This is a genomic window from Streptomyces cavernae (assembly GCF_004023625.1).
GTDB classification, from domain to species: Bacteria; Actinomycetota; Actinomycetes; order Streptomycetales; family Streptomycetaceae; genus Streptomyces; species Streptomyces cavernae.
Genome location: NZ_RPDJ01000055.1, coordinates 1 through 47,102, shown reverse-complemented (window position 1 = coordinate 47,102; position 47,102 = coordinate 1). Strand labels below are relative to the sequence as shown.

At 70.0% G+C, this 47,102-nt stretch carries 37 protein-coding genes and 12 pseudogenes; 26 read left to right on the top strand and 23 right to left on the bottom strand.

Annotation, left to right across the window (positions count from 1 at the left end; genetic code table 11):
• Positions 1-45: 45 nt before the first annotated feature.
• The gene (locus EF387_RS42200) at positions 46-801 is read left to right on the top strand and encodes a cupin-like domain-containing protein (RefSeq protein WP_162467319.1); all 756 of its coding nucleotides are present in this window, start codon (positions 46-48) and stop codon (positions 799-801) included.
• Positions 802-940: 139 nt separating this feature from the next.
• Here the strand turns inward: EF387_RS42200 and EF387_RS48990 are convergent, their stop codons facing one another.
• The 7 genes from EF387_RS48990 to EF387_RS42165 form a co-directional block, all read right to left on the bottom strand.
• Positions 941-1,123, bottom strand: coding sequence for a hypothetical protein (locus EF387_RS48990; protein WP_238432009.1), 183 nt, complete (start codon positions 1,121-1,123; stop codon positions 941-943).
• Positions 1,124-1,466: 343 nt separating this feature from the next.
• Positions 1,467-2,927 carry a substrate-binding protein gene (locus EF387_RS42190; RefSeq protein WP_128381903.1) on the bottom strand — a complete coding sequence of 487 codons (1,461 nt, stop codon included), beginning with the start codon at positions 2,925-2,927 and terminating at the stop codon, positions 1,467-1,469.
• 67 nt (positions 2,928-2,994) lie between these two features.
• The gene (locus EF387_RS42185) at positions 2,995-3,348 is read right to left on the bottom strand and encodes an ArsR/SmtB family transcription factor (RefSeq protein WP_162467318.1); all 354 of its coding nucleotides are present in this window, start codon (positions 3,346-3,348) and stop codon (positions 2,995-2,997) included.
• Between the two features lie 125 nt (positions 3,349-3,473).
• Positions 3,474-4,199, bottom strand: coding sequence for an ATP-binding cassette domain-containing protein (locus EF387_RS42180; RefSeq protein WP_128381901.1), 726 nt, complete (start codon positions 4,197-4,199; stop codon positions 3,474-3,476).
• Positions 4,196-5,944 carry a branched-chain amino acid ABC transporter ATP-binding protein/permease gene (locus tag EF387_RS42175; protein ID WP_128381900.1) on the bottom strand — a complete coding sequence of 583 codons (1,749 nt, stop codon included), beginning with the start codon at positions 5,942-5,944 and terminating at the stop codon, positions 4,196-4,198. Before EF387_RS42175 ends, EF387_RS42180 begins: the two co-directional genes overlap by 4 nt.
• Positions 5,941-6,792 (bottom strand): branched-chain amino acid ABC transporter permease, encoded by an 852-nt coding sequence (locus EF387_RS42170; protein ID WP_128381899.1) that lies wholly within the window; start codon positions 6,790-6,792, stop codon positions 5,941-5,943. Before EF387_RS42170 ends, EF387_RS42175 begins: the two co-directional genes overlap by 4 nt.
• A 7-nt stretch (positions 6,793-6,799) precedes the next feature.
• Positions 6,800-8,017, bottom strand: a complete 1,218-nt coding sequence (locus tag EF387_RS42165) for a substrate-binding protein (protein WP_162467317.1) — start codon at positions 8,015-8,017, stop codon at positions 6,800-6,802.
• A 156-nt stretch (positions 8,018-8,173) separates the two neighbouring features.
• Here EF387_RS42165 and EF387_RS42160 point away from each other — a divergent pair, with 156 nt between their 5' ends.
• The 3 genes and pseudogenes from EF387_RS42160 to EF387_RS42150 all read left to right on the top strand — a co-directional run.
• Positions 8,174-9,547, top strand: coding sequence for an amidase family protein (locus EF387_RS42160; RefSeq protein ID WP_128381897.1), 1,374 nt, complete (start codon positions 8,174-8,176; stop codon positions 9,545-9,547).
• Positions 9,548-9,635: 88 nt separating this feature from the next.
• Positions 9,636-9,872: pseudogene (locus EF387_RS50285) on the top strand (GAF domain-containing protein); the annotation flags it as partial.
• A 64-nt stretch (positions 9,873-9,936) separates the two neighbouring features.
• Positions 9,937-10,425, top strand: a pseudogene (locus tag EF387_RS42150) (RNA-guided endonuclease InsQ/TnpB family protein); the annotation flags it as partial.
• On the opposite strand, the pseudogene paaK reads toward EF387_RS42150, so the two are convergent.
• A pseudogene (gene paaK / locus EF387_RS42145) lies at positions 10,403-11,696 on the bottom strand (phenylacetate--CoA ligase PaaK). The pseudogenes EF387_RS42150 and paaK overlap by 23 nt on opposite strands.
• Positions 11,693-12,139 carry a hydroxyphenylacetyl-CoA thioesterase PaaI gene (gene paaI / locus EF387_RS42140; protein ID WP_128381907.1) on the bottom strand — a complete coding sequence of 149 codons (447 nt, stop codon included), beginning with the start codon at positions 12,137-12,139 and terminating at the stop codon, positions 11,693-11,695. Before paaI ends, paaK begins: the two are co-directional and overlap by 4 nt.
• A 132-nt stretch (positions 12,140-12,271) precedes the next feature.
• Between paaI and paaN the strand changes: the two genes are divergently transcribed.
• The 10 genes and pseudogenes from paaN to EF387_RS47710 all read left to right on the top strand — a co-directional run.
• On the top strand, positions 12,272-13,984 hold the full coding sequence (gene paaN / locus EF387_RS42135) for a phenylacetic acid degradation protein PaaN (RefSeq protein ID WP_128381896.1): 1,713 nt from the start codon (positions 12,272-12,274) through the stop codon (positions 13,982-13,984).
• Positions 13,977-15,200, top strand: a complete 1,224-nt coding sequence (locus tag EF387_RS42130) for a thiolase family protein (protein ID WP_128381895.1) — start codon at positions 13,977-13,979, stop codon at positions 15,198-15,200. The genes paaN and EF387_RS42130 overlap by 8 nt, the downstream gene beginning before the upstream one ends.
• On the top strand, positions 15,197-15,943 hold the full coding sequence (locus EF387_RS42125; protein ID WP_128381894.1) for an enoyl-CoA hydratase/isomerase family protein: 747 nt from the start codon (positions 15,197-15,199) through the stop codon (positions 15,941-15,943). The genes EF387_RS42130 and EF387_RS42125 overlap by 4 nt, the downstream gene beginning before the upstream one ends.
• Entirely contained in the window at positions 15,940-16,794 is an 855-nt protein-coding gene (locus EF387_RS42120; protein WP_128381893.1) for a 3-hydroxyacyl-CoA dehydrogenase family protein, read from the top strand. The genes EF387_RS42125 and EF387_RS42120 overlap by 4 nt, the downstream gene beginning before the upstream one ends.
• Positions 16,791-17,612 (top strand): enoyl-CoA hydratase/isomerase family protein, encoded by an 822-nt coding sequence (locus tag EF387_RS42115; RefSeq protein WP_128381892.1) that lies wholly within the window; start codon positions 16,791-16,793, stop codon positions 17,610-17,612. The genes EF387_RS42120 and EF387_RS42115 overlap by 4 nt, the downstream gene beginning before the upstream one ends.
• An 81-nt stretch (positions 17,613-17,693) precedes the next feature.
• Positions 17,694-18,680 carry a 1,2-phenylacetyl-CoA epoxidase subunit PaaA gene (gene paaA / locus EF387_RS42110; protein ID WP_128381891.1) on the top strand — a complete coding sequence of 329 codons (987 nt, stop codon included), beginning with the start codon at positions 17,694-17,696 and terminating at the stop codon, positions 18,678-18,680.
• Positions 18,677-18,970, top strand: coding sequence for a 1,2-phenylacetyl-CoA epoxidase subunit PaaB (gene paaB / locus EF387_RS42105; protein WP_128381890.1), 294 nt, complete (start codon positions 18,677-18,679; stop codon positions 18,968-18,970). Before paaA ends, paaB begins: the two co-directional genes overlap by 4 nt.
• A gap of 10 nt (positions 18,971-18,980) precedes the next feature.
• Entirely contained in the window at positions 18,981-19,808 is an 828-nt protein-coding gene (paaC, locus tag EF387_RS42100; RefSeq protein ID WP_128381889.1) for a 1,2-phenylacetyl-CoA epoxidase subunit PaaC, read from the top strand.
• Positions 19,802-20,312 (top strand): annotated as a pseudogene (paaD, locus tag EF387_RS47715) (1,2-phenylacetyl-CoA epoxidase subunit PaaD). Before paaC ends, paaD begins: the two are co-directional and overlap by 7 nt.
• Positions 20,312-21,061, top strand: a pseudogene (locus EF387_RS47710) (FAD-binding oxidoreductase); the annotation flags it as partial. The pseudogenes paaD and EF387_RS47710, both read left to right, overlap by 1 nt.
• A 169-nt stretch (positions 21,062-21,230) precedes the next feature.
• Here EF387_RS47710 and EF387_RS42090 read toward each other — a convergent pair.
• The gene (locus EF387_RS42090; RefSeq protein WP_128381887.1) at positions 21,231-21,986 is read right to left on the bottom strand and encodes an SCO6745 family protein; all 756 of its coding nucleotides are present in this window, start codon (positions 21,984-21,986) and stop codon (positions 21,231-21,233) included.
• Positions 21,987-22,047: 61 nt separating this feature from the next.
• On the opposite strand from EF387_RS42090, the gene EF387_RS42085 reads away from it, so the two are divergent.
• A complete protein-coding gene (locus tag EF387_RS42085) occupies positions 22,048-22,965 on the top strand; it encodes a LysR substrate-binding domain-containing protein (RefSeq protein ID WP_128381886.1) in 918 nt (305 codons plus the stop codon).
• Here EF387_RS42085 and EF387_RS42080 read toward each other — a convergent pair.
• From EF387_RS42080 to EF387_RS47705, 5 genes are all read right to left on the bottom strand, one after another.
• Positions 22,962-23,273: an NIPSNAP family protein gene (locus tag EF387_RS42080; protein WP_128381885.1), complete on the bottom strand. Its 312-nt coding sequence runs from the start codon at positions 23,271-23,273 to the stop codon at positions 22,962-22,964. The two genes, EF387_RS42085 and EF387_RS42080, sit on opposite strands and share 4 nt — an antisense overlap.
• Before the next feature lie 100 nt (positions 23,274-23,373).
• Positions 23,374-25,512 (bottom strand): bifunctional serine/threonine-protein kinase/ABC transporter substrate-binding protein, encoded by a 2,139-nt coding sequence (locus EF387_RS42075; RefSeq protein WP_128381884.1) that lies wholly within the window; start codon positions 25,510-25,512, stop codon positions 23,374-23,376.
• Positions 25,512-27,749 carry a bifunctional serine/threonine-protein kinase/ABC transporter substrate-binding protein gene (locus EF387_RS42070; RefSeq protein WP_128381883.1) on the bottom strand — a complete coding sequence of 746 codons (2,238 nt, stop codon included), beginning with the start codon at positions 27,747-27,749 and terminating at the stop codon, positions 25,512-25,514. Before EF387_RS42070 ends, EF387_RS42075 begins: the two co-directional genes overlap by 1 nt.
• Entirely contained in the window at positions 27,749-28,540 is a 792-nt protein-coding gene (locus EF387_RS42065) for a hypothetical protein (protein WP_128381882.1), read from the bottom strand. The genes EF387_RS42070 and EF387_RS42065 overlap by 1 nt, the downstream gene beginning before the upstream one ends.
• 304 nt (positions 28,541-28,844) lie before the next feature.
• Positions 28,845-29,504: a hypothetical protein gene (locus tag EF387_RS47705; protein ID WP_202918544.1), complete on the bottom strand. Its 660-nt coding sequence runs from the start codon at positions 29,502-29,504 to the stop codon at positions 28,845-28,847.
• A 200-nt stretch (positions 29,505-29,704) separates the two neighbouring features.
• On the opposite strand from EF387_RS47705, the gene EF387_RS42055 reads away from it, so the two are divergent.
• On the top strand, positions 29,705-30,160 hold the full coding sequence (locus EF387_RS42055; protein WP_202918543.1) for a hypothetical protein: 456 nt from the start codon (positions 29,705-29,707) through the stop codon (positions 30,158-30,160).
• 85 nt (positions 30,161-30,245) lie between these two features.
• On the opposite strand, the gene EF387_RS42050 is transcribed toward EF387_RS42055, so the two are convergent.
• Together EF387_RS42050 and EF387_RS42045 are read right to left on the bottom strand one after the other, a co-directional pair.
• Positions 30,246-31,355 (bottom strand): saccharopine dehydrogenase family protein, encoded by a 1,110-nt coding sequence (locus tag EF387_RS42050; protein WP_162467316.1) that lies wholly within the window; start codon positions 31,353-31,355, stop codon positions 30,246-30,248.
• 186 nt (positions 31,356-31,541) lie between these two features.
• A pseudogene (locus EF387_RS42045) lies at positions 31,542-31,856 on the bottom strand (SOS response-associated peptidase family protein); the annotation flags it as partial.
• Positions 31,857-32,048: 192 nt separating this feature from the next.
• Here EF387_RS42045 and EF387_RS49820 point away from each other — a divergent pair.
• The 3 genes and pseudogenes from EF387_RS49820 to EF387_RS48985 form a co-directional block, all read left to right on the top strand.
• A pseudogene (locus EF387_RS49820) lies at positions 32,049-32,117 on the top strand (DUF6009 family protein); the annotation flags it as partial.
• 210 nt (positions 32,118-32,327) lie between these two features.
• Positions 32,328-32,807 carry a nuclear transport factor 2 family protein gene (locus EF387_RS42040; protein ID WP_128381880.1) on the top strand — a complete coding sequence of 160 codons (480 nt, stop codon included), beginning with the start codon at positions 32,328-32,330 and terminating at the stop codon, positions 32,805-32,807.
• Positions 32,808-32,906: 99 nt separating this feature from the next.
• A pseudogene (locus EF387_RS48985) lies at positions 32,907-33,155 on the top strand (nucleotidyltransferase domain-containing protein); the annotation flags it as partial.
• Here EF387_RS48985 and EF387_RS46910 read toward each other — a convergent pair.
• On the bottom strand, positions 33,148-33,351 hold the full coding sequence (locus tag EF387_RS46910) for a hypothetical protein (RefSeq protein WP_155589824.1): 204 nt from the start codon (positions 33,349-33,351) through the stop codon (positions 33,148-33,150). The pseudogene EF387_RS48985 and the gene EF387_RS46910 overlap by 8 nt on opposite strands.
• A pseudogene (locus EF387_RS42030) lies at positions 33,338-33,799 on the bottom strand (SigE family RNA polymerase sigma factor). Before EF387_RS42030 ends, EF387_RS46910 begins: the two are co-directional and overlap by 14 nt.
• A gap of 1,451 nt (positions 33,800-35,250) precedes the next feature.
• Here EF387_RS42030 and EF387_RS42020 point away from each other — a divergent pair.
• Positions 35,251-36,522 carry a hypothetical protein gene (locus EF387_RS42020; protein WP_128381879.1) on the top strand — a complete coding sequence of 424 codons (1,272 nt, stop codon included), beginning with the start codon at positions 35,251-35,253 and terminating at the stop codon, positions 36,520-36,522.
• A gap of 827 nt (positions 36,523-37,349) precedes the next feature.
• Positions 37,350-38,039, top strand: coding sequence for a hypothetical protein (locus tag EF387_RS42010; protein ID WP_128381878.1), 690 nt, complete (start codon positions 37,350-37,352; stop codon positions 38,037-38,039).
• A 237-nt stretch (positions 38,040-38,276) separates the two neighbouring features.
• On the opposite strand, the pseudogene EF387_RS48975 reads toward EF387_RS42010, so the two are convergent.
• A pseudogene (locus tag EF387_RS48975) lies at positions 38,277-38,381 on the bottom strand (IS3 family transposase); the annotation flags it as partial.
• 2 nt (positions 38,382-38,383) lie between these two features.
• Between EF387_RS48975 and EF387_RS42005 the strand changes: the two are divergent.
• Positions 38,384-38,961: pseudogene (locus EF387_RS42005) on the top strand (serine hydrolase); the annotation flags it as partial.
• Positions 38,962-39,389: 428 nt separating this feature from the next.
• Positions 39,390-39,989: a P-loop NTPase family protein gene (locus EF387_RS42000; protein WP_128381877.1), complete on the top strand. Its 600-nt coding sequence runs from the start codon at positions 39,390-39,392 to the stop codon at positions 39,987-39,989.
• A gap of 454 nt (positions 39,990-40,443) precedes the next feature.
• Here EF387_RS42000 and EF387_RS41995 read toward each other — a convergent pair whose 3' ends face one another.
• The gene (locus tag EF387_RS41995) at positions 40,444-40,785 is read right to left on the bottom strand and encodes a hypothetical protein (RefSeq protein WP_128381876.1); all 342 of its coding nucleotides are present in this window, start codon (positions 40,783-40,785) and stop codon (positions 40,444-40,446) included.
• 231 nt (positions 40,786-41,016) lie between these two features.
• Here EF387_RS41995 and EF387_RS49545 point away from each other — a divergent pair.
• Positions 41,017-41,313: pseudogene (locus tag EF387_RS49545) on the top strand (diguanylate cyclase domain-containing protein); the annotation flags it as partial.
• A gap of 237 nt (positions 41,314-41,550) precedes the next feature.
• On the opposite strand, the gene EF387_RS41985 reads toward EF387_RS49545, so the two are convergent.
• Entirely contained in the window at positions 41,551-43,371 is a 1,821-nt protein-coding gene (locus EF387_RS41985; RefSeq protein WP_128381875.1) for a sensor histidine kinase, read from the bottom strand.
• Positions 43,361-44,056 carry a response regulator transcription factor gene (locus tag EF387_RS41980; protein WP_202918542.1) on the bottom strand — a complete coding sequence of 232 codons (696 nt, stop codon included), beginning with the start codon at positions 44,054-44,056 and terminating at the stop codon, positions 43,361-43,363. The genes EF387_RS41985 and EF387_RS41980 overlap by 11 nt, the downstream gene beginning before the upstream one ends.
• 365 nt (positions 44,057-44,421) lie before the next feature.
• Between EF387_RS41980 and EF387_RS48965 the strand changes: the two genes are divergently transcribed.
• Positions 44,422-44,784 (top strand): Ig-like domain-containing protein, encoded by a 363-nt coding sequence (locus EF387_RS48965; protein ID WP_274388986.1) that lies wholly within the window; start codon positions 44,422-44,424, stop codon positions 44,782-44,784.
• A 669-nt stretch (positions 44,785-45,453) separates the two neighbouring features.
• Positions 45,454-46,254, top strand: a complete 801-nt coding sequence (locus EF387_RS41970) for a L,D-transpeptidase family protein (protein ID WP_128381904.1) — start codon at positions 45,454-45,456, stop codon at positions 46,252-46,254.
• Positions 46,255-47,102: the final 848 nt, after the last annotated feature.

Genomic DNA, 47,102 nt, shown 5'->3' with positions numbered 1-47,102 from the left:
AGCCGAACGAGGCATCCAACGCGTCTGCTCCAGCGAGCAACTCCCGTGGTCCTTCCTCACCAACACCGGCCTCACCATCCACCATCAGCCCCCACAGAACTAACGAAAAACTCAGTAGTCAAGGGCAACAGGGAGAAGGACCACACGGCATTCACCGAGCCGACGCTGGGCGAGTACCTGGATTCCCTGACTGGGGGTTGTCTGACCGGGGAATCCCCGGACGGTGACGATCGGACCTACCTGAAGGAGTTCGACCTGCTCAAGCGGTTCCCCGGGCTTTGGGGCGATCTGAGACACGAGCAGATGTTTCCGCGTGGCTCCGTCACGTCCTGCAGCACCTGGATCGGACCCGCCCTGGCACGCACGGGCCTGCACCACGACCTGCTCGACAACCTCGCCGTCCAGATCACGGGAAGGAAGCGCTTCTACCTGGCACGCCCCGGCACCGTCGAACGTGCCGGGGCGCTCTCCGCCAAGTACGACGCCTGGGCACGGCTGTCACGTGTGGGCATCGCCGAGCTGGCCGCCGCTGCCCCGGCGACCAGCGACGACTTCTTCGCCGTGGATCTCGAACCAGGCGATGTGCTCTACGTTCCGGCACGCTGGTGGCGCGAGGTCATCAACCTCAGCGCAGGCATCCTTCTCAGCGGATTCTTCGGCTCCACGATGCGTGTGACCTCCCTCTGGGCACGCGTCCGACTCCGCGACACCCTCCATCGCGCAGGGCTGCTCAGCCCGGGCAACTGCACGTGCCATGCGGATCGCCGAGGCGCTCAGCACCGGTCAGGCGGGACGCCATGAGGAGCGCCGCCGAGCGGATCGCCCCGGCTCCATGGCTGTCCTTCCCCTCGGAGGCGCATGTCGCACTGATCTGCTGGAAGACGCCTGAACTCATTTCCGACAGGAGTTCCAAGTGCGCGCAGGCACCTCCTCCCACAGGTCATCCAGTCTGATGAAAGGGGTGACCGTAGGCGGAGAGTTGCTCCGTCGTGGCCAGAACACTGCCGATGAGGATGAGCACGACCGGTTTGCGGCTCAGCACCCGGTCCCACACGGTCTGCAGGGTGCCCGCTCGCCGCAGGACGGCGTACGGGACGTGCGCGCGCTCGCAGAAGAGATCCACGAGACGTGACTTTCCGACCCGGCGTCGGCCACGGAGCAGCAGGGCCCTGCCGCGCTGGTCGCCCCGGCCGTCCCGCACCCGGGTGAGGTGGCGCTGGAGGTCGGCCAGCTCGGATTTGCGGCCCTCGATAAGGGTGGCTGAGAGCGCGGTGAAGGCGGGCGGCGTGGTGGGGGGCAGGGCGCCAGTTGCAAGCCCTCGTCGGTCAGGCCGCGTTCGCCCTGCCTGCTCCCTCGGTAGCCTGCGAAGAAGGCCGCGTCGGCCAACCAGCCGGTTGGGTGGTGTGCGGTGGGGAGACTGGGCCGGCATACCTGCTGGCCAGTGCCCCGCGAAGCCGTGCGCATGGTCAGGCGGTGCCGGACGGCATCCGTCCGCGGATCGCGAACCCTGTGGCAGTGGCCTCGGCCAGGTACATGCTCTGCCGCAGCCGGCCGTCGGCTCCCACCGAGACCCTGCCGCGCGGTCCGTCCAGAGTGAGACCGTGCAGGGCCCGGGAGACCTCACCGCCCTGCGGCGACCCCGCCTTCCGCGCGGCCCGGGCGAACAGTTGCAGGCCCTCGTACGCCGACTCCGTCAGCGCCGACGGTGACGGCGCCCAGGGGCCGAACGCGGCCCGGTAGCGTCGCAGGAAGTCGGCGTTCTCCGCTGTGTCCAGGGCGGAGAAATACGGCAGGCAGGACCAGACCCCGCTGCCCGCGGCGCCCAGATGCTCTCGGGTGCTCTCCTCGAGCAGGGGTGCGAGCGTACGGATACGACGGCGCAGTCCCGCGGCGTGGAACCGTCGCTCGAAGTCGATCGAACTCCACCCCACCAGGCTGGAGAGCACCAGGTCGGCGCCGGACGCCTCGATGTCCTCCAGCACGTCGTCGAAGGACGACTCGCCGAGCCGGACGAAGCGCTCGCCGACGACATGCCCGCCGTGGCGCTCCGCGATGCGGCGGCCTCGCGTGCAGACGGCCCGGGGCCAGGAGTAGTCGTTGCCGATCAGGTACCAGGAGCGACCGCCGCTCTCGCGCATCAGCGACGGAACCGCCTGCGCCAGTTGGTCCGCCACCGACTCACCGAGCCGGAACAGCGTTCCGTCCTGCACGCGGCTGCCCTCGTTCGCGGCGGTGTAGAGATACAGCAGGCCCGACGCCCGCGCGTAGCGGCTCACTGCGTTGAAGGTCGCCGAGCTGTGTACGCCCACCACGGCCGCCAGGCCGCGCCGCTGGTCGAGTTCCCGCAACCGGGCCAGCCCCGTGGCGGCGTGGGTGCGATCGTCGATCACCTCGACCCGCACCGGCCGGCCGCCGATCCCGCCCTCGGCGTTGATCTCCTCGGCCGCCAGCGCCGCGCAGTTGGCGGCGGCCCGGCCGAACAGGCCGGCGCTTCCCGACATGCTGGTCAGCAAGGCGACACACGTCTCGTCGGCCGGGCTCTCGCCGTCCGGCACCGCGCGGCCCAGGCTGCCCGTCATCCAGCCGAGAGCCCCCTGATCGAGTTCGGTGACCGTGCGCACCCGTGTGCCCCCGGGCTCACGGGCGAAGGTGATGGTGATCCTCCCGGTCCACGGCGTCTCGTGCTGCAGCACGATCCGCCGGTACGGCCGCATCTCCACGATGCGTGCCGTGCCCCGTACGGTCGTCTCGCCCCCTGGGGCCGCGAACGGCAGGGGTATGTCGATGCCGGCCGCCGCGCCGGGCTCCGCGCGCTCGAACCGCGCGGAGAACAACCAGCCCGGGCCGCCGGTTCGTCCGAACATGCCGAACGCCTCGTGCGGGGGCACACCGAGGTGCGTCTCGTTGACGAGGACGATCTCGTGCATGGGCTCTCCTCAGCAGGCCGTGACAAGGCCCGGCTGACGGGCACGCCAGGAGACGTGCCCGCGGCCGTCATCCGCTCTTCGCTTCACGCAGCCCGCCCTCCGGCCGGTCCGCGGCCACCCCCTGGTCCGTGGGCAGCGACTGCTCATAGATCTGGCGCAGGAACGCGATCGCCGCGTCCGCGCGGTTGGGACCCAGACGGTACCGCCGGTGCTTGCCGTCTCGGATCTCGGAGACCAGCTGCGCGTCCCGCAGGACCCTCAGGTGCGCCGAGACCGCGGTCCGGCCGATCGCCGGGAACGCGGCCGCGATGTCTCCGGCCGTGGGTTCGTGTTCCGATGCCAGCAGGGCCAGAATGGCCCGACGGGTCGCGTCGTTGAGGGCACGGAATACCAGGTCGCTCTCGTGGCTGTGGTCGATCACTTCCTGGGACCTTTCATCCTTTTTCGGAATGCGGCGGCACCGTGATTCGGCGACAACATGCCAATGTATGTGTACCCGTTGACTTTACCGTTCACGTGCCCGCCGGGCCAGACAGGGGCGGGTGCTCAGGGCACCATCCGGCCCGCCACATGCTCAACGATTCCCTCGTGGACGTGCCCTTCCACGGCGATCTGACCCTTCTCCATCAGGTACCACCGGTCCGCCACGCCCAGCGCCATGTCCAGGTGCTGCTCTGCGAGGAGTACGGCGACCCCGGCGGCAGCGAGCCGTCCCACCGCGTCGGCGAACCGGTCCACATTGGCGGGCTGGAGGCCCTCCGTCGGCTCGTCGAAGACGCACACCGCGCCCGGAGCCGCGACCGTCCTGGCGATCGCCAGCATCTTCTGCTCCCCGCCGGAGAGGGTTCCCGCACGCTGGCGTTCCCGGCCCCGGAGGAAGGGGAAGAGCTCCGCCGGCTCCGACAGGTCGCGGATACCGGCCAGCCGCAGGTTCTCCGCCACGGTCAGTTCGCCGAGCACCGGCTGGTCCTGGGCGACTACCCGCAGCCCGCCCCGTCTGCGCCGGGAGCCGGGCCAGGCGGTGACATCCCGGCCCGCCAGGAGCGTCACCCCGGCGTCGGCACCCAGGGTGCCCGACACCGCGGACACCAGCGTGGTCTTCCCGACGCCGTTGCGGCCCAGCAGCGCCACGACCTCGCCGGGCGCGACCGACAGATCGACGCCACGCACCACGGTGGTTCCCGCGTAGCCCGCGGTGAGCCCACGGATCTCCAGCGCCTTGCCGCCGAGGGTACTCGAAGCATCCTGGACACTGGAAAGAAAGGTGCTCATGACCGGCCTCCCGCCGCCCGGCCGACGTAGACCGCCGACACTTCGGAATTCGACTCGATCTCCGCCACCGTTCCGGAGGCCATGACCTCACCGCCGCGCAGCACGGTGACCCGGTCGGCGACGCTGCGGATGAAGGCCATGTCGTGCTCGACGACCAGGACCGGCAGTCCGTGGTCGTGAACGAGTCCGCGGAGCACCTCGGCGACCTGCTCGGTCTCGCTCCGGGTCATGCCCGCGGTGGGTTCGTCGAGCAGCAGCACGTCGCAGCCCGCGGTCAGCGTCATGGCGAGCTCCAGCAGCTGCTGCTCGCCGTGCGAGAGGCTGCCTGCAGGGGTGTCCATACGGTCCGCGAACCCGGCGGCGTCGAGGACGAACCACGCCTCCGGCGGCAGGTCGGCCGTCCACCGCTGCCGCACCAGCGCGAGCGCACCATGCGTCCTGCCCCACCGGGCCAGGGCGAGGTTCTCCGCCAGGGTCAGTGAACCGGCGACGCTCGGTGCCTGGAACTTGCGGCCCAGTCCGGAGCGGGTCAGTTCCCATGGAGGCCGACCGGTGACGTCCTGCCCGTCCAGCCGCCAGGCTCCGTCGGTCGCCGGCGTGAACCCGGTCAGCACGTCCAGCAGCGTCGACTTGCCCGCCCCGTTGGGACCGATGAGGCAGTGCACTCCCGGTTCGGTGAGGTCCAGGTCCACCCCCCGCAGCGCGGTGAAGGGACCGAAGCGGCAGCCGATCGACCGCACGACCAGTCCGCCGCCGGCCCGGCCCCCGGTCGACGGGGCCGCCGCGCCGAGCTTCACCTGCCGGGGTGGGAACCATCGTGCGGGCAGGCGGCGGCGGACCACGACCGCCACCCCGTCGGGGACGAGGACCACGGCGGCGACGAACGCCGCACCCGTCACCAGCAGCCAGGAGTCGAGCGCCGTGTCGGCCAGCAGGTTCGCACCGGCGCTGACCACCAGCGTGGCGAGAACCGGTCCCCAGATGGTCCGCCGCGAGCCCAGCATCGCCCAGACCACGAAGTTCGTGCCCATGACGAGCCCGATGAGGCTCGGGGAGACGAACTGGACCTGAAGCACGTACACGGCGCCCATCAGCCCTGCCACGACCCCGGTGAGGGTGAACACGCCGGTCTTCGCCGCTCCCACGTCGTAACCGAGGGCGGCCATCCGGCGTTCGTTGTTCCGTACGGCGGCCAGGGCGACACCGTACGGGCGCCGCGCGAGGCTCGCCAGCAGCACGATCACCAGCACCGCCAGACCCGCCGTCACACCCCGCGCCGCGGTCGGGGTGAAGGAGAGCGCGCCGATGTGGAAGCGCGGGATGTCGGTCAGGCCGTTGAAGCCGCCGGTCACCCCGGTCCAGCGGCCTGCGACCTGTTCCGCCGCGAGAGCCACGACGAAGGTGACGAGGGCGAAGCTGACCGCGTCCAGCCTGCGCCGCAGGCCCACCGCCGCGATCAGCCGCGCCATGACCCCGCCGAGCAGCGCCCCGGCACCCAGCCCGGCGAGCGATCCGTACGCCCCCGCGTGCAGACCGAACCAGGCACCCGCGTACGCCCCCACGCCGAAGGTCACGCTGTGACCGAGATTGAGGATTCCCGCGATGCCCCAGGTCAGGGCCAGCGCGGCGGTCACCGTGCCGAGGACCAGGAACTGGGCCAGCAGTCCTCCGGCCCAGGGCCCGGCGAGGACGGCTGCCGCGGCTGCCAGCGGTACGGGTAGCAGTTTTCGAACGAAGGGGTTCATGAGGCCACCCGGAGACTCGCGGAGGGACGGACCTGCACCGCCAGGAACGCCAGCAGAAGTACTGCCAGGCGGGCCAGCAGCGGGTCGGTCCAGAAGGTCGTCAGGTTCTGCACCGCCGCCAGACCCAGCGCGGCGATGAGCACCGGCGCCACGCGCCGCCCCGCCACGATGACCACGAGGAAGGCGGTGAACACGTAGTCCAGGCCCATGTCGGGCTGGACGTTGGTGACCGGTGCGACCAGTGCCCCGGCGATCGCGGCCAGGCCCGCGCTCGTCGCGAACACCACGAGGTTCACCCGCGTGCAACGCACCCCCAGGGTCTCCGACAGCGCGGCGTCGCCGGCGACCGCGCGGACCCGCAGTCCGAGGGAGGTGAACCGCAGTACGGCGAGGACCGACACCACGATCGCCAGTGCGAACCCCGTGAGCAGCAGCTGGTAGGTGGGGAAGGGGACACCGAGCACCTTCGTGGCACCGGGCAGCGGATTGGCCACCATCCGGTAGTCCTTGCCGAACCCCAGTTGGATCAGCTGGCGGACGACGATCGACAGGCCGAAGGTCGCCAGGATGGAGAGTTCCGGTGACCGGTACAGCCGACGTATCAGCAGTACCTCGGTCAGGGCGCCCACCCCGAGTCCGACGGCGGCGGCCGCCGCCAGGCCCACTGCCCAGGGGAGGCCGTGGTCGGCGGTGACGACGGAGCCGTACGCCCCGATGGTGAGGAACTCCCCGTGCGCCAGGTTGATGATCCGCATCAACCCGAAGGACAGCGACAGCCCTACGGCCGTCAGTGCCAGGACCGCGGCGGAGGAGAGTACGCCCAGGGTCAGGGCGATGGTCTGGTCCATGCGTCCGTCACCCCGTGCACTTGCTGTCGGCGGCGACGTCCGTGAAGGTCTTCTCGATCTTGACGGCCCCGTCGGTCACCTGCCCGACGTAGACGGGCTGGGTGGCGGTCCTGTTCTTCTCGAACGTGACCTTGCCCGCGGGCGCGTCGAGGGAGAGCCCGCTGAGCTTGGCGGCCACGTCCTTCGCCTCGGTGCTCCCGGCCGCGTTGGCCGCCTGAGCCCATGCCTTGATGGCGACGTAGGTCTGCTCCGAAAGGGAGGTGACGGTCGGGGCCTCGGCGCCGAACTTCTTCCGGTACGCCGTCAGGAAGGCGGAGTTGGCGGGGGTGTTCAGGGACTGGAAGTACCCGAGCGAGGTGTACATCCCCTCCGTGACCTTCGGGCCCATGCCGGCCAGCGTGTTCTCCTCGTAGAGGATTCCCAGCCGCTGCGCCTGGCTGTTGCCCAGCGCGGCGTCGTACGCCTGCTTCTCGAAAGCGATCGCGTCACCTCCGACGAGGGCGGGGAGCAGCAGTCCGGGGTTCGCCTGCTGGATCTTCTGGATCACGGCCTGGAAGTCGGTGGTCCCGAGCGGCACGAACGCCGTCCCGACGACCTCCCCGCCCGAGGCGGTGATGTACTGCTTGGCCGCATCGAGGCTCGCGCGCCCCCAGGCGTAGTCGTTGCCGAGCAGGAACCACTTCTTGCGGCCCGTGGCGCTCTGCGTCCAGGGGATGGTCTGCTTCAGTTGCTGGCTGGGGACTTCGCCGTTGGTGAAGAGGTCCGGGTCGCAGGTGCCGCCCTCGAAGACGGGTGTGTACATGTAGAGCGTGCCGGCGGATCTCGCCTTGGGCAGCACCGCCTCCCTGGTGGCGGAGGTGTGCATGCCCACGAGCACCGAGACCTCGTCGGAGTTCAGCAGGCGGGTGGCCGTCTGTCTGCCGATGTCGGGGTTGGTCGCGTCGTCGCCGACGACCACGCTGACCTTGCGGCCGAGCACCCCGCCGGAGGCGTTGACCTCCTGGGCCGCGAGTTCCGCGACGTTCCTCGTCGCCGGCCCGAAGAGCCCGGCGGGCCCGGACATGCTGGTCAGCAGGCCGATCTTCAGTGCGCCGCCGGAGTCGGACTGCTGCTTCTCGGCGCTCGACTTCCCGCTGTCGGTGGCGCAGCCCGTCAGGGCGAGCGCGGAGGCCGCCGTGACGGCGAGCCAGGTCTTGTTCAGGTGGTTGGACTTGATGGTGGACACTTTTTCCTCCAACATGTCATCGCGTGAGCGAACGATGACATGAGCGCCAGGGGTGGTCAACCCTCGAAGAAGCCGCAACAAAGCCGGCGTCGTACGGGCGGCGGCGCAGTGATCGTCCGTGAGCTGTCGAAGCGGATCCGCACGAAGGAGCAGGCCATGAGCGAACCCACCACGAAGGAACCCGGCACGCAGACCGGCCGGGCGGCGCCCGCGGGCGCGCGCAGCCGCCACGAGGCCGTGCAGACGTCCTTGGAGCGCGCCGAGGAGGCGGCCCACCTGGGCGGCTTCATCACTCTCGACCGTGATGCCGCCGCCAAGACTCCCGACGAGCCGGGCCCGCTGTCCGGCATGACCCTCGCGATCAAGGACAACATCCACGTCGCCGGGCTGCCCAACACGGCCGGTACCCCCGCCCTGCGGGACTTCGTCCCCCCGTGCGACGCGCCCGCGGTACGGCGGCTGCGCGACGCCGGTGCCGTCATCCTCGGCAAGGCCAACATGCACGAGTTGGCGTTTGGCATCACCAGCAACAACCAGGCGTTCGGCCCGGTCCGCAACCCGTGCGACCCCAGCCGTTTCGCCGGTGGCAGCAGTGGTGGGGTCGCCGCACTCGTCGCGGCCGGGGTGGTACGGGCGGGCCTGGGTACCGACACGGGCGGCTCGGTGCGTGTTCCCGCGGCCGTCACCGGCACCTGCGGGCTGCGGCCCACGGTCGGGCGCTACCCCGGGGAGGGTGTGACGCCCCTGTCGAGTACCCGGGACACCATCGGGCCCATGGGGCGCCGGGTGGCGGATCTGGTTCTGCTGGACGGTGTCCTCAGCGGTGACGACGCCCCGGCCGCCGCCCGGTCGCCGCGGTCGATCCGGCTGGGGGTGCCGACCGGTCACTTCACCGAGCCGCTGCAGGACGAGGTCGCCGTCCAGTGGGAGACGGCCCTGCGCAACCTGGAGGCGGCGGGCGTGGACCTGGTCCCGGTCGATGTCACCTCGTTCACCGCGGGCGAGTTCGAGACCGGTATGGCCATCGTGCTGTACGAGGCCCGGTTGGAGTTGTCCGCCTACCTGGCGAAGTACCGGCCGCAGATGGATCTCGCCGCGCTCGCCGCCCTCATCGCGGGCCCCGACGTACGCGGCGTCTTCGAGGGCTGCATCCTCGACGGGGCCCCGGGCCTGGTCTCCGAGGACGTCTACCGCGAGTGCCTGGCCCGGCGGCAGCGCCTGCGCGCGGCCTACGCGGACACGTTCGCCGCACACGGCCTGGACGGCCTGGCCTTCCCGACCACCCCGGCTACCGCTCTTGACCTGGCCACCTGTGACCAGGGCATGATTCTGTGCGGAGAAGACGCCGACACCTTCGCCACCTTCATCCGCAACACCGGCCCGGCCAGCGTCATCGGAGCCCCCGGCCTGAGCATCCCCATGGGCGTGGCGACCAACGGCCTGCCGACGGGCCTCGAGATCGACGCTCCCATTGGAGCCGACCGCGAACTGCTCGCCCTCGGGCTGACCGTTGAGGAGATCTGCGGCTGAAGTTCCCTTGGGTCGGGGTGGGCGATGCGCTTCTCCTGCAGTCCGCCAAGGGTGCCGCGCTCGTCCGCTGTGAGCACCGGGCCCCGTCCTGCTCCCGCATCTTCTGACGCCATGCGGCAGGAGCAGTCCGCGGGGGACGGACCGTCCACCGCTGTCGTGGTGGCCCGACAGCGTCCGCAGCATCGACGCCCACGGCATCCACGCCCTGTTGGTCGTCCCCCTGCGCGCCCGCGGCATCACACTCGGCCTGGCAATCCTCGGCCGGCATCGAACACCTGAGCCTTTCGACGACGATTTGCTGCTCGCCAAGGAACTCGCGGCGCGCGCGGCGGTCTGCGTTGACAACGCCCGCCGCTACACGCAGGAACGCGAGACGGCACTCGCCCTCCGGCATCGATCTCGGCCTCGCACACTTCGCCGACCTGTCCGACGGCACGAAGATCGACTCTCCGCGCTTTCTGCGGCGCGCGGAGAAGAAACTGAAGAAGAACCAGCGCGAGCTGTCCCGCAAGCAGAAGGGATCAAAAAACCGGGCCAAGGCCCGCCTGAAGGTCGCCCGCGCCCACGCCGAAGTTGCTGACGCACGCCGCGAGTTTTGCCACCAGCTGTCCACGAAGCTGATCTCCGAGAGCCAAGGGATCGCCGTGGAGGACCTGTCGGTGGCGGGACTGGCGCGCACGAAGCCGGCCAAGTCCGTGCACGACGCCGGATGGTCACAGCTCATCAGCATGCTGGAGTACAAAGCGGAACGGTACGACCGCACCCTGGTCGAGATCGGCCGGTTCACACCGACCTCCCGGACCTGCTCCATTGACTGCCTCCCCTCCGCACCCCCGCCACTCGCGAGGTCAGCTGTCACGCCCGCCGGAGATCCTTGACGCGTCGGAGCTTGCCGAGGGACCGCTCCAGGGTCTCGGGGTCGACGATCGCCACCTCGACGGTGACGCCCACGCCGTCCTTGATGCCCCGGCCGATCGTCCTGGCGGCGGCCTCGCGCTGTTCGGGGCCGGTGTCAGGGCGGGCCTCGACCCGCACGACCATGTGATCCATGCGGCCGCGCTCGGTGAGCTGGATCTGGAAATGCGGGGCGACTGCGGGCGTACGCAGCACGATCTCCTCGATCTGGCTGGGGAAGACGTTCACTCCACGCAGGATGATCATGTCGTCGCAGCGGCCGGTGATCTTCTGGATCCGGCGGAAGGCGGGCCGGGCCGTGCCGGGCAGCAGCCGGGTCAGGTCGCGGGTGCGGTAGCGGATGATCGGCAGGGCCTCCTTGGTGAGCGAGGTGAAGACCGCCTCGCCCTCCGCGAGCACGGTGTCCGTGACCGGGTCGACCACCTCGGGGTAGAAGTGGTCCTCCCACACGTGCAGGCCGTCCTTGGTCTCCACGCACTCCTGGGCGACGCCGGGGCCGATCACCTCGGACAGGCCGTAGATGTCGACGGCGTGGATGTCCATGCGCTCCTCGATCTCGCGGCGCATCTCCTCCGTCCACGGCTCGGCGCCGAAGATGCCCACCTTCAGGGAGCTGGTGCGCGGGTCGATGCCCTGCCGTTCGAACTCGTCGAGCAGGGTGAGCATGTAGGACGGGGTGACCATGATGATCTCGGGCTCGAAGACCTGGATGATCTGCACCTGGCGGGCGGTCATGCCGCCGGAGGCCGGGATCACCGTACAGCCGGCTCGCTCGGCGCCGTAGTGTGCGCCGAGGCCGCCGGTGAAGAGCCCGTAGCCGTAGGAGATGTGCACCTTGTGGCCGGGGCGGCCGCCGGCGGCGCGGATCGAGCGGGCGACCATGTCCGCCCACATGGAGAGGTCGTTGTCGGTGTAGCCGACGACCGTGGGGCGGCCGGTGGTGCCGCTGGAGGCGTGGATGCGCCGTACGTCCGCCATCGGGACGGCGAACATGCCGAAGGGGTAGGTGTCCCGCAGGTCGGCCTTGGTGGTGAAGGGGAACCGGGCGAGGTCCTCCAGCGACCGGCAGTCGTCGGGTTTCACACCGGCCTCGTCGAACTTCCTGCGGTACAGCTCCACGTTGTCGTACGCGTGCCTCTCGCGTCAGGCGCTCGCCGTCGTCCAGCAGTTCGTGGGGGAGTGGTTCTCCCAGGCGGGATGCGGGGGCCGCCATGGCCGTCGTCTCGTTGCTCATCGCGACTCCTTCGTGGTGGTGCCCGGTGTCCTGTGCGCCGCCGTCGTGTCCCTGGTCGATTCCGGTGGCGTGCCGGTGATGCTGCGGCTGCGTCCACGGAACTCCGCGATCACGTCTTCGCCGCGCCGGACGCTCACGTCGTAGATGCCGCTGCGGCCGAACCGGGTGCGCTCCTCGGCGGTCGCCACGAGCACGTCGCCCTCGTACGCCGGGGCGACGAAGGTGATGTCGGCGCCCGCCGCGACGGTCACGGGACCGTGGCTGTTGCAGGCGCAGGCGCAGGCGAATGCGGTGTCGGCGAGCAGGAACACATATCCGCCGTGGGTGATCTTGTGTCCGTTCACCATCGCCGGGGTCACCTTCATGCGGAGCACGGCGGTCCCTGCGCCGTGTTCGAGCAGCTCGATCCCCAGTCCTCGGGACGCCTCGTCCGCGGAGAACATCGCCTCCGTAGGAGTCGCCTCAGTGGTTTGTATCACTATTTATACCACCTTGTCTCCCGACCGAACATTCGGTTAGCGTGCGGCACGGCTAAGTAATCCAACCGGACCCATGCCTGTCAAGAGGTGGACCACATGCCGCACAAGAGGCCGAACGGCCCTGATTTCTTCGCACGCCATCGCACGCTGCTGGAACGGTCGGTCGCCGCCACCGCGAGCCGGGACCACTGGACGCCGTATCCGGAGTCGCCGAGCAAGTCGGTGTACGGCGAGGCCGCTGCGAAGAACGGAGAAGCCGCCTTCCGGGACCGGCTCGGGGGCCACTTCGAACTCCCCGGCCATCCGGGCAACGGAGCGGTACCGGCGACCGAGACATCTCCGTACGGGTTCCCGCTGGATGTGACCTACCCCCGCGTCGCTCCGGACGAGGCGGTGGCCGCCGCGAAGGCCGCCATCGGCCCGTGGCGTGACGCGGGGCCGGACACCCGCGCCGGCGTGGCCGCGGAGATCCTCGCCCGTCTGAACGCGGCGAGCTTCGAGATCGCGTACGCCGTGCAACACACGACCGGCCAGGCCTTCGTGATGGCCTTTCAGGCCGGCGGCCCGCACGCCCAGGACCGCGGCCTCGAGGCGGTCGCCTACGCCTGGGCGGAGCAGAAGAGGCACCCGGCTGTGGCTCGCTGGAGCAAGCCGCAGCGCAAGGGCGGGCCGCTGGTGATGGACAAGAAGTTCACGCCCGTCGGGCGCGGAGTGGCGCTGTTGATCGCCTGCAACACCTTCCCCACCTGGAACGGCTATCCGGGCCTCTTCGCCTCCCTGGCCACCGGCAATCCGGTCGTCGTCAAGCCGCACCCGGGTGCCGTCCTGCCGCTCGCGATCACCGTGCGCATCGCCCGCGAGGTGCTGGCGGAGGCGGGCTTCGACCCGAACGTGGTGATCCTGGCCGCAGAGAGCCCCGAGGACCGTACGGCGTCGGTGTACGCCCTCCACCCGGACGTGCGGATCATCGACTTCACCGGCTCCACCGAGTTCGGCGACTGGCTGGAGACACACGTCCGCCAGGCCGCCGTGTACACCGAGAAGGCCGGTTTGAATACGGTGGTGCTGGACTCCACCGACGACTACCGTGGTCTGCTGGGCAACCTGGCCTTCTCGCTGTCCCTCTACAGCGGTCAGATGTGCACCACCCCGCAGAACCTGCTGATCTCGCGCGACGGCATGGCCACGGACCAGGGCGTCAAGAGCGCCGACGAGTTCGCCGCCGACCTCGGCGCCGCGCTGGATCGGCTGCTCGGCGACCCGGCCCGCGCGGCCGGCACCCTGGGCGCCCTCGTCAACGACGGTGTGCGTGAGCGCCTGGAGCGGGCCGCCGGGCTCGGCCGTACGGTGCGCGCGTCGGCACCGGTCGAGCATCCGGAGTACCCGGAGGCGGTCGTCCGTACGCCGCTGGTGGCGCGGCTGGATGCGTCTGCCGACCGCGAGGCCTACACCAGTGAGTGGTTCGGGCCCGTCTCCTTCGTCATTGGCACCGACTCCACCGAGCACAGCCTCTCGGTCTTCCGGGAAACCGTGCGGGAACACGGCGCGCTGACCGCCGCCATCCACTCAACGAGCGAAGGCGTGCTGGCCGCCGCCGAGTCGGCCGCCCTGGATGCCGGTGTGCACCTGTCGGAGAACCTCACCGGCGGCGTCTTCGTCAACCAGTCCGCCGCCTTCAGCGACTTCCACGGCAGTGCCGCCAATCCGGCGGCCAGCGCCACCCTGTCCGACCCCGCCTTCGTCACCGGCCGCTTCGCGACGCTGCAGTCGCGCCGGCCCGTTCCCATCGAGGAGTCCGCCCATGTCTGACGACGTCTTCCTGATCGACGGCGCGCGCACCCCGCAGGGCCGCTACGGCGGCGTACTGGCCTCCGTGCGTCCCGACGACCTGGCCGCCCTGGTGGTGGGTGAGGCCGTGCGCCGCGCGGGGATCCCGGCCGAGGCCGTGGACGAGGTCGTCCTGGGGGCCGCCAACCAGGCCGGTGAGGACAACCGGGATGTGGCGCGCATGGCCGTGCTGCTGGCGGGGCTGCCGCACACCGTCCCCGGCTACACGGTCAACCGGCTCTGCGCCTCCGGCCTGACCGCGGTCGCGAGTGCCGCCCAGGCGATCCGGTCCGGGGAAGCGGACCTGGTGGTCGCGGGCGGGGTGGAGTCCATGACCCGCGCCCCCTGGGTGATGGCCAAGCCCGGCACCCCCTGGGCCAAGCCGGGGGAGGTGCACGACACCTCACTGGGCTGGCGCTTCACCAACCCGCGCTTCACCGCCGCCGACCGGGCCGTGCCCGCGGGGGCCGGTCCCGAGACGGTCAAGGCGACCCTCGCGATGGGGGAGACGGCCGAGGAGGTCGCGGCCCTGGACGGCATCACACGTGCCGAGTCCGACGCGTTCGCGCTGCGCAGTCACCAGCGGGCCGTGGCGGCGCGGGACGCGGGGAGCTTCGACCGCGAGATCGTGCCGGTCCCGGTGAAGGACGGTGAGGTCACCCGCGACGAGGGGCCGCGTCCCGGCACGACGCTGGAGAAGCTCGGTGCTCTGCGGACCATCTTCCGCGAGGACGGCATCGTCACCGCCGGTTCCTCCTCGCCGCTGTCGGACGGCGCCGCCGCGCTGGTGGTCGCGAGCGCCGAGGCGGTGGAGCGGTACGGGCTCACCCCGCGGGCACGGATCGTCACCTCCGCGTCGGCCGGCGTCCAGCCCAACATCATGGGCCTCGGCCCGGTTCCCGCCACACAGAAGGCCCTGGCCCGCGCCGGATGGCAGGCCGGGGACGTGGACGCGGTCGAGCTGAACGAGGCGTTCGCCGCCCAGGCGCTGGCCGTCATACGCCGTCTCAAGCTCGACGAGGAGAGGGTCAACGCCGACGGCGGCGCCATCGCGCTCGGCCACCCCCTCGGCTGCTCCGGTGCCCGCATCCTGCTGACGCTGCTCGGCCGGCTGGAGCGCGAGGACGCCCGCCGGGGCCTGGCGACGCTGTGCGTGGGAGTCGGCCAGGGCGTCGCCATGCTCGTGGAGCGCGTGTGAGTACCGACTACGAGACGCTGCTCGTCGAGGAGCGAGAAGACCGGGTCGTCGTCACCCTGCACCGGCCCGAGGCTCGCAACGCCATCAGCGGCCGCATGATCGCCGAGCTGCACGAGGTGTGCGGGCTGCTGGAAGCCGATCCGAAGCTGCTGCTGCTCACCGGCCACGGCCGGGTCTTCGCGGGCGGTGCCGACATCGCCGAACTGCTGCGACGGGGCCGCGACGAAGCCCTCCAGGGCATCAACAGCCGTCTGTTCGAGCGGGTGCGCAGGCTCCCCATGCCCACGCTCGCCGCCGTCGACGGCTGGGCGCTGGGCGGCGGCGCCGAACTGGCATACGCCTGCGACCTGCGCATCGCCGGACCGGACGCCGTCTTCGGCAACCCCGAGCCGGGGCTCGGCATCCTCGCCGCGGCGGGGGCCTGCTGGCGGCTGCCCGAGCTGGTCGGCGAGTCGATCGCCAAGCAGGTGCTGCTCGCCGGGCGGAACCTCGACGCGGCCGCGGCACTGGCGGCCGGGCTGGTCATCGACGTCGTATCGGCAAAGAAGCTGCTGGAGGAGGCGCACGCCCTGCTCGACCGCATGGGCCGCTCCTCCGCCACCGCCCTGCGGCTGACGAAACTCGTCGTCGACGCACCCGGCGCCCACCCGGTCGCCGACGACCTGGCCCAGGCCGTGCTGTTCGAGGGACAGGACAAGAAGGACCGCATGACACGCTTCCTGGAGAAGAGGAGCCGGGCATGACCTCAGCACCCGCAGTCGTCGGGGTGATCGGCGGCGGCCGCATGGGCGCCGGTATCGCACAGTCCTTCGCGACGGCCGGTTCGGCCGTGACCGTCGTGGAGAGCGGCGAGCAGGCCGCGGCCGCGGCACTGGACCGCGTCGCCGCCGGACTGAAGAGAGCAGCTGAACGTGGCGCACTCGCGGAGCCCGCGGAGGAGGTGCTGGCCCGGGTGACGACGGTTCCGTCCGTCGACGCCCTGCCCTCGTACGCCGACCTGGTCGTCGAGGCCGTCCCCGAGGACGCCGCGCTCAAGGCCCAACTTCTCGCCGCCGCCGAGCGGGCGGTGGGCCCGGGCACGGTACTGGCCAGCAACACCAGCTCCCTGTCGGTCACCGATCTCGCCGCCGCCCTCACCCGGCCCGACCGCTTCGTGGGCATGCACTTCTTCAACCCCGTGCCTGCCTCCGAACTGGTCGAGATCGTCGTCGCACCCGGCACCGGGGCCGACACCGTGGAGGCGGCCCTCGGCTGGACCCGCTGCCTCGGCAAGAAGGACGTCGTCGTCCAGGACTCGCCCGGCTTCGCCAGCAGCCGCCTGGGCCTGGCCCTGGGCCTGGAGGCGATCCGCATGGTCGAGGAGGGCGTCGCGGAACCGGACGCGATCGACGACGCCATGCGGCTCGGCTACAAGCACCCCATGGGGCCGCTGCGCCTGACCGACCTGGTCGGACTCGACGTACGCCTCGCCATCGCGGAGCACCTGCACGCCACGCTCGGCGAGCGCTTCGCCCCGCCCCGGCTGCTGCGCGAGAAGGTCGCCCGCGGCGAGCTCGGGCGCAAGACCGGAAAGGGGTTCTACACGTGGGAATGAGCGCTACGAGCCGGCCTCCGGCCGACGAGACGCAGCACGGCGTCGGCTACACCCTGGACGGCGGCGTAGCCGTCATCGAACTGCGAAGGCCCTCCGCGGGAAACGCCCTGGACGTGTCGTTGCGCGCCGGACTGATCTCCGCGGTACGCCGGGTGCGCGGCGACGGCGACCTCGTCCGGGCGGTGCTGCTCACCGCCGAGGGTCGGCACTTCTGCGTCGGACAGGATCTCAAGGAGCATGCGAGGGCCCGCGAGAGCGCACCCGCCTCCGCCTTCGCCATCGTCCGGGACGAGTACAACCCGCTCGTCGAGGAACTGTGCGCGCTGCCGCAGCCTGTGGTCGCGGCCATCGAGGGCGCCTGCGTCGGAGCGGGGCTGGGGCTCGCGCTCTGTGCCGACCTGCGGGTCGCGGGAGCCGGTGCCCGCTTCTCGACCGCGTTCACCGGGATCGGCCTGGCCGCCGACAGCGGTCTGAGCGGGGCTCTGGCACAGGCGGTCGGTCTGTCGCGAGCCGCCACCCTGATGCTGCTCGGCGACCGCTTCGACGCGGAGGCGGCGCAGCAGTGGGGCCTCGTCCACGGCGTCGTGCCGGACGGCGGCGCCGCTACGGAGGGCCTGACTCTCGCCCAGCGTCTCGCTGCCGGCCCCACGGCCGCGTATGCCGAGGTCAAGGCGCTGCTCCGGGCCGGCAGGGCGCCTTTGCCCGTGGTGCTGGAGCGCGAGGCGGCGGCCCAGGAGCGGCTGGGCTCGACCGAGGACCACCGGGCTGCTGTGCGGGCCTTTCTCGAAGGCCGGCAGCCGTCCTTCTCCGGACACTGACCCGGCTGCCGCACTTGCCGGAACGCGAACGCTCAGCCATGTTGTCGACCGAACGAACGGTCGGGCGGGAAAGTAGGGCAGATGACCGCGTCACACGTCGACGTGTCGGCGGTGGGCTGCGCAGGGTCGGAGCTGCAGGAACACTTCGAGACGACGATCGCCCGGGACCGGCGGATCGAGCCGCGCGACTGGATGCCGGACGGCTACCGCAGGACGCTGATCCGCCAGATCGCACAGCACGCCCACTCGGAGATCATCGGCATGCAGCCCGAGGGCGAGTGGATCACCCGGGCGCCCTCGCTGCGCCGCAAGGCGATCCTCTTCGCCAAGGTGCAGGACGAGGCCGGGCACGGGCTGTATCTGTACTCGGCGGCGGAGACGCTGGATGCCGATCGCGCGGACTTGACGAACCGGCTCATCGAGGGCCGCCAGAAGTACTCGTCGATCTTCAACTACCCGACCCTGAGCTTCGCCGACGTCGGCGTGATCGGCTGGTTCGTGGACGGCGCCGCGATCTGCAATCAGGTGCCGCTGTGCCGGTCGTCCTACGGTCCGTACGCCCGTGCCCTGGTGCGGATCTGCAAGGAGGAGTCCTTCCACCAACGGCAGGGCTACGAGCTGCTGATGACGATGATGCGCGGCACCGACGACCAGCGCGAGATGGTGCAGGACGCCGTCAACCGCTGGTGGTGGCCGTCACTGATGATGTTCGGACCGCCCGACGACAACTCGCCCAACTCCGCTCAGTCGATGGCCTGGAAGATCAAGCGGCACAGCAACGACGAGCTGCGCCAGCGCTTCGCCGACATGACCGTCCCGCAGGCCGAGAAGCTCGGCGTCACGCTGCCCGACCCCGAACTGCGCTGGAACGCCGAGCGTGGCCACCACGACTTCGGCACCCCCGACTGGGCCGAGTTGACCAGGGTGATCTCCGGCGACGGGCCCTGCAACGCCGAGCGCGTCGCCCGGCGCCGGGCCGCCCACGAGGAGGGCGCCTGGGTCAGGGAGGCGGCCACCGCCCACGCCGCCAAGCAGGCGGCCCGTACGCAGAAGGGAGCGGTGGCATGACCACCGAGAGGAACGACTGGCCGCTGTACGAGGTGTTCGTGCGCGGCAAGCGCGGGCTCAACCATGTCCACGTGGGCTCGCTGCACGCGGCCGACGACCGGATGGCCCTCACTCACGCCCGCGACCTGTACACCCGGCGCAACGAAGGCGTGTCGATCTGGCTGGTGCGCAGCGAGCACATCGCCGCCTCCACCCGCGACGAGAAGGACCCCTTCTTCGCGCCCGGCGCCGACAAGGTGTACCGCCACCCCACCTTCTACGACATCCCCGACGACGTCCCGCACATCTGAGGAGCAGGGCATGAGTGACGACCACGTTCACCTGATCCTGGCCGAGGGACACGAGGAGGACACCCGCTGGGCGTACGGCACCGGCTTCGAGGACCCGCTGCACGGCGTGGACAGTGCGGTACCCGACGGCATCGACACCGGTGAACTGGCCGCCGTCTGTGTCGCGCTGGCCGACGACGCCCTCGTCCTGGCGCAACGGCCGGCCGAATGGACAACCCGCGCCCCCGAGCTGGAGCAGGAGGTGGCTCTGGCGAACATCGGACTCGACCTGCTCGGCCAGGCCCGCCTGCTCTACTCCCGCGCCGGCCAGGTCGACGGCACCGACCGCGACGAGGACGCCTACGCCTATTTCCGGGACGCCCACGACTTCCGCAACGTACGCCTCGCCGAACTCCCGGGCGGCGACTTCGCGTTCTGCGTCGCACGCCTGCTGGTGCTCTCCGCATGGAAGCTCGCCCACTTCGAGCGGCTCACCGCCTCCGACGATCCGGTGCTCGCCGCGATTGCCGCCAAGGGCCTCAAGGAGCTGAGCTATCACCGGCAGTACGCCGCCGAGTGGGTCGTCCGCCTCGGCGACGGCACCGCCGAGTCGCATCATCGGATGCAGGACGCGCTGGAGCAGGTCGCGCCGTACCTGGACGAGCTGTTCAGCGTGTACGACGTCCAGGACGAGGTCCGGGCGGTGCTGAAGCAGGTCACGGAGACGGCCGGACTGCCCCTTCCGGTGTGCCGGCCGCTGCCCGGATCCGGCCGCGACGGCGAGCACACCGAGCACCTCGCCCCACTGCTGGCCGAGCTGCAGAGCGTGGCCCGCGCCCACCCGGACGCGACATGGTGACCGTACTGACGGACGTGCGCCGCGCTCGGCACATCGCCGCGTCCGTGCCGGATCCCGAGCTTCCCATGCTCACCCTGGCCGACCTCTGCGTGCCGCGGGGCGTCGAGGTCGGTGAGGACGGGACGGCCGTCGTCAGCCTCACCCCGACCTACCCCGGCTGCCCGGCCATGGCCGAGATGCGCGCCGAAGTGGCCGCGCGCCTCACGGCCTCCGGATACGCACATGTCCAGCTGCGCACGGTGCTCGATCCGCCCTGGACCACGGACTGGATCACACCCAGCGGCCGCCGCACCCTCGCCGAGCACGGCATCGCGCCCCCCGGACCGGCGCCGCGCCCCGGCCCGGTGCCGCTGACACTGTCCCCCACCCGCCCCGCGGTGCCGTGCCCCCGGTGCGGCTCGGCGGACACGGAGGAGACCTCCGGCTTCGGTGCCACCTCCTGCAAGGCGCTGTGGCGCTGCCGCACCTGCCGCGAACCCCTTCGAGTACGTCAAGGAGATCTGATGGAGGACCTGCTGCCACCCGGCACCTCCGCCCCCACGCCCGTGCGGCGACGCCGCCCGGCCTTCCACCACCTGCGCGTGGCCGCCGTGCAGCGGCTGTGCGAGGACGCGGTCGCGGTCGGCTTCGACATCCCGGACAACCTGGCCGAGGAGTTCGCCTTCACCCCCGGCCAGTCGCTCACCCTGCGCCGCGAGGTCGACGGGCGGGACGAGCGGCGCTCCTACTCGATCTGCTCCCCGGTGGGCGCACGGCCGCGCATCGGGGAGCGCGAAGTGCCCGGCGGGCTGTTCCCCTCCTGGCTGGTCCACGACGTACGGCCCGGCGACACCCTGGAGGTGATGGCCCCGACCGGCGCCTTCACCCCCGACCTCACCGCACCCGGCCACCACATCCTCATCGCCGCGGGGTCCGGCATCACACCCATGCTCTCCATCGCCGAGTCCGTCCTCGCCGCCGACGACCGCTCGCGGGTCACGCTGTTCTACGGCAACCGCCGCACCGGCTCGGTCATGTTCGCCGACGAACTCGCCGACCTGAAGGACCTCCATCCGGCGCGCTTCCAGCTCGCCCACGTCCTCTCCCGCGAGCCCCGCGAGGCCGAGGTGCTCTCCGGCCGCCTGGACGCCGACCGCCTCTCCGCCCTCATCGGCGGGCTGGTCGACGTCACCACCGCGGACCACTGGTGGCTGTGCGGGCCCCACGGCATGGTCCGCGACGCCCAGCGGGTCCTGGTCGGCCTGGGGGTGCCCGACACCCTGGCGGCCCAGGTGGCGGCCTCGTTGCAGGCATGCAGGGTCGCCTCAAGTGCCGTCGCCTGCACGGGCGTCGGCAGGAGTTTGACCCGCACCACCAGCTTCATGACCATGAACGTACACACTCGTACGAGCGGCCTCGACGAGTTCGCAAACATTCACAACCTCAAGGTCTGAAGCTACGGGTCAACCCGCCAACGAGGTGGGCGAATTCGGTGCGTTGCCGGTCGGTCAGTGTGGCGTAGAGCGGCGCCTGCTGTTCGTCGGTGAGTTGCTCGGCCCGCCTCCATCGGGGGATCAGGGTTGCGGCGACGGGATCTGGCTTCGGCCAGCCGTAGTGGCCCGCCTGCTCGACGCCGAGGTTGATGGTCATTGCTTCTCGGGCACTCAGTCCGCTCAGGCGCACCGCCGCCAGATGGCAGGCGCCACGGTGTTCCCGCAGGACGTGTATGCGCTGCATGGCCGCTCCGACCGGGTCTTCGGCGGGGCAGGGCTGCGCGCGCCAGCCGGCGAACAGGGGCAGCGCGTCGGCGTCGGCGGCATCGATCAGCTGCTGTGCCAAGCGGTTGAAGTGCTCGACGTCGACGTCGCAGGGGATGTGGACGCGCCCCCACTTCCGGACGGCCGAGGCATAGCATGCGGCGGCTTCCTCCGCCGGCATCACGGGTCGTCCCGCCAGCCAGCCGGGGGTGACCAGGTCGGGTCCGAGGAAGCCCTGTACCGCTTGGACCACCTCGACCGATGCCTCGCCGAGCACCCCGAACCGGCCGCGGCAGTAGAAGCCGCGGCCTGGGGGAAAACCGGCGCCCAGACCCACGGCGGCGGTCGCCTCGTCAGACATGAACTCGTCACCGAAGTCGTGGAGGGGCCGGGCAACCACGGCGATGCAGTCGAAGATTTCCATGCGCCGAAGGTCGCCCATCAAGACTCAATAGGTCAAGGGGATGTTTTCTGACGGAACCCTTTAGCTAATCTATCGCATCATGCTGGATATCCGCCGTCTGCACATGCTCAAGACCGTCGCCGCCCGCGGCTCCATCGCGGCGGCCGCCCAGTCGCTGGCGCTGTCCGCCGGCGCTGTCTCCCAGCAGCTGGCCGCGCTGCGGCGCGAGGTGGGAGTGGATCTGCTGCGCCCCGACGGGCGAACCGTGGCCCTGACGGAAGCGGGCCGGGTGCTCCTGCAGCACGCCGACCGGATCCTCGCCGCCGTACACGAGGCCGAGAGCGCCGTCGCGGCGGTCAAGGGTGCGGTCGGATCCACTGCCACCCTCGCCGCGTTGCCGTCGACCGTCGCCCGGATCGTGGCCCCCGCGCTGACCGCGCTGGGATCGGACCACCCGCAGCTCACCGTGACCTGTCTCATCACCGACCAGGCGCAACTGAGGGAACTCACACTCGGCACCGTCGATGTGGTGCTGGGACAGCGCTATCACCACCTGCCCGATGTCACACCCCGCGGCATCGAGTTCTCCCCGCTGCTCGACGATCCGCTGCTCGTCGTCACCGCCACCGACCGATCCGACGGGCGGCCCCTCCCCCTGCGGGAACTGGCGACGCACAGCCTCGCCGTGCCGCCGCCAACCACGGAGTGCGGACAGGCCATCCTGCAGGCCTGCCACCAGGCCGGCTTCACACCCATGGCGCGCTACGTCACCGCCGACATCGCCGCCCAACTCACCCTCGCACGGGCCGGCCTCGCCACCGCGCTCGTCCCCCGGACCGCCATCGACCCGGTCGCCCCCGGAATCCGCACGGCGCCCATCGAGGATCGCCCGATCCTGCGCCTGCTGTTCGCCGCGACGCGTCACTCCGAGACCGCGAACCCGACGACCACGGCCGTCATCGCAGCGCTGCGCACAGCCACTCGGCAGGACCGCACCCCGCGCCTTCGGCCGGCCTAGGACACGCCGTCGAGCGGTCGCAGGAAGCGGCGCTCGTACCGCTTGATGCAGCGGGTCTCACGGGCCAGTTCGAACGCTTCCCGACACTCCGGGTCTGACATGCTGTCCGTGCGGTACTGCTCGTACGCGGCCAGGCTGGGAAACGAGAACAGGGCGTAGGCGATGTCGCTGTCGCCCTCACTCGGCAGGAAGTAGCCGTGGTGCGTCCCGCCGAAGCGGTCGACGAGCCGGACCCAGCGGCGACCGTATTCCTCGAAGTCCTCGAGCTTGTCGGGGTCGATCTCGTACTTGAGATGAACAGTGATCATGCCTGCAATCCTGCCGGATGACGGTGTGATTCCCGAGGTTCGCCGTTGGTGTGGTAGAGGCGCTTTGAGCTGGTGTGTTGAGAGTGTTCTGAGAAGGAGTTCAGGCCGTGGCGTCCCGGTAGTCGCCGAGGCAGCGAAAGGCGCCCCCCGTCGCCTTGAACAGGTACATCGCCTCCGTGTAGCGGTAGGTGGAAGCGTCGTAGTGGAGCCGTTTGGTGATCCCCTGGTAGTCGGTCTCGCGCAACTGGCCCGCGATCGCGCCCCGTTCGGCGCGAGAGACACCCAGGGCCGTCATGGCACGGGCCACGAAGAGCGTCGCGTCGTAGGCCTCGGCCGCATACCAGGGCGGGGCGGTGCCGAAGCGCGCACCGTAGGCGGTGACGAACGACTTCGCGGCCGTCTCCCGGGTTGCGTCGCAGAAGGCGGTGGCGAACACCCAGCCCTCGGCGGCCTCGCCCGCCGAGCCGAGGAAACGGGCGTCGAGGGCGCGCTGGGTGGCCAGCCGCGCACCGGAGTAGCCGGCGGAGCGCAGCGCGCGGGCCAGCCCTGCGGCCCGCGCGTACCCGCCGCCGAAGACCACAGCGTCCGCCCCCGCGTCCACCACCGACTCGGCGAGGGAACGGAAGGCCCCGTCGGAGTCGGCCCCGGCGGCGAGGGTGCGCCGGACGGTGCTGCGCTGTCCGGAACGCACGGCCTCGTCGACGCCCTCGCACAGCCGCCAGCTGACCTCGCCCTCGGCCGCGTCGTCGATCAGGACCGTCTTGCGCGCACGGGCGGTCCGCACGAGGTGGGCGACGACCGGCGCCGCCAGGACCGAGTCACCGGGGCGGGTGGCCGTGTACACCCGGTAGGAAGTGGGGGACACGTCGTCGAGCCCGACCGACACGGTGACCATCGCAAGGCGCGCCTGCTGGTAGATCCCGAGTGTGGCCTTCGCACAGGCGTCGGTGGTCGGCCCGAGCACCGCGCGGACCCGCTCGTCGGCGGCCAGCCGCTCGGCGACCTGCCGAGCGCCGGTCGTGGTGCCCCGGTCGTCGTGCACCTGCAACGCGAGGTCGAAACCACGTCCGGTACGGGAGTTGAAGCGGTCCACAGCGAGCCGTACACCGTTCTCCTGAGCCCGTCCTGTCGTACGACCGCTGCCGCTCAGGTCGGCGTGCAGGGCGACGACGAGCCGCGGACGCTCCTGGACCGAGGCCCTGCCGCCGCGACCAGACCACCAGGAGGCCAACGTTCCGCCGGCCGCCAGCACACCGCCGACTGAGCCCAGGACCAGCAGACGGCGGCGCGTGGAACCCTGGCCGGTCTTGGGACCCGTGTCGACCGTCGTCGTGGCCCCGGACACCTCGGTGGCCTCGACGGCCGGCAGGGCCAGTACGGCGGCCGAACGGCGGGCGATGAGCCGGGTCGCGGGTTCCGGCAGCCAGCCCTTGCCCCCACCGGCCAGGGCCTGCTGTATCTCGGCCACGGCCGGCCGGGAGCCGGGCTCCTTCGCCAGGCACGCGCGCAGCAGCGGCAGCAACGGCCCCGGTACGGTGCCCAGATCCGGCTCGTCGTGGACCGTACGCACCAGCATCTCGGCCGCGGAGCCCCACCCGAAGGGACGCTCGCCCGTCACGGCGTACCCCAGCAGGCAACCGAGGGAGAAGACGTCACTGGCCGGCCCGATCTCCCGGCCGCGGCCCTGTGCCTGCTCGGGGGAGAGGAACCCGGGGGAGCCGACCACCATCCCGCTCGCGGTGAGCGCGGTGTCCTCCGGCATCCGGGCGATACCGAAGTCGATCATCCGGGGCCCGTCGACGGCGAGCAGGACATTGCCGGGCTTGACGTCCCGGTGCACCAGCCCCGCCCCGTGCACCGCGTCCAGCGCCTCGGCGAGCCGCGCCCCCAGGACCCGGACGCTCCCGTACGGCAGCGGCCCGCACTCCTCGACCGCCTCCGCGAGGGACGGCCCCGGCACGAACGCCGTGGCGAGCCACGGGAATTCCGCGTCCGGGTCCGCGTCGAGCAGTGGCACCACCCAGGGACTCGCGACCCGGCCCGCCGTCTCCACCTCCCGGCGGAACCGGGCCCGGAACCCCGCGTCGTCCGCGTGCGCCGCCCGGATCACCTTCACCGCGGCGAGCGCGCCACCTGGGGAGCGAGCCAGGTACACCACGCCCATGCCGCCCGCGCCCAGCCGCCGCAGCAGCCGGTGGCCCGCGATCCAGACCGGATCGGTGCCGCGCAACGGCTCCATCAGGCGGACACCTGATAGGGCGCCAGACCCTGGTACGCGAACCGGCCGCCGTCGACCTTCCACAGATGGACGCCGCTGCCGTCGACGACGAGCGCTCCGGTCTCCTTGTCGAACGCGAGGCTCCGGGCGATTCCCTTGTACGTCCCCGAGCGCAGCGCCGTCGTCAGGTTCTGCCGGCTGCGGCGCCCCGCACCCAGTCCACCGAGCGTCTTCGCGGCGAACTGCGCCACGTCGTACGTCTCGACGGCGTACCGCTCCGGCTCCGCACCGTAACGCTTGCGGTACGCGGCCCGGAACGCCTTCGCCTCGGGCGCCACGGATGCGTCCATCACCGGGGCGACGATCGCCCACCCCTCGGCCGCATCCCCGGCGGCGGACAGGAACCGGGCGTCCAGCACCCCGTGGGCGGCGGCCCGGGCTCCCGGGAAGTCACGGCTGGTCAACTCACGGGCCAGCAGCGCGGCCCGGTCGTGATGGCCGGCGAAGACCACTGAGTCCGCGCCCCCGTCCAGCAGGGCGTCCAGGGTCGGCCCGAAGTCGGTGCGCAGGGCGCTGACCACCTTCGGCACGGCCGGCTGCCGGACGTCCCGCAGGATGTTGACGAGGGTGCTGCTGATCTCCCAGGCGTACGCGTCCGCCGCCCGGTCGTCCACGATCCCGACCGTGCGCGACTTCGCAGTGCCCCGCAGATACGCGTCGAGATAGAACGGCAGGATCGTGTCCGTCACCCGGGCGTGCAGGAGGGACCGGCTGCCCATCACCGTCAGCGTGGTCGCGCCGGGCGACACCGCGAGCAGGGGCAGCGAGACGGCGTCGTACGCCGCCAGCGAGGCGAGGGCGGTCGCGTCCGTGGTGGGGCCGATCACGGCCAGCACGGAACGGTCGGCGACCAGCTGATTCGCCGCCTGAGGCGCACGGGCCGGATCGCCGCCGTCGTCCACCGTCTTCACGGCGAGCGTGAAGGGTTTGTCCGCACGGGAGTTGAACTCGTCGACCGCGAGCCGCAGCCCGCGCTCCTGAGCCCGGCCGACCGCCTTCTGATCGCCGGTCAGATCGGCGTGCAGGCCCAGGGTGTACACGGGGCCCGTGGCCGCTTGGGCCGGGCCGCCGTCCTCCCCGTCACGGCCCAGCACTGCCCAGGAGCCCAGTCCGCCCGCGGCCGCGACGACCGCCGCGCCTGCGGAGAGGAGAAGGACACGGCGCCTGCCCACGGCAGCGGCGGGAGACTGTGCGGCCGTGGTGTCCCCGGTCGCGGCGTTCACCTCGGTGTCCTCGACGGCGGGCAGCGCGAGCCCGGCCGCCGACCGCTCCGCGATCAATCGGACCAACGGCTCGGGCAGCCATGCCTCGTCGTCAGCGGCGGGCTCGTCACCCTCGCGCGCCGGAGGACGTACGGCCATCAGGGCCTGCCGCGGATCGGGAGGCGAGGCGGGCGCGGCGGCCGTGAGGACCCCGGCCAGCGCCTCGGCGGTGGGGCGCGGCTCCGGATCCTTCCCCAGACAGCCGCCGACCACCTCGGCCAGCTCCGCCGGAACCCCCTCCAGGTCCGGCGCGTCGTGCACCGTCCGGTACAGCAGCGCGTCGAGCGACCCGGTACCGAACGGAGGGCGGCCGGTCGCCGCGAAGGCCAGCACACAGCCCAACGAGAAGACGTCACCGGCCGGGCGGGGAACTCCCGCACCCCGCGCCTGCTCCGGGGGCAGGAACCCGGGCGTGCCGACCACGACACCGGTCGAGGTCAGCACCGTGTCCTCGCGGTCGCGGGCGATACCGAAGTCGATCAGCCGCGGACCGTCGAGCGCCAGCAGCACATTGCCGGGCTTGACGTCCCGGTGCACGAGCCCGGCGGCATGGATCTCCCGCAGCGCCTCGGCGAGCCGTGCCCCCAGCACCCGCAGGCTCCGCACCGGCAGTGGCCCGTACTCGGCGATGGCCTCGCCGAGCGAGGGACCGGGAACGAACGCGGTGGCCAGCCACGGCTGCGCCGCCTCGGGATCAGCGTCCACCAGGGGCGCCACCCAAGGGCTGGTCACCCGTCGGGCGGCATCTGCCTCCCGCCGGAACCGTTCCCGGAAAGCGGAGTCCTCGGCCAACTCGGCCTGGATCACCTTCAGCGCGACCAGCTGCCCGCCGGCCGAGCGGGCCAGATACACCACACCCATGCCGCCCGCGCCGAGCCGTCCGAGCAGCCGGTGGCCCGCAAGCTTGGCGGGATCGGCGATACGCAGCGGTTCCATCACTTCCCCTTCAGCCGCTGCTCGACGCGCGTCAGCATCTGAGCCAGGGCCTTGCCGCCCAGCTGCTGGAGTTCCTCCTGGGTGTGGCCGGCGCCGCCCGTCACGGAGACGGCCACGACCACGGTGCCCAGCCGGGCGACCATCCAGAGGTACTGCTGTGCGGCACCCCCGTCCTGGACGGACTTTCCCGCTTCGAGCACGGAGTCGTCGGCGTACTCCTGATCACGGGCGCCGAACGCGGTGCCCAGTGACATCAGACCCGTGATCCGCTCGTTCGACCGGGGCCGCTGCTCCGGGCAGCGCAGCACCTCCTCGAGCGTCGTGCTCAGCTGCTCGTCGGCGCCGAGGACCGAGGCGTGCACGGTGGCCACGGCGGTCACCCTGACCTCGCTCCTGCCAGAGCCTGCCGGCAGCCGGCTGTACCGCGACGTGCTCGCCAGCACGCCACGCGGGAGCTTCTCACGCTGCCAACGGCAGCTCTCGTCCAGCACGGCCCAGGTTCTCGGGGCGCTCACGGCCGGAGACCGGGCGACGAAGCCCCGGCCCCAGTCGCCCGGCCCGAGCACGACGGACTCGGCCAGACGGGCCCCGTCCGTCGAGGACTCGGGGACGAGGGAGGCGTCGGGTGTGAGGACGGACGAAGCGGCGGACGAGTCGCTCGACGGTGTCGCTGCACCGCTCGCGCTCGCAGAAGCGCCGGCCGAGGGCGAACTGCTCTGCCGGGAAGGCCCGGCGCCCGCCCCCTGCGCCGAACACCCGGTCAGCAAGGCCCCCGCAGCCAGCAGGATCACCCAACTACCCCGTATTCCCTGGGTATTGTCTGTCACTCGGTCCCCTCGACACCGTTCGATCCGTCCAACTCGTCGAACCTAGACGGCCGAGACGAAGCGGACCTCAGTGGAAACACGCATCCGGACACGTATTCGGCGGCCCGGAGCACGACCATGGCGGCCGGCATCAGCGGTGCCCGCGAACACGCGCAAGGTTCAGTCGCCCAGCGCTCTGCGGCCGTTGTATCGTCAATGGCAATCACGGCAGCGGCGTGAGACGGAAAGGTGCGAAGGTCTTCGCGTGTGCCGGGGTGAGTGACGGGCCTCAGCCGATCCCGGACGGACCGCAGGTCTGAGCCGCATGGAGCGGCACGGCCAGGGTCAGCACGACGGCGGCGGCGACCGTGGCGAGCCACACTATGTACAGCACTACGGGCCCCGCCCGGCGATGCGAGATCACCCACGCGATCCACCCGGCCAACGATCCGGCGGCCAGCGCCGCCACGAGGCACAGGACCACCACAGTCCCCGAGACCGGATCCACGGCCACATTCGCTGTGCAGTAGTCATCGTCGTTCGTCACCGAGGTGGCCAGCAGCACCAAGAGGAGCGTGGGTGCCGACATCGTCCAGGCCAAGGCGGCCAGTACCCAATACGGCCCCCTGGGCCAGGACCGCAGGGCGCCCACCAGAACAGCGCACATCAGCAGAAGCGGCACCGCCATCAGCACAAACGGCTCGCCCATCGCCTGCACCACCCCCAACAGGCCCGGGCGGTACTGGTTGACCTGGGGGTCGTCAGCCCAGTAGAAGCCTTTGAACGCCGCACACACCGAGGTGACGACTAGCAGTGCGGCCAGCGCATGCGCATGGACACGGGCCCGGGGCGCCTCCGGGAAGGACGCGGGCCAGACGATGTCCCGGAACCGGCCTTCCGCCCCAGGGCCAACGGCAGCCCTGCAGCGATCTGCGATCACCAGTCTCACGTCCCACTCTCTTTTCGTATGCTGTCTGCTCCCGACGAGCACACACCGCGAAGGTTGGGAACCCGTACGAGCCTGGCATATCGCAAGCCCGCACCGTATCCGTGAAACTACGTAGTGACGCGGCGCGGTCGTGGCCGGGCAGGCGCCTGTCGGGACCGTCACCGGGCGTCGCCCGGCAGGAGATCGTTACAGTGACCCACGTGCCCATACCTCGTCAGCGCCTCCACAGGACGGTCTTCCTCGCCGCAGCCGTCTACAACATCGCCTGGGGTTGCTATGCGCTCCTCGACCCGCAGTGGGTGTTCCGCGTCGCGGACATGGCAGCTCAGAACCACCCGCAGATCTTCATGACCCTAGGCATGGTCCTCGGGTTGTACGGGGTCCTCTACCTGGACGTGGCGCTGCGACCTGCCAGCGGCTTCCTGATAGCAGCCGTAGGCCTGGCCGGGAAGATCCTGGGGCCCCTCGGCTGGTTGTGGCTGTGGTCCACGGACCAATGGCCCTTCGAGTCCGGCGTCATCCTCGTGACGAACGACGTGATCTGGTGGTTCCCCTTCACGCTGTATCTGCGTGACGCCTGGCCCCTTTGGCTCGCGGAGATGCGAGGAATGCGCAACGCCACTGGTACCGCCGATGCCACTGAACCAGGGTCCTGACGAATCGGGCTGACACCCACCCCCACCTGGCCGACCAATTCCGTTGGCCCACGCCCCATCCGATGCCGCTCGTTCCGTCCGGTCGTCAGCGGCCGTGAGGCTTCCAGTCGTCATCTGCCCTGCTCCACAACCGAATGTCGCGCTCGACCAATGCGGCGTACAACTCGGCGGGCGACAGCCAGGAGTGGAGCGGCACGACGCCGGGTGCGGCAAGAGTTCCGGCCAGGACGCGTTCCACCGCGATGCCCGCCAGCAAGGACGGTATGCGACCGCCGTGCTTCAGGGCGGTCATGCCCAGACTCCGCGTCAAGGTGCGCCCGTTGCGTCTTCCCGTCACGGACATCATGAAGGCGCCCGCCTCGTCTCCGGCCCGCCCGGCGAGCCACGATGCCGCGCGTACCACGGGAGTCCAGCGATGAGGGCGGCGTGGCAGGCCGGTACGTGCCCGGACCGAGGCGAACGCTCCGAGCGCCCGATTCAGCGTCGTGAACTCGCTCCCCGCCTTGAAGCTCACCGTGCCGGCCCCCAGCAGTTCCGGCAGCACGTCCAGATCGGCCATCTCGTAGACCTGGTGTACCAGGCGCCGTCCGATCGGAGGGGGGAACGCCGTCCACTCCGGCTCGGACCAGCCGTGCACCACGGTCGGTGTGCCGTCACGCGGCGCTGTGAACCGCAGGCCCGCGCCGTGCAACATCGCCTCGAACATCGCTGGCCCACGGTGTCGGCGGGTGTCCGGGGCTGCGGCCGAACGGACGGTGTCGACCCGGTCCATGTCACGCGAGAGGTCCACGGCCAGCAGGGCCTGGATCCCCGGCACTACGGACGCCCCCGTGAGCACGGGCGCGCTGGCAGATTCGGCCATCACGACGGCGCCACGCCGAAACGCGCGGTCCTCGGATATGTCGACGTAGGGCACACCGGCCAGGATCGCGGCGCGCAGCGGGCCGTAGGGGTGTGCGTCTTCCCCATCGATCGACTGGAAGGGTCCGGCACAGTGGACGACGGCCGCTGCGCCTTTCAGGGACTCCGACAGGCGACCGACGTCCCGGAGGTCGGCGGGCACCCAGTCGACCCGCTCCGAGGCGAACCGTCTTTGCGGCGCTCGGCGGGCGACAACGGTCACCCGAACCGTAGGCTGCCGCAGCAGATCTTCCACAAGATACCGGCCGTAGAAGCCCGTTCCTCCGACAACCATTACATGGTGCTCCCCCATGGGGGGACGTTAGCACGAGGGCTTCGGCGCCCAGTGCGTGAAGGCAAGGAGGTCCGTTTCAATGACCAACCAGGTCAGCAGCCTGACCACCGGCAACGCCGGCTCGGCGGTGCTCGGTGAGCTGCCGACCCGACGGACTCCCGGCTGGTCAGCAAGCCGACGTCCAGTACGGCGCCGGGCGAAGGCACGGCGGTAGGCGGGCCTTTCATGCACCGTCTCCACCCGCGCGTTGATCATCCGAGAGCCGATCTTCGGGTCCTTCGCCCAGGAGGGCACCAGGCCCCACCGCAGCGGCCGTAGTTCCCTGCGCACGGAGCCTTCGTCAACGTCCTCGCGTGGAGCGCGCTCGAGTACGGCATACACGTCGTCGGTCGGGGCGACGTTCCAGTTCGGTGCCAGTGTCTCCTCGGCGCGCCAGTCGGCGACGTCGAAGAGCCGGGTCAGGTCCTGCGGACTGCGGGTGGAGACATAGCGGCCGCACATAGCGCCACTGTGCCACGGCAGCCGTCCTGAGTGGCGGACCCGGGCGAGAGAGCGAGAGGGTGCGGCCCGGCCGCCTGCATCGGCTCCAGGGCCTGGACCGCACCGGATCCGGAACCGCGCCGGGGGGCGTGCTTGACGGCCTGTCGTGCCTCGACGGCCTTCTCCTTCGGACAGCGCTCCCAGTGCAAGCCGCCCACCTGCAAAGGCAAACCGGCCTACCACCGTGACGGCCGCATGGTCGGCTACGCCCTCCTCGGTCCAGCAATGACCTGGAAACCGTTCTGTGGGTCGTGGGTGACTCTTGCGGCGGATGAGGTTTCGCGAAAATCCCCACGGCCGATCTTCGCCTCGGTTCGTCCGCTGGTAAATCGAGTGGGGAGAGTGGGGAGCGAAGATCGCGCCCTGCCGGTGCCGGTGCCGGTGCGAAAAAATCCGTTGCTCTGGGACCTGTTGGGGCTGATAGACAGGGGTATGGACGACAAGGTGATGCTCTCGGTCGAGCGGATGCTCGCGGAACGCGCCTGCGAGCGCCTCATCGTGGACTTCATCCACCGCCTTGACCTCGGTGACCCGGGTTCGGTGGCCGAGCTGTTCACGCCCGATGGTCTCTGGCACTGGCCTTTCGGGGACCGGCGCATCGAGGGGCGCGAGGCTCTGCGCGCCTACTTCGCCTCTCGCCCCGCGGACAGGCTGTCGCGCCGTCTGATGACGAACATCCTGGTCACGGTGGAGTCCGAGGCGACAGCGCGGGCCGTCTCGTATCTGACGACATACCGGGTCGACGGCTACTCAGGTGGAATGATCGAGCCCAGGCTCCCGGCGAACGTCGGCCACTACGAGGACATCTTCCGGAAGATCGACGGCGCCTGGTTCCTCGCCAGCCGCACTGTCTTCCTCCCCTTCGGCGGCGGGACGGAACAGCTCCCCGTCGCGGATGCATCACCCGCCTGACGACACCGCTTTGCGGCCCGGCGACCGCCAGGTCGCCGGGCCCTGATGATCGGTGAGGGCCAGCCGAAGCAGGCGCGAAGCACATGCCGGCGATGCGGGATGACGCTGGTTCAACAGATCGAGCTCGCGGTGGGCCGCCGAATCCGGAGCCATGGGGACGTCGATGTCCTGCTGCTGCGGCGTGACCAGCTCGTGGCCCAGCAGGCCCTGTCGGGCTGGCAATGGTGGGCCGCGGACCCGCCGGGAAGCCTGCGTCCGTGGGCGTCGGACGAGGTTCTGTCCCTGGGAGTTCACGACATCTGGTGCCGGCCCGGGCCCGACGATCGCTGGCGCATCCAGATCATGATTGCACGGCTGGTCCTTTCAGCACGGGTCGATTGTCACCGGCCTGGGCTTGCTGTTGGGGCTCCGTGAAAAAACGCCAGTCCGGCTTGGTGTGGATGTGGCGCATACGGTTCGGCGGCGCCTGCAGCAGTGGCACGGCGCCTTCCAGGAACTTGCGCAACTGCCGCTCCTGCGCGTCATTGTCGTCAGCGTTGTGCACCGTGCTCCCCATCCTCCACATGAGTGTGCAGGGTCGGCACGCCCCGCAACGCGCGCAGCGCCTTGATGGCCTGGCTCTTGACCGTGCTCGGTCTGCAACCGAGCACCTCGGCGGTCTCCTCGACACTCAGGTCCTCGCAGTAGCGCAGGACCACAACGGCGCGCTGCCGGGTCGGCAGGGCACGCACCGCGGCTGCGAGCGAATGCTGCAGATCGATCCCCGCGTACACGTCCGCCGTGGCGGAGTCGGGCAGCTGACCGCGTGGAACCTCACCGTGCCAGCGTCGCTGCCACCACGACGAGAACGTGTTGACCAGGGTCCTGCGGGCGTTGCCTCCGGGTTCTCCCAGCGATCCGGTGCCATTTGGGCCACATTTCGCCAGCACCGTCTGGACAAAGCCCTCCGCCAGGTGGGCATCGCCCGTCAGCAGTCACGCCGCGCGGAGCAGCCGCGGACCACGAGCGTGGACGAAACCCTCGAAGTCCCGACGACGTGCCCTTCACCGACACCTCTTCCCCCTCACCCGCAAGTCCGATGCACCGTTGCTGCCGGTATAGCCGCGCCTGGTTGTGGCCGGCCGGGGAGAGAGGTGATCCAGGCACCTCGGGACGGGATAACCCCTTGCGCGCCCTGTGCCGGCCACCTCGCGACTCGCCCCGATCCGCATGTGCCGAGCACCTCCGGTCTGCAGACGGTCGCTATGCCGGTCAGCGCACCGCTCACGCCGACACCCCCGCCTCGGTGCGGGCGATCAGCGGCCGCAACGTCGCCATGCCCTGTGAGACGAGTGACGAGGCGGTCCCCAGGGGCGCAGTTCAGGCATTCGGTGATCTGACCTTCCGGCAGATCGAAGTAGGAGGGCACAGCAGGACAGCCGTAACGCTGCCGTACCGGCAGATGGACCCCCACCCAACCGAACGCGGTCTTCCGCCGAACCGGTCGCCTCAGCCAAGGCCGGGGGTTCCGGGAGCCCTTTCCCTGGGCCGCTCGCCTCGCCAGCATCGCCTGGCCGCTCGTGCGGCCGAACGGGCCAGAATGTCGCCGGGCGTAGGCCTCCGGTGCTCCGTCCGCGATCCGGGACCAGGTCGGCGACAGCTTGACGAGCGCTTCCTGCAGCAGGTCCTCGGCCGTGTGGGGATCCCCGCCCGCGAGAGCGGCGTGCCCCAGGAGCGCCGACCGACGGACCGCCACGAAATCGTCAGCCCCTCGTTCCGTCGCACTTCTCGACTGCATGCGCTGCGCCCCTCGCCTGCCGTGCTTCATGGACCGGATGTGCGGCCTCCGCCGTATGACTCCGGCCTTGTAACTGGGTGAGGGGCGCAGTACGACAGTCGCGACCACATGAAATGTGGTGCGCGTCACATGTGGAACGTGCAGGAAACCACCAGGGCCAGGGCCTTCTCCAAGGCGCGGTGGCGTTACGGCGCCGACGGCACACGCCCATCGCGGCGAACCTTCCAGGCTGCCTGGAAGCGGGCGGCGACAGTCGCGCGCGGCCTGTGTGCATCGCACCCGATACCCGACCCGGGCGGCGCCCCTCTGAACGGACGAGTGATCACCTTGTGTTTGCCCAGTATGTGGATGGTGCTCGCTGCAGCGAGCACGCTGCCCCTGCCGGCCTGCCGGCCCAGAGCAACTCTGGCAAGGTCCCTCCGTCGCGAGCCACGAACGAGGTACCCGGCCACGGTGCGCCGGTCGTCGGCGCAGTGGTCGGGCTACCGGCAGGGATGTGCCCGTCGCTGCGCGCCGGACCTGGGCTGATCGCCAGATCACGGTGCCCTCCGGCACCCGCCACTGAACCCGCGAACGCAGATGGCCACAACCCGTGTCCGTGCGCTCGTCCTTTCCTGCCGGTCCGGGGCTTCCGGCCCGGTCGTCAACACAAGGAGGAATACATCTATGACAACCTCGACACGACCCCGCCTGGTGAGAAGGGCACGACTCGCGGCCGCCGCGGCCGCCGCGTACCTTTTCGCCTTTGCCCCCTCACCGGCGCAGGCACAGGTGGATCCTGAGGCGACACCCTGGAAGCTCGCGGCGCCCCTGAACCCGGAACAGGCAGCAGAGTTCCTCGCTGTGGACGCGTCCAGTCCGACCAACATCTGGGCGGTCGGCACGGCCCAGGACGCCTTGGGGACGATTAATCCGCTGGTCAGACGCTGGGACGGCGCGCGCTGGAGCGAGGTGCCCTTCGGCGGCACGGACGGACGGGAGGTGCGGCTGCACGACGTGGAGGCCCTCGGTCCCAAGGACGTCTGGGCGGCGGGAACTTATATCGACAGGTCTCGAACCGCGTCGCTTCCCGACGAGGTCAAAGCCCACACGGCGAACCGTCTCCCCCAACAAGCCGTCGATGCCGGTGACCCGGTGGTGCTGCGGCACTGGAACGGCGACGGCTGGACCCAGACCGAGCGTCCGGCACCCGCTGAGGGCTGGACCCGGTTTGTTATGGATCTCACCGCTTTGGGGCGCAACTCGGTCTGGCTGTCCACTTTTGACTGGAACGAGTCCACCGGGCAGTACGCAGGGGGAAGCATTGAGCGCTGGGACGGAAGGACGTGGCGGACGGAGAAGCTCCCGGCCGCACCCGGCGGGGGTACGGTCGAGCCTCAGTCTGTCACCGGCACCGGCCCTGACGATGTTTGGGTCAGTGTGCTGAGCGACAACGGTGGTGTGCACACCCCACTGCTCTACCACTTCGACGGCCGCCGATGGACCGTAAAGAGCGTTCCCGTACCGTTCACTCACGAGGCGGGATGGCAGCTGTCAGGTGCCGCCACCACGCCGAACGGAGACCTGCACGTCATCGTCCAGACCAACGAGGCGGTGCCGACGAGGAGCGCCGCCCGCTGGGACGGTCAGACGTGGCGTCAGCTGCCTGCCCCGGAGTACGGAGAATTCATTAACGACGTGATCGCGGACAATTCCGGAACGCTGTGGGCAGTGGGCTGGCTGGTGGGCGAACCTGATCACCCGGTGTTCTCCCGGTGGAATGGTGCCTCGTGGGTTCAGGAGGCACCTCCCACCGAACTGACCTCGACCAGTTACGCCAGCACGGTCGCCGACATGAGCGCCGTCCCCGGAACGCGTGCCGTCGTGGCGGTGGGCAGCGCCGCGTGCGAGAGCATGAATGGAAGCTGCGACATGATCGCCTCTCGAGGAATGCGCTGACCTCGGCCTGACAAGGGCCGTCGGCGGGTCTTCGAAAGCCGGGCTCACGGCTTTCTCGGAAGGTCCGGCATGAACCGGTTCGTTTGCCAGGCGCCGTCACGACGTGCGGCCGTGGCCCTGCCTGATGCACCGGCCGGGCCTGCGGGGAAACCGGCCCGCTGGCGGCGGGCGTGGGGTTCGCGGCCTCCCGGCCGGCGGCCTCCTAGGAGAGAAGAACGCGGACGACCTCGGCAGGTCCCAGTGTTGGGCCTTCGCGGTGGGGATCAGGTCGGTCAACATTCGCCGGATGGGCGGGAGTTCAGCCACCGGGTGAGCTCGATGGTGCCGGTTCGCAGAGTGCCCGGACCCCACCGCGGCGTGCGCTGACCCCCGCTGCAAGCCTGGCACAGCTCAGCGAGTCCGGACGTGGCCTGTACATCATCGAAGCACTGAGCTCATCATGTGGCTGCTCGCAGGCCAGAACTCCGGAAAGATGGTCTGGGCCAGACTCTCAACACCACCACAGATCTAACGAAGTAACATCCGCGGTCGTGATGGCGCGCACGCGGCGGGGCTGACCGAGCCCCGCCGCGTCAGCAGACACTGACGACGGCCAGCCAGGCAGGCGGCCCGCCAGCCGGGGCGAGGTTCGGCCACGGAACTGGCCGCAGTGGTTGAGCCGAACCGGTTGCCGGAGTGTTGGGGAACCCCTCAAGGAGGCCTCAGGCTGACAGCACAGGATTCATCGTCCAGGCTCCGGTTGTGAGGATTCAAGTAGATCTTCTGGTGAGAGTGCCGAGCAGCGGTTAGCGTGCTTCCTTCATGTGCATCAAGGGGGAAAGCACTTCATGCCAAGAACTGGAATCCGCGGCGTTCTGGCTCGGTTCGGTGTCGCGTTACTCGCCACGACGGGGCTCGTCCTGACCGGACCGAACGCCGCCCACGCGAGCACCGTCGTCGAGATCCCGGCGCCCACCGCGGGCGGGGTCTCCATGACCATGAACTTCCATGGGGCCCGCGTGCCCCAGCCGTACACCCCGGACCCGGACGCCATCTACAGCGAACCGAACACCTGCCAGCTCTATGCCCGGCAGTTCGACCCGTCGCCCGGCTGCGGGGGATTCAAGCTGGGGACGGTACTGCACAACGTCCGCGAGCAGCCGGGCTACAAGGCAGGACTCGTGCCCTCGGGGGACTTCTACGCGTACGCCGACACGGACCGCACCTTCGGCTGTCTGCGTCCTGACGGCAGCTTCGACCACTCCACGTCCTTCGTCGTCCACCAGGAACAGCGTCGGCTCTCCTCGGTCTATATCGAGGGCGGCGCCAGCGGTGTCGTCTACCGGAACCGGCAGTATTCCGGCGACTTCGGACCCAACTGGTTCGTCAACTTCACTCCCATCGTGGACGTCGACTGCCCGACCGGAATGACCCCGACCCAGTACGGACTCAAGCTCAGCAATGTGCGCGTCACGATCGACGATCCTGAGATCTTCGGCACGACGACCTGGTCCTATCCGGGACCGTTCTACGCCTGAGCCCAGCTGTCGGTAGCCGTGGAACACCGCGACCGTGGAACACCGGCCCGGGCAGAGCTTCCCGAAGGTCTGCCCGGGCCGGCCCTCAGGCGCCTCAAGACCATTTGATCCCAGAACGATGCGATGGCCAGTCCGTTCAGCTGCCCGAAACGGTCCCTGCTGTACTGCGGGCCGGTTCGTCATGGTTACGGTCACGGCGTCGTTTGTGCGTTGGCGGCCTGCGAGGGACGGGACGTGGATGCCTAATCCCAGGGCGAGTTCGGCGTGCACGCGGCGGAAGCCGTAGGTGCCACGGGAAGCGGTATGGATGCCGATGATGGCCTCGGTGAGCCAGGCGTGCCGCTCCGCTGGGAATGAAGGACACCGCCTTCCATGTGCCCGCCGACAAGATCGACCGACTGCCGCCCCTGTACGGACCCGATCCGCAGACCGGAAAGTCCTCGTGTGGGACGAGGCGGAAGGCGGAAGGACCATCCGGCCTCCGACATTTCAGGGCGCCGGCGGCGGACTGGTATCCACCGTCGACGAATACCACGCCTGTTTCCGGATGCTGCTGAACCACGGCATGCACGGCAGCGAACGGATCTTGTCCCGGCCTGCCGTCGAGCTGATGACCACCAACCGCCTCTCGCCCGAGCAGCAAGCTGCCCGGGACACCATGTACAGGAACATCGCCCCCATCTCGGTCGGCCAAGGGCAGCAGGGCGGCTGGGGCTTCGGGATGGCAGCGCGTACCCATCGTGGCGACCACGCGCCCATCGGCCAGTTCGGCTGGGACGGCGGGACCGGCATCACGGCCTACGCCGACCCGGACAACCAGCTCACCGGAATCCTGTTCACCCACGTCGAGATGTCCACCCTGGACTCGGCGCGGCTCATCCACGACTTCTGGACCACGCTCTACCAGGCCATCGACGACTGACACCGAGCTCACTGAGCACGGTGTGGCCGGTCCACGTACGCACACGGACGGATCGGCCAAGGTCGCGGTCCCGACTCGCCACCGGCAAGGCGCTCACTTCCGCTCCCAATACGGTTCATGAACACCCCCAACCCTGGCGGTGGGCCCCGTGTCCTTGAAATTCCCCATCCGCACTCGGGCCGTCCCCAGACCTGCTCTTGTTTCCCGCTCGGACAGGCAGTGCTGTTCGGGGCAATCGGCGTCACCTCGCTGTCTCCCGGTGACCGGGCGCCAGCCCCCGGTCCGGTGGAGGTGGCGCAGCCCTTTTTCAGTGCCGTGGGCGGTGCAAAATCCATTTGCTGCGCCGGGGGGCGCGGTGTAGCGTCGTGCTGGCGGTTTCCCGGCCGCCTCTGGGTCCGCGGGAAGAGCTGCAAGCTCACCGGTTGCACATGAAGATCACTGGCAGATCTTCCAGCCCGATGTCGCGGACCCGCGGGCGCCGAGGAAGGACTGCCTTGTCCGATCAACCGCGCCATTTCCCCGACAGGCCCAGCCTCCGGTACCTGAAGACCGAGGCGAAGCGTCGCCTCTCCGCAGGGGAGTTCGCAGCACTTCACGAAGCTCAGCTGGCCATCGCCCGGGAGCACGGGCTGCCGAGCTGGGCCGCACTCAAGGAACGCGTCGAGGCCGAAAACCCGGCGAGCCACGCCCTGACGCATGTGCGGTGGGTGATATCGCGCTTCGCGGCGGCCGGCACCCCGGGATGGACACCCCCCGACGAGGAGGAACTGCGACGACACTTCGATGATCGTTACCTGAGCCTCGTGCCCCTGGACTGGGTCACCCACCTTTTCAGTACGGTGGCCGAGCGACTGCGCGAGGGCCTCACTGAAGTGCAGGCCGAACCGCAGTATCTTCACGCGCGCCTCGCCGACCTGCGCATCGAGGCGGCGACCGAGGAGGAGCCGCCACACCGGCTGAGCAGGCTGCAGATGTATCCGGCGCGCGACATCGGTACCGACAACCCCGGGCCGCCCGCCTCTGGTTGAACCTGCAGTCACGTGAGGACCTTGAGCGTGACTGGCTGATTCCAAGGAGCCCCATCACCCGCACCAGATGCCGGGGCCCACGGGGCTCTGTTGCCTTACCGAGCGAAGGAGTTCCTGCGCCGGGGCGCCGATAAGGGATCCAGACCCGGCCCACCGGGCCCCTGTACCGGCGGGCAACCACCAGCCCAGCCGCATGTTCTGGAGCGGCAGCGGTGTTGAACACCGACCAGGGCGCGGCGGTTCAGCCGACCTGGACCCCGACCCCGACACGGCGCGAGACCGAGGAGCCGACGGATGAGCCGACGACGGCCAGCCCGACGGACGGCGTGACCCTGGACCCCGGCAGAGCAGGAAACGACCAGTAGGACGACGAAGGGGGGCCCGGTGCCGGGGCCCCCTTCGTCGTCCGCGCCGTCAGCGGCACGCATGCTTCATCGACTGGCAGCGCAAGGGGTCAGTCGTACCACTTGACCCAGAGAGCTTCGTTGTCGTAGGTACCGATGTAGAACTCCGCGCGCTTGTTGTCGCCGTCGACGTACTTGCCGATGTCTCGCCAGATCCAGCATCCGGCGTTGTCCACCGCGCCAACGAACTCGTCGTCGTTGTTGGGGTCGTACTCCCAGAGGTCGTAGGCGCGTGCCCTGGTGCTGCCGCTGGTGATGCAGGCCTGTATGTCGCCGCCAGTCGACAGCGCATTGCCTATGGTGCGTATGTAGTCAGCAGTGCTGACGGGGAAGTCCGTGGTGCCTATGTAGTCCCAGCCCGAGCTCGCCTGGGCGGGCGTCGCGAAAAGCAAGAAAGTGGCCCCTGCGGTGGCCGCGACCGCGGACTTGGTGACGAAGCTGCGCAGCGTCATCTGCTCCCCCTCCCGTTCCGTCAGTTCATCGCACGGGACATCACCGTGCGATGAGCATGACAATGATGGCGGTGATCATAAGTCACCCCGCCCTTCGTCGCCAGGAATTATCGGCGGGTGACGCATACACCCACGCAACCCGAGTCAGTGGTTCCGGCTCGGTGATCAGCCATGGCGCAGTGCGAACCAGACGACCTTCCCCGTACTCAACCCAGTGGCCTCCTGGGTGGCTGCCGGCGGCGCGCACCAAGCCGTGGGCCTCACCCGGGGCCAGCTACCCGGCCGCCCCGCCCTCCTCACCCACACCGATCGGCTGCTGCGCACCGGCGCCGCGGCGCCGTGCATGTCCTGCTGCTGGACGCCAACGGCTTCAAGGCCGTCAACGACACCTACGGACACGCCACCGGCGACGCCGTCATCCGTACCCTCGGCCGGCGCCTGGCCCGCTGGACTGGACGTGTGGGGGCCATCGGATTGTGGGACGGAGGGGTGTGGTGGCCGGCCGCCCACCGCGCAGCGGTTCCTCGATCAGGGACAAGATCCGTTTTTTGGGGGGTGTGGACCGTCGGTCGGTCGCGCTGGAGTGTCGTCGTGTGGTTGCCAAGCGTGGGTACCGTTTTGGAGGCCGGCTGCTGGTGCCGGGGTTGGCGAGGCGTGCGGTTCCGTTCGCGTCGCACCGGGGCATGCCTCCTGGTCCCGCGTGTGTCATGGCGTTGGGCTGTCGGGTTGCCGGGTGAGGGGGAGCCGGATGGTGAACACCGCTCCGGCACCGGGTGTGCTGTGGGCCGTGACGGTGCCGCCGTGTGCCTCGACGAACTGGCGCACGATGGACAGGCCGAGGCCGCTGCCTCCGGTGCGTCTGCTGCGGGATTTCTCGGCCCGCCAGAATCGTTCGAAGACGTGGGGGAGGTCGTCGGGGGCGATTCCGTCGCCGGTGTCCTCCACGGTGAGGACGGCCAGTTCGCCGGAGTGCCGGGCGGTGAGGGTGACTGTGCCGTGGGCGGGTGTGTGGCGTAGCGCGTTGGAGACGAGATTGGCCAGAGTCTGGCGCATCCGTACCGGGTCGGCGTTGATCCATAGCCCGGTGTCGGTGTGGGTCAGCAGGCGGACGTGGGCGGCCTCGGCGCGGCTGCGGTGGGCGGACACGGTCTGGGCGACGAGCTCGTCCGCGCGCAGGGGTTCGCGGTGCAGCCGCAGTGTGCCCGCGTCGACCGCGGCGAGGTCTTGCAGATCGTCGATGATGTGCTGCAGTTGCAGTGCCTCGTCGTGCAGGGAGGCGATGAGATCTGGATCCGGGTCGAGCAGGCCGTCGCGGGTGACCTCCAGCCAGCCGCGGATGTTGGTCAGCGGGGTGCGCAGCTCGTGGGCGATGTCGCTGACCATGGCCTTGCGTTGAGCCTCCAGTTGTTCGCGGCGCGCGGTGAGTTCGTTGAAGGCGGCGGCCAGGAAGCCCGTCTCGTCCTTGGTGGTGACGGCGACGCGGGCATGGCGCTCCGGGGGCTGCTGGGCCGCAGCAATCAGGGCCCGCAGGGGCCGGACCAGGCGGACCGCGACGACTGCGGTCAGGGTGATGGTGATGGCGAGGACGAGTCCGCAAACGCCGATGATTTTGGTTTTGTTGGCGGGGGAGAGGTCGAAGCCTGCTTCCTGCTGGCCCCGGCTGCCCAGATAGAGGGCGGCTCGCGGAGCGACGTGCGGGTCGAGCTGGGTACGCCGCGCGTTGGCGATGCAGGTCTGGGTCTGCTCGTAGTCGGCGGGAAGAGGGGAGTAGTCGGCCATCGCCAGGGGGGGAGCTCCGGGGATGAGATCGAGCTGGGGGCTGGGGAACGGGCGATGTGTGGGCGGCTGTTTGTCCAAGCACGGGGACATCAGGACCTTGAGTTTCGACAGCGCCTTGCTCTCGGTGGGCGTGGGCGTGTTGAGCCGTCCGTCGGCGCACTCCAGCGGCACGTCGGCGTTGTCGCCATCGGCCGTGACCAACGTGCGTCCGCTGGGAATCTGCCGGGTGCTGCCGTCGCTTCCGTTCTTGCGCATGCACAGCAGGCGGACGTTCGCCAGCTTCCTCACCTGGGCACGTTCGTCGGGCGGGAGCAGATAGGGGCCCACCGCACGTGGGTCTATGCCGGAGAGCTGGGCGCCCGGTTCGGTGTAGGTGTCGATGCGCAACGGGTCGACGGTGGCCGAGGCGCGGGCGGGCAGCGCGGTGCCGGCGGTGGCCGAGTCGGCGATGAGACGTCCGCCGGCGGTTGTCAGGGCGATGCGCCGGTCCATGGTGCGCGAGAGGGTACGCACCGTGGACCGGACTCGGTTCCAGTCGGCGTGGGTGGCCGCGTAGCCGCTGAGCCGGCGCAGGATTTCGGAGTCGTCGGACAGGACCTGGCCGCGCTCCTCCTGGATGGCACGGGTGGTGAGCTGCACCGCCAGCCAGGCGGTGGCGCCCACGGACAGCAAGGCGATGGCCACGGAGGTCAGCAGCAGCCGTACCAGCAGGCTCCTGCGCCATGGAATCTGGGAGTCAGCAGCCATGCCGGCTGTCAACGAGCTTGTAGCCGACGCCGAACACCGTCAACAGCCGTGCAGGGGTGCGCGGGCTGGGCTCGATCTTCTTGCGCAGGTTCATGATGTGCACGTCGATGGCGCGCTCGGTGGAGGCGCGGTCGTGACCGCGGGTGTGCTGCAGCAGTTGACGGCGCGTGAAGACCCGGTCGGGCTCGGCCGCCATGGCGCGGAGGATGGCGAACTCACCGGGGGTGCAGACGATCGGTGCCCCGTCGCAGACGACCTCGTGCCGTACGGGATCGACGCTGATCCCGCCCACGCGCAGTGCGGGAGAGCGCTCGGCCGGGCCAAGGGCGCGGCGCAGAACGGTACGTATCCGAGCCAGCAACTCCCGTGGGCTGTAAGGCTTGGTCATGTAGTCGTCCGCTCCGAGGTCGAGGCCCAGGAGTACATCCTCCTCGGCGGTGCGGGCGGTCAGCATCAGGACCGGCACGTCCCGGTCGCGGCGCAGCACACGGCAGACCCCGAAACCGTCGATGCCCGGCAGCATCAGGTCCAGCACGACCAGATCGGGCCGTTGGCTGCTGGCCTCGTCGATCGCGGCCCGGCCGTCGGAGACGACCACCGCGGTGTGACCTTCCTTGAGCAACAGTCGCCTGATGAGTTCGGCCTGCATGTGGTCGTCTTCCGCGACCAGAATATGTGCGCACACGGCAGCGACTGTAAGTCTGTTGAACGGTGCCGAGGCGGTACCGGCCGGGTCTGCGGTTCTTCCCACACCCTGACAACTTCCTGATAACCGCACCTCACCCTGTGCGCCTGCTCGGCAAAGAATCCGCCCGTCGCACGCGCCGCCCCCGCCATCGCCGCCCTGTCCGTGTGTGCCTTCTGGCCGGCTGCAGTACCAGCTCATAAGACGGGAAGAACCCCGCGGGGAACGCCGCGCAGACGTCCTCAGCCGCGGCCAAGGCACGGCCGGGGCTGCGCGTACAACTGAACGCCGCCGACGGGCAGGAGCATTCTGCGTGGGCCGCGGCGGCCGAGTGACAGCCAAGGCAGGCCGGATCACCAAGGGCACTGACCACCGCGGACGGCAAGGCCGCGCCCGGCGATCTGTCCACCAACCACGCAGCCTGGGCGCCCGGTGCCGTTCTCGACCACGGTATGACCTACCGCCCGACGGCGACGGCAGCCGACGACGGCGGACTTACGGCGACGAAGAAGGTGACGTTCACAACCCTCACCGAGCCGACCGCTTCACCGGCACCTACAGCCCGTTGCACCGCTTCACGGTCGGGGCGGGCATGCCGGCCTCGTTCACCTTCGACAAGCCCATCACCGACAAGAAGGCCCCCTTCGACAGCACCCTCCCGCAGCGGCCAGCCCGTCGTGGGGCACTGGTTCGGCGGCCGACGCCGCGACTTCCGTCCGCAGCAGTAGGGGATGCCGCACTCGACCGTTATCGCCAGGATCCGTCTCGACGGAGTCAAAGGTGCCACAAGCGCCTACGGGGAGCAGAACAAGATCCTCCGGTTCACTGTCGGCCGTAGTCATATCTCTCCACCGTGGACGCGTCGACGCACCGGATGAAGGTCGTCCGCGACGGCCGGACAGTGCAGACGATACCGATCACGGCAGGCGCGCAGAGCTCGCCCATGTGCAACGGCCGGATGGTCTCTCGCAGAAGCTGCTCTGCACCCGGATGAACGGAGCCAGGGTGGGTTTCGCCGGCGAGTACGACATCCCCGACGTCCCGCACGCCATGCGCCTGTCCACCTCCGGCACGTGCATCCACGGCAACTACTGGGGCGGACTCGGTGTTCGGGCGGTCCGACATCAGCCACGGCTGTTTGGGGCTGAACGAAGCGCGGGGGCGGTGGCGACCCGGCCCAGGACGGCGCCTGGCTCTACGACCACTCCCTCGACGGCGATGTGGTCGTAGTGAAGAACTCCGACGACAAGACCATCGCCCCCGACAACGGCATCAACGGCTGGAACATGCCCTGGGGGGAGTGGACTGCGGGCCCGGCCCGCTGTCGTTCCACCTCACTGCCAAATTCATGCGTCGAAGCTGACGAGTTCCTCAAAAGTCCTGGCGAGGCTGACATCATGGCTTCATCAACACGTCGCCCCCACCGAGGGCGTCACGTCGCCCTCCTGGCCCTGGCCGCGACGCTCACCGCATGCGGGGGCGCGCAGGACGCACCCACGGCCGCCAGGGGAGCACAGGACACCCGGTTTCCCGCGCCGGTCACCACACAGGCGAGACCCGGTTCGACAGCGGCGGGAGCAAAGGCATCCGCGTCCACCTCCCATCCCGTGTCCGCTCAGCTACCGGGCCTGGGTCCCCGGACGCTGGCGGAGATCCCCGAGAACGCCCGGCAGGTCGTCGTCGTCACCGGCGAAGGCAGAAACTCGCCCCGGTCGCACGTGGTGTTGTACCGACGCACCCCTACGGGCTGGGAGCCGGGCGCGACCTGGCCCGCCCACAACGCCCTCAAGGGATGGACAGACAACCACCAACTCGACGATCTCCGTTCGCCCATCGGCGTGTTCGCCCTCACGGACGCCGGCGGACGACTGGCCGACCCCGGCACCGAGCTGCCGTACGACCAGTCGCAGAGCTTCACCATCGCAGGCACGGGCTTCGAGGGCGAGCCCCTCGCCGGCTCCTTCGACTACGTCGTGGCCATCAACTACAACCGCAAGGCCGGGACTTCCCCACTCGACTGGACACGCCCGCTCGGCGCCGACAAGGGCGGCGGCATCTGGCTTCACGTCGACCACGGAGGCCCCACCCACGGCTGTGTGAGCCTGGTCCGGAACCACATGAGAGAACTGCTGCGCGCGCTGGACCCCGATCAGCATCCGGTGATCGTCATGGGCGACGCGCAGTCGCTCGGTCGGTGAGGTGCGTTGCAGGGACAACGCCGCCGCACCAGCGGGTCGCGGCTCGGCCGGGATCGACACCTGGTCCACGAGGCCCCCCGCTCAGCGCCTCCGTAACCGTCAACGCGACGCTGGGAGGGCGAGATACGTTGCGGCAGATCTCATGAAAGGGCAGAGCTCCAGATCGAGTCCGCGATCTGGTCTGCCGGACGTGAGCCCCGCAGCAGGGCGGACATCACCCCGACGAGATCAGGGACATCCGCCAGGCGTGACGGGCCCCTCTCGTGAGGCTTGCGGGACTCATGCCGCGCAGCATGACAGGGCCACCAAGGCAGCGGCGGGCCCGCCTACGCCCTAAGGGGTCCTTGTCACTATGCCCGCCCGGGTCGCGCGGCCTGGCACCGCTCCCCCAAGCTCTCGGCTGCGCTCGAGCAGGGGGCACCCCCATCGCCGCGTTGCCGAAAAGCCCAGGTAGCTCCTCCCCCAAGCTCTCGGCTCCGCTCGAGCAGGGGGCACCCCCATCCAGGGCTCTCCGGCGCCTTGCGATGCACGGCACCAGACCACGCGACCTCATCGGACGCTCATAGTGCAAGGACCCCTAAGGGCTTGCCGGGAAATAACTTGCGTGCTCCGGGTCTTGACACCGCAGCTCAGGAGCGATGCTCGCCGACGAATTATTTATCGGCGAGCCCTAAACCTCGATCCACCGATGGGGCCGAGAGTGATCTTCTGATGGGCTTGTGAGCCGGATGTGGAGCGGTTGCCGTGGACTGGGCAGGCGTTGTCTGCTGGTCTGCCCAGCTCTTCCACGTAGGCTCTCCGGTCGGGCCCTGACGGGCGAGGCGGTCGGGGACGTCAGGCTGCTTCGG

What these genes read in the sequence shown, in the direction of transcription:
- paaB (WP_128381890.1), top strand. Translation starts at nt 18,677, where the DNA reads ATGACCACCGAGAGGAACGACTGGCCGCTGTACGAGGTGTTCGTGCGC.
- EF387_RS42020 (WP_128381879.1), top strand. Translation starts at nt 35,251, where the DNA reads ATGACAACCTCGACACGACCCCGCCTGGTGAGAAGGGCACGACTCGCG.
- EF387_RS42070 (WP_128381883.1), bottom strand. Translation starts at nt 27,749, where the DNA reads ATGGAACCGCTGCGTATCGCCGATCCCGCCAAGCTTGCGGGCCACCGG.
- EF387_RS42130 (WP_128381895.1), top strand. Translation starts at nt 13,977, where the DNA reads ATGTCTGACGACGTCTTCCTGATCGACGGCGCGCGCACCCCGCAGGGC.
- EF387_RS42160 (WP_128381897.1), top strand. Translation starts at nt 8,174, where the DNA reads ATGAGCGAACCCACCACGAAGGAACCCGGCACGCAGACCGGCCGGGCG.
- EF387_RS42085 (WP_128381886.1), top strand. Translation starts at nt 22,048, where the DNA reads ATGCTGGATATCCGCCGTCTGCACATGCTCAAGACCGTCGCCGCCCGC.
- EF387_RS42180 (WP_128381901.1), bottom strand. Translation starts at nt 4,199, where the DNA reads ATGAGCACCTTTCTTTCCAGTGTCCAGGATGCTTCGAGTACCCTCGGC.
- EF387_RS41985 (WP_128381875.1), bottom strand. Translation starts at nt 43,371, where the DNA reads ATGGCTGCTGACTCCCAGATTCCATGGCGCAGGAGCCTGCTGGTACGG.
- EF387_RS42080 (WP_128381885.1), bottom strand. Translation starts at nt 23,273, where the DNA reads ATGATCACTGTTCATCTCAAGTACGAGATCGACCCCGACAAGCTCGAG.
- EF387_RS42075 (WP_128381884.1), bottom strand. Translation starts at nt 25,512, where the DNA reads ATGGAGCCGTTGCGCGGCACCGATCCGGTCTGGATCGCGGGCCACCGG.
- EF387_RS42115 (WP_128381892.1), top strand. Translation starts at nt 16,791, where the DNA reads ATGAGCGCTACGAGCCGGCCTCCGGCCGACGAGACGCAGCACGGCGTC.
- EF387_RS42120 (WP_128381893.1), top strand. Translation starts at nt 15,940, where the DNA reads ATGACCTCAGCACCCGCAGTCGTCGGGGTGATCGGCGGCGGCCGCATG.
- EF387_RS42040 (WP_128381880.1), top strand. Translation starts at nt 32,328, where the DNA reads ATGGACGACAAGGTGATGCTCTCGGTCGAGCGGATGCTCGCGGAACGC.
- paaA (WP_128381891.1), top strand. Translation starts at nt 17,694, where the DNA reads ATGACCGCGTCACACGTCGACGTGTCGGCGGTGGGCTGCGCAGGGTCG.
- EF387_RS42090 (WP_128381887.1), bottom strand. Translation starts at nt 21,986, where the DNA reads ATGGGCGACCTTCGGCGCATGGAAATCTTCGACTGCATCGCCGTGGTT.
- paaN (WP_128381896.1), top strand. Translation starts at nt 12,272, where the DNA reads ATGCCGCACAAGAGGCCGAACGGCCCTGATTTCTTCGCACGCCATCGC.
- EF387_RS42050 (WP_162467316.1), bottom strand. Translation starts at nt 31,355, where the DNA reads ATGGTTGTCGGAGGAACGGGCTTCTACGGCCGGTATCTTGTGGAAGAT.
- EF387_RS42000 (WP_128381877.1), top strand. Translation starts at nt 39,390, where the DNA reads ATGAAGATCACTGGCAGATCTTCCAGCCCGATGTCGCGGACCCGCGGG.
- paaC (WP_128381889.1), top strand. Translation starts at nt 18,981, where the DNA reads ATGAGTGACGACCACGTTCACCTGATCCTGGCCGAGGGACACGAGGAG.
- paaI (WP_128381907.1), bottom strand. Translation starts at nt 12,139, where the DNA reads ATGTTCTCCGCGGACGAGGCGTCCCGAGGACTGGGGATCGAGCTGCTC.
- EF387_RS42010 (WP_128381878.1), top strand. Translation starts at nt 37,350, where the DNA reads ATGCCAAGAACTGGAATCCGCGGCGTTCTGGCTCGGTTCGGTGTCGCG.
- EF387_RS41970 (WP_128381904.1), top strand. Translation starts at nt 45,454, where the DNA reads ATGGCTTCATCAACACGTCGCCCCCACCGAGGGCGTCACGTCGCCCTC.
- EF387_RS42190 (WP_128381903.1), bottom strand. Translation starts at nt 2,927, where the DNA reads ATGCACGAGATCGTCCTCGTCAACGAGACGCACCTCGGTGTGCCCCCG.
- EF387_RS42170 (WP_128381899.1), bottom strand. Translation starts at nt 6,792, where the DNA reads ATGGACCAGACCATCGCCCTGACCCTGGGCGTACTCTCCTCCGCCGCG.
- EF387_RS42175 (WP_128381900.1), bottom strand. Translation starts at nt 5,944, where the DNA reads ATGAACCCCTTCGTTCGAAAACTGCTACCCGTACCGCTGGCAGCCGCG.